The organism is Pseudomonas putida W15Oct28, from assembly GCF_000708715.2.
In the GTDB taxonomy this organism is placed as follows: Bacteria; Pseudomonadota; Gammaproteobacteria; order Pseudomonadales; family Pseudomonadaceae; genus Aquipseudomonas; species Aquipseudomonas putida_R.
In genome coordinates this window covers 57672-115342 of the sequence record NZ_JENB01000003.1, presented here as the reverse complement: position 1 = coordinate 115342, position 57671 = coordinate 57672, and the positions used below count along the sequence as shown (strand labels likewise).

Annotated in this window: 46 protein-coding genes and 4 pseudogenes (2 of these 50 cut by a window edge); 18 read left to right on the top strand and 32 right to left on the bottom strand. The window is 62.1% G+C overall.

Going from position 1 to position 57671, the window contains the following annotated elements; translation table 11 throughout:
• Positions 1 to 108, bottom strand: the beginning of a protein-coding gene (locus AK81_RS02965) for an FAD-dependent oxidoreductase (protein ID WP_043196664.1). Its footprint begins 1605 nt before the window's first position; 108 of the gene's 1713 nt are visible here — the first part of the coding sequence; it begins with the start codon at positions 106 to 108; its stop codon lies beyond the left edge, outside the window.
• A gap of 193 nt (positions 109 to 301) precedes the next feature.
• On the opposite strand from AK81_RS02965, the gene AK81_RS02960 reads away from it, so the two are divergent.
• The 3 genes from AK81_RS02960 to AK81_RS02950 all read left to right on the top strand — a co-directional run bounded on the left by AK81_RS02960 (position 302) and on the right by AK81_RS02950 (position 3118).
• On the top strand, positions 302 to 1078 hold the full coding sequence (locus AK81_RS02960) for an IclR family transcriptional regulator (RefSeq protein ID WP_043196663.1): 777 nt from the start codon (positions 302 to 304) through the stop codon (positions 1076 to 1078).
• A 140-nt stretch (positions 1079 to 1218) separates the two neighbouring features.
• Complete coding sequence (locus tag AK81_RS02955; RefSeq protein ID WP_043196662.1) at positions 1219 to 2271, top strand: Gfo/Idh/MocA family protein; 1053 nt, start codon at positions 1219 to 1221, stop codon at positions 2269 to 2271.
• A gap of 31 nt (positions 2272 to 2302) precedes the next feature.
• Entirely contained in the window at positions 2303 to 3118 is an 816-nt protein-coding gene (locus AK81_RS02950; protein ID WP_043196661.1) for a sugar phosphate isomerase/epimerase family protein, read from the top strand.
• A 246-nt stretch (positions 3119 to 3364) separates the two neighbouring features.
• On the opposite strand, the gene AK81_RS02945 is transcribed toward AK81_RS02950, so the two are convergent.
• The 11 genes and pseudogenes from AK81_RS02945 to AK81_RS02895 form a co-directional block, all read right to left on the bottom strand.
• Positions 3365 to 4654, bottom strand: coding sequence for an MFS transporter (locus AK81_RS02945; protein ID WP_430297584.1), 1290 nt, complete (start codon positions 4652 to 4654; stop codon positions 3365 to 3367).
• Positions 4655 to 4965: 311 nt separating this feature from the next.
• Positions 4966 to 5379: a histone-like nucleoid-structuring protein, MvaT/MvaU family gene (locus tag AK81_RS02940; protein ID WP_043196659.1), complete on the bottom strand. Its 414-nt coding sequence runs from the start codon at positions 5377 to 5379 to the stop codon at positions 4966 to 4968.
• A 336-nt stretch (positions 5380 to 5715) separates the two neighbouring features.
• The gene (locus AK81_RS02935; protein ID WP_043196658.1) at positions 5716 to 5973 is read right to left on the bottom strand and encodes a PAAR domain-containing protein; all 258 of its coding nucleotides are present in this window, start codon (positions 5971 to 5973) and stop codon (positions 5716 to 5718) included.
• Complete coding sequence (locus AK81_RS02930; RefSeq protein ID WP_060529661.1) at positions 5970 to 6863, bottom strand: DUF6708 domain-containing protein; 894 nt, start codon at positions 6861 to 6863, stop codon at positions 5970 to 5972. The genes AK81_RS02935 and AK81_RS02930 overlap by 4 nt, the downstream gene beginning before the upstream one ends.
• A 2-nt stretch (positions 6864 to 6865) precedes the next feature.
• Positions 6866 to 7084: pseudogene (locus tag AK81_RS02925) on the bottom strand (hypothetical protein); the annotation flags it as partial.
• A gap of 44 nt (positions 7085 to 7128) precedes the next feature.
• Complete coding sequence (locus AK81_RS27650) at positions 7129 to 8025, bottom strand: DUF6708 domain-containing protein (protein ID WP_069375846.1); 897 nt, start codon at positions 8023 to 8025, stop codon at positions 7129 to 7131.
• Positions 8026 to 8027: 2 nt separating this feature from the next.
• Positions 8028 to 9956: pseudogene (locus AK81_RS02915) on the bottom strand (T6SS effector BTH_I2691 family protein); the annotation flags it as partial.
• 69 nt (positions 9957 to 10025) lie between these two features.
• Entirely contained in the window at positions 10026 to 11042 is a 1017-nt protein-coding gene (locus AK81_RS02910) for an XdhC family protein (RefSeq protein ID WP_043196654.1), read from the bottom strand.
• Between the two features lie 155 nt (positions 11043 to 11197).
• The gene (locus tag AK81_RS02905) at positions 11198 to 12541 is read right to left on the bottom strand and encodes a c-type cytochrome (protein WP_043196653.1); all 1344 of its coding nucleotides are present in this window, start codon (positions 12539 to 12541) and stop codon (positions 11198 to 11200) included.
• Positions 12542 to 12559: 18 nt separating this feature from the next.
• The gene (locus AK81_RS02900; RefSeq protein WP_043196652.1) at positions 12560 to 14809 is read right to left on the bottom strand and encodes a xanthine dehydrogenase family protein molybdopterin-binding subunit; all 2250 of its coding nucleotides are present in this window, start codon (positions 14807 to 14809) and stop codon (positions 12560 to 12562) included.
• Complete coding sequence (locus AK81_RS02895) at positions 14809 to 15264, bottom strand: (2Fe-2S)-binding protein (protein ID WP_043196651.1); 456 nt, start codon at positions 15262 to 15264, stop codon at positions 14809 to 14811. The genes AK81_RS02900 and AK81_RS02895 overlap by 1 nt, the downstream gene beginning before the upstream one ends.
• A gap of 414 nt (positions 15265 to 15678) precedes the next feature.
• Between AK81_RS02895 and AK81_RS02890 the strand changes: the two genes are divergently transcribed.
• Both AK81_RS02890 and AK81_RS02885 read left to right on the top strand, forming a co-directional pair.
• Positions 15679 to 17865: an OsmC domain/YcaO domain-containing protein gene (locus AK81_RS02890; RefSeq protein WP_043196650.1), complete on the top strand. Its 2187-nt coding sequence runs from the start codon at positions 15679 to 15681 to the stop codon at positions 17863 to 17865.
• Positions 17866 to 18147: 282 nt separating this feature from the next.
• Complete coding sequence (locus tag AK81_RS02885; protein WP_043196648.1) at positions 18148 to 18960, top strand: class I SAM-dependent methyltransferase; 813 nt, start codon at positions 18148 to 18150, stop codon at positions 18958 to 18960.
• Here AK81_RS02885 and AK81_RS02880 read toward each other — a convergent pair.
• The 5 genes and pseudogenes from AK81_RS02880 to AK81_RS02860 form a co-directional block, all read right to left on the bottom strand.
• Positions 18947 to 19825: a DUF6708 domain-containing protein gene (locus tag AK81_RS02880; protein ID WP_043196647.1), complete on the bottom strand. Its 879-nt coding sequence runs from the start codon at positions 19823 to 19825 to the stop codon at positions 18947 to 18949. The two genes, AK81_RS02885 and AK81_RS02880, sit on opposite strands and share 14 nt — an antisense overlap.
• A 2-nt stretch (positions 19826 to 19827) precedes the next feature.
• Positions 19828 to 22812 carry a T6SS effector BTH_I2691 family protein gene (locus AK81_RS02875; protein WP_043196752.1) on the bottom strand — a complete coding sequence of 995 codons (2985 nt, stop codon included), beginning with the start codon at positions 22810 to 22812 and terminating at the stop codon, positions 19828 to 19830.
• Positions 22807 to 23682: pseudogene (locus AK81_RS27840) on the bottom strand (DUF6708 domain-containing protein); the annotation flags it as partial. The pseudogene AK81_RS27840 and the gene AK81_RS02875, both read right to left, overlap by 6 nt.
• Before the next feature lie 3 nt (positions 23683 to 23685).
• Positions 23686 to 25317 (bottom strand): annotated as a pseudogene (locus AK81_RS02865) (T6SS effector BTH_I2691 family protein); the annotation flags it as partial.
• A 479-nt stretch (positions 25318 to 25796) separates the two neighbouring features.
• Positions 25797 to 26096 carry a hypothetical protein gene (locus tag AK81_RS02860; RefSeq protein ID WP_043196646.1) on the bottom strand — a complete coding sequence of 100 codons (300 nt, stop codon included), beginning with the start codon at positions 26094 to 26096 and terminating at the stop codon, positions 25797 to 25799.
• Positions 26097 to 26365: 269 nt separating this feature from the next.
• On the opposite strand from AK81_RS02860, the gene AK81_RS02855 reads away from it, so the two are divergent.
• Together AK81_RS02855 and AK81_RS02850 are read left to right on the top strand one after the other, a co-directional pair.
• Positions 26366 to 26794: a DUF2231 domain-containing protein gene (locus AK81_RS02855; RefSeq protein WP_043196645.1), complete on the top strand. Its 429-nt coding sequence runs from the start codon at positions 26366 to 26368 to the stop codon at positions 26792 to 26794.
• Positions 26791 to 28083, top strand: a complete 1293-nt coding sequence (locus AK81_RS02850; RefSeq protein WP_043196644.1) for a PQQ-dependent sugar dehydrogenase — start codon at positions 26791 to 26793, stop codon at positions 28081 to 28083. Before AK81_RS02855 ends, AK81_RS02850 begins: the two co-directional genes overlap by 4 nt.
• A gap of 191 nt (positions 28084 to 28274) precedes the next feature.
• Here AK81_RS02850 and AK81_RS02845 read toward each other — a convergent pair whose 3' ends face one another.
• Positions 28275 to 30407 (bottom strand): TonB-dependent receptor, encoded by a 2133-nt coding sequence (locus tag AK81_RS02845; protein WP_050491830.1) that lies wholly within the window; start codon positions 30405 to 30407, stop codon positions 28275 to 28277.
• A gap of 226 nt (positions 30408 to 30633) precedes the next feature.
• On the opposite strand from AK81_RS02845, the gene AK81_RS02840 reads away from it, so the two are divergent.
• Together AK81_RS02840 and AK81_RS02835 are read left to right on the top strand one after the other, a co-directional pair.
• A complete protein-coding gene (locus AK81_RS02840; RefSeq protein WP_043196642.1) occupies positions 30634 to 31215 on the top strand; it encodes a hypothetical protein in 582 nt (193 codons plus the stop codon).
• 226 nt (positions 31216 to 31441) lie between these two features.
• A complete protein-coding gene (locus AK81_RS02835; protein WP_043196641.1) occupies positions 31442 to 31960 on the top strand; it encodes a DMT family transporter in 519 nt (172 codons plus the stop codon).
• On the opposite strand, the gene AK81_RS02830 is transcribed toward AK81_RS02835, so the two are convergent.
• The gene (locus tag AK81_RS02830; protein ID WP_043196640.1) at positions 31961 to 32869 is read right to left on the bottom strand and encodes a LysR family transcriptional regulator; all 909 of its coding nucleotides are present in this window, start codon (positions 32867 to 32869) and stop codon (positions 31961 to 31963) included.
• Between the two features lie 250 nt (positions 32870 to 33119).
• Here AK81_RS02830 and AK81_RS02825 point away from each other — a divergent pair, with 250 nt between their 5' ends.
• The 3 genes from AK81_RS02825 (at position 33120) to AK81_RS02815 (ending at position 36386) form a co-directional block, all read left to right on the top strand.
• A complete protein-coding gene (locus AK81_RS02825; protein WP_043196639.1) occupies positions 33120 to 34334 on the top strand; it encodes a YeeE/YedE family protein in 1215 nt (404 codons plus the stop codon).
• A gap of 113 nt (positions 34335 to 34447) precedes the next feature.
• Positions 34448 to 35422, top strand: coding sequence for a quinone oxidoreductase family protein (locus AK81_RS02820; protein ID WP_043196638.1), 975 nt, complete (start codon positions 34448 to 34450; stop codon positions 35420 to 35422).
• Positions 35423 to 35456: 34 nt separating this feature from the next.
• Positions 35457 to 36386 (top strand): LysR family transcriptional regulator, encoded by a 930-nt coding sequence (locus AK81_RS02815; RefSeq protein WP_043196637.1) that lies wholly within the window; start codon positions 35457 to 35459, stop codon positions 36384 to 36386.
• Between the two features lie 107 nt (positions 36387 to 36493).
• On the opposite strand, the gene AK81_RS02810 is transcribed toward AK81_RS02815, so the two are convergent.
• Together AK81_RS02810 and AK81_RS02805 are read right to left on the bottom strand one after the other, a co-directional pair.
• Positions 36494 to 36823 carry a hypothetical protein gene (locus AK81_RS02810; protein ID WP_043196636.1) on the bottom strand — a complete coding sequence of 110 codons (330 nt, stop codon included), beginning with the start codon at positions 36821 to 36823 and terminating at the stop codon, positions 36494 to 36496.
• A 74-nt stretch (positions 36824 to 36897) separates the two neighbouring features.
• A complete protein-coding gene (locus AK81_RS02805; protein ID WP_043196635.1) occupies positions 36898 to 37548 on the bottom strand; it encodes a DUF998 domain-containing protein in 651 nt (216 codons plus the stop codon).
• A 198-nt stretch (positions 37549 to 37746) separates the two neighbouring features.
• Here AK81_RS02805 and AK81_RS02800 point away from each other — a divergent pair, with 198 nt between their 5' ends.
• Positions 37747 to 38496 (top strand): FadR/GntR family transcriptional regulator, encoded by a 750-nt coding sequence (locus AK81_RS02800; RefSeq protein WP_043196634.1) that lies wholly within the window; start codon positions 37747 to 37749, stop codon positions 38494 to 38496.
• Between the two features lie 185 nt (positions 38497 to 38681).
• Here AK81_RS02800 and AK81_RS02795 read toward each other — a convergent pair whose 3' ends face one another.
• From AK81_RS02795 to AK81_RS02745, 11 genes are all read right to left on the bottom strand, one after another.
• A complete protein-coding gene (locus AK81_RS02795; protein WP_043196633.1) occupies positions 38682 to 40262 on the bottom strand; it encodes an aldehyde dehydrogenase (NADP(+)) in 1581 nt (526 codons plus the stop codon).
• Positions 40263 to 40421: 159 nt separating this feature from the next.
• Positions 40422 to 41975 (bottom strand): galactarate dehydratase, encoded by a 1554-nt coding sequence (gene garD, locus AK81_RS02790; protein ID WP_043196632.1) that lies wholly within the window; start codon positions 41973 to 41975, stop codon positions 40422 to 40424.
• A gap of 79 nt (positions 41976 to 42054) precedes the next feature.
• On the bottom strand, positions 42055 to 43419 hold the full coding sequence (locus AK81_RS02785; protein ID WP_043196631.1) for an MFS transporter: 1365 nt from the start codon (positions 43417 to 43419) through the stop codon (positions 42055 to 42057).
• A gap of 104 nt (positions 43420 to 43523) precedes the next feature.
• Positions 43524 to 44435 carry a 5-dehydro-4-deoxyglucarate dehydratase gene (gene kdgD, locus AK81_RS02780; RefSeq protein ID WP_043196630.1) on the bottom strand — a complete coding sequence of 304 codons (912 nt, stop codon included), beginning with the start codon at positions 44433 to 44435 and terminating at the stop codon, positions 43524 to 43526.
• Positions 44436 to 44891: 456 nt separating this feature from the next.
• Entirely contained in the window at positions 44892 to 45701 is an 810-nt protein-coding gene (locus AK81_RS02775) for a gamma-glutamyl-gamma-aminobutyrate hydrolase family protein (RefSeq protein ID WP_016487465.1), read from the bottom strand.
• 486 nt (positions 45702 to 46187) lie between these two features.
• Positions 46188 to 46970: an amino acid ABC transporter ATP-binding protein gene (locus AK81_RS02770; protein ID WP_043196628.1), complete on the bottom strand. Its 783-nt coding sequence runs from the start codon at positions 46968 to 46970 to the stop codon at positions 46188 to 46190.
• A 22-nt stretch (positions 46971 to 46992) separates the two neighbouring features.
• Positions 46993 to 48237: an NAD(P)/FAD-dependent oxidoreductase gene (locus AK81_RS02765; RefSeq protein ID WP_043196627.1), complete on the bottom strand. Its 1245-nt coding sequence runs from the start codon at positions 48235 to 48237 to the stop codon at positions 46993 to 46995.
• Positions 48238 to 48253: 16 nt separating this feature from the next.
• Entirely contained in the window at positions 48254 to 48964 is a 711-nt protein-coding gene (locus AK81_RS02760; protein WP_043196625.1) for an ABC transporter permease, read from the bottom strand.
• A complete protein-coding gene (locus AK81_RS02755; protein ID WP_043196623.1) occupies positions 48961 to 49680 on the bottom strand; it encodes an ABC transporter permease in 720 nt (239 codons plus the stop codon). The genes AK81_RS02760 and AK81_RS02755 overlap by 4 nt, the downstream gene beginning before the upstream one ends.
• A gap of 172 nt (positions 49681 to 49852) precedes the next feature.
• On the bottom strand, positions 49853 to 50605 hold the full coding sequence (locus AK81_RS02750; protein ID WP_043196620.1) for a transporter substrate-binding domain-containing protein: 753 nt from the start codon (positions 50603 to 50605) through the stop codon (positions 49853 to 49855).
• A 22-nt stretch (positions 50606 to 50627) separates the two neighbouring features.
• The gene (locus AK81_RS02745) at positions 50628 to 51500 is read right to left on the bottom strand and encodes a MurR/RpiR family transcriptional regulator (RefSeq protein ID WP_043196619.1); all 873 of its coding nucleotides are present in this window, start codon (positions 51498 to 51500) and stop codon (positions 50628 to 50630) included.
• Positions 51501 to 51642: 142 nt separating this feature from the next.
• Between AK81_RS02745 and AK81_RS02740 the strand changes: the two genes are divergently transcribed.
• The 5 genes from AK81_RS02740 to AK81_RS02720 all read left to right on the top strand — a co-directional run.
• Entirely contained in the window at positions 51643 to 52668 is a 1026-nt protein-coding gene (locus AK81_RS02740) for an Ldh family oxidoreductase (protein WP_043196618.1), read from the top strand.
• Between the two features lie 233 nt (positions 52669 to 52901).
• Positions 52902 to 54098: an aromatic amino acid transaminase gene (locus AK81_RS02735; protein ID WP_043196616.1), complete on the top strand. Its 1197-nt coding sequence runs from the start codon at positions 52902 to 52904 to the stop codon at positions 54096 to 54098.
• Positions 54099 to 54336: 238 nt separating this feature from the next.
• Entirely contained in the window at positions 54337 to 55617 is a 1281-nt protein-coding gene (locus AK81_RS02730; protein WP_043196614.1) for a serine/threonine transporter, read from the top strand.
• Positions 55618 to 55784: 167 nt separating this feature from the next.
• Complete coding sequence (gene tpx / locus AK81_RS02725; RefSeq protein WP_043196613.1) at positions 55785 to 56285, top strand: thiol peroxidase; 501 nt, start codon at positions 55785 to 55787, stop codon at positions 56283 to 56285.
• Between the two features lie 347 nt (positions 56286 to 56632).
• Positions 56633 to 57671: the 5' portion of an MdtA/MuxA family multidrug efflux RND transporter periplasmic adaptor subunit gene (locus AK81_RS02720; RefSeq protein ID WP_043196611.1), read on the top strand. Its footprint extends 269 nt past the window's final position; the window shows 1039 of its 1308 coding nt (coding positions 1-1039); the start codon lies at positions 56633 to 56635; its stop codon lies off the right edge, out of view.

Genomic DNA, 57671 nt, shown 5'->3' with positions numbered 1-57671 from the left:
GATCACCTTCTGCCCATGCCAGGCAGCCGTCACGGCCGCAGCCAGCCCGGCGGCGCCGGAGCCTATGACCAGTACATCGTATTCGCTATCGAGAGCAGCAGAAGGCATTGCGGCGTTCCTGTTTTGTTATTAGAACAAGGTTCCACATTTTTATCTGCAGTGCTTCAGCCCGCAAGGGCATGGCAGCCTGGCAGGGCAACTACTGGGCGATAACCGGACATTTCACGGTGTCCTGGCTGCGCCCTCTACCATTCATATGGAATCATCTTCTAGAATCCGCAAAAATTCAGGGACCTGTGTCATGGCTGGTAGTCAGATCGAACGCGCCTTCAGTCTTGTAGAAAGCCTTACCGGTGAACCCCAGGGGCTGCCCTTGCAAACCCTGGCCGAGCGCCTGGACATTCCCAAGAGCGCGGCCCACCGCATGCTCACCGAGCTGGTGCGGCTGGGCTACGTGCGGCAGAACCGCGACAACAGCCGCTACCAGCTGTCGGCCAAGCTGGTGGCCATGGGCTTTCGTTACCTGTCCAGCAACGGTGCCGACATCATCCAGCCGATTCTCGACCGCCTGGCCCAGGACAGCGGCGAACTGGTGCGCCTTGGCGTGATAGACGGTGCCCGCCAGACCTGGATCGCCAAGTCCCAGGGCGCCCGCTCCGGGCTGCGTTACGACCCGGACATGGGCCGCGATGCGCCACTGTTCTACACCGCCTCCGGGCATGCCTGGCTGGCCAGCCTGGACGATGAGCAGGCGCTGCAGATGGTGTTGCGCCAGGGCATTGCCGACCCTGCGCAGTTCGGCCCCAACGCACCACGTTCCACCGACGCGCTGCTCGCCTACCTGCACCGCGCCCGCGAGCAGGGTTATGCCTGGGTGGAGGAAACCTCGGCCATCGGTACCTCGGCCCTGGCGGCCGTGGTGCGTCGCCCGCAAACGGACGAGGTGATCGGCGTATTGAGCATCGCCGGGCCCAGCGCACGCATGGCGCCAAGCCGCCTGGCAGAGCTGGCGCCGCTGTTGCTGGCAGCGGCGCAAGAGTTGTCCGCAGCCAGCCGGGCAAGCGAATTGTTTGCCTGAAGGCGCATTACTGGTCGATTACCGCACATTCTGTTCTGCCGGTTCTTCTGAAAAGCTGAACTTGGTTCTAAATTGTCGAGTGTTGATTCTGGAATATGGTTTCAGAATCGGCACAACAACAATGACAAGAGGACAGGCTGTTGAACGCACCCCTTCGTATTGCCTTGATCGGCGCCGGCATCATGGGCCGCCAGCACTACCAGCACTTGCGCAATGTGCCGCAAGCCCAACTGTGTGCGGTGGCCGACCCCGGCCCGCAGGCTGAGGCTTTTGCCGCCGAATGCGGCGTGCCCTGTTTTGCCGACCACCGGCAGATGCTGGAGCGTGTGCGCCCCGAGGCGGTAATCGTTGCCAACCCGAACAACCTGCATGTGGCTACCGCGCTGGATTGCATCGAGGCCGGCGTGCCAGTGCTGGTCGAGAAGCCGGTGGGCGTGCACCTGGATGAAGTCCGTGCGTTGGTAGAGGCATCGCGCAGCCGGGGTGTGCCAGTGCTGGTCGGCCATCACCGGCGGCACAATCCACTGATCGCCAAGGCGCACCAGGTGATTGCCGACGGCAAGCTGGGCCGGCTGATCAATGTCACCGCACTGTGGCAGCTGCAAAAACCAGACAGCTACTTCGAAACCCCATGGCGCCGGGAGCCGGGGGCCGGCTTCTTGCTGACCAACCTGATCCACGACCTCGACCTGCTGCGCCATCTGTGCGGCGAGGTGGTACAGGTGCAGGCGTTCACCCGTAACGATGTACGCGGGTTTGCCAACGAAGACAGCGCCGCGGTGCTGTTGCAGTTTGCCAACGGTGCGTTGGGCAGCCTGACCGGCTCCGACGCGGTGGCCGCGCCGTGGAGCTGGGAGCTGGACTCCGGCGAAAGCCCGATATACCCGCGTCAGGAGGGCCAGCCCTGCTACCTGCTGGCCGGCACCCAAGGGGCGCTGAGCATTCCCCAGCTCAAGCGCTGGCACTACGCCGAGGCGGGGTCGGGCTGGCACACGCCGCTGCTGCAGAGCGAAGAAACCATTCCTGACGGCGAGGCGTTGACCCTGCAGTTGCAGCATTTCGTGCGGGTTGCCCGCGGTGAGCAGGCGCCGCTGATCGACGCTGCCGACGGTGGCCGCACGCTGGCGCTGATCGAAGCCATCCGCCAGGCGGCGGAAAGTGGCCGGGCCTGTGCCCCCGAGCAGATTGCCTAAGCCGACCTTGACTTACTTTTGGTGACGAACAATGACTGATCGAATTTTCTCCCTTGCCGCCCTGACGGTGCTCGAACTGTCCCCGCCGGACATGGTCGAGGCAGCTGCCCGCGCCGGTTACAGCCACGTTGGCCTGCGCCTGGTGCCGGCCACCGAACAGGAGCAGCACTTCCCCTTGGTGGCCGACGCCGACCTGCGCCGACAAACCCAGGCGCGCCTGCGCGACACCGGTATCAAGGTGCTCGACCTGGAAATACTCCGCCTGAAGCCGGAAACCTGCGTGGCTGATTTCGAACCGATTCTGGCCGTGGGCGCCGAGCTAGGTGGCACAGAGCTGCTGGTGGCCGGCAACGACCCGGATGAAGCCCGTCTGACCGAGCGCTTTGCCGCGTTGTGTGACCTGGCGGCGGGGTACGGCATTTACCCGCATCTTGAGTTCATGCCCTGGACCGATGTGCGCGACCTTAGCCAGGCTATGCGGGTGGTAGCAAACGCCGACCGCAGCAATGGCTGCGTACTGGTGGATGCCTTCCACTTCAATCGCTCCGGGTCTTCGCTGGACGACCTGGCACAACTGGCGCCGCAGCGCATGCGCTACGCCCAGCTGTGCGACGTCGCCGGCCCGGTACCGGCCGACATGGACGAGATCCTGCGCCAGGCGCGTAACGAGCGGCGCTTCCCGGGTGACGGCGATGCCGACCTGGTCAGCCTGCTGCGCGGCCTGCCGCCAACCGTACCCCTGAGCCTGGAAATCCCCACACGGCAGTTGCTGGAGCAAGGCATCAGCGGCGAACAGCGCGCGCGCATGGCGCTGGAGAAGGCCAAGGCGGTGCTGGCCGCCGTCTGATTTCGGAACCATCACTCAGTCAACCGCTTCACCCTGTAGGAGCAGCCTTGTGCTGCGAAGAGGCCGGTAAGGCTAAAGATTATCTTCGGCTGCAATGGCCTCTTCGCAGCACAAGGCTGCTCCTACAGGGCTTGTGTTTGCCCTTGCAATCGACGCTGCCCCGACAGAAAACGCGCTGTTACGGCCTGATCACCAGACCAAAAAAAGGGCCCGCAAGGGCCCCGTAGAGGTAAGTGGCTAGCGCCCTCAGGCGCTTTCGACAGTGCGCGGTGCCATGAAGTACATCCACACCAGCGCCAGGAAATACATGGCCGGAATCATCGTGAACAACACGGCATAGTTGTTGTTGGTGGCGGTCAGCACGCTGCCGACGATCTGCGTCATGAACATCCCGCCAATCGCCGCGCACATGCTGCCGAAGCCGAACACCGTGCTCACCAGGTGCTTGGGCGTGTAGTCCATCACCAGGCTCCAGATGTTCGCTGTCCACGCCTGATGGGCGCCGACCGCCAGTGAGATGGCGGCCACAGCGACCCACAGGCCACTGGCGTTGGCGGCAAAGACGACGCTGACCATGGTGCAGGCAAAGATCAGCATCGACATCAGCCGCGCAGTGGTCGCCCGCACGCCACGGCCGATCAGCCAGGACGACAGGATGCCGCCGCCGATGCTGCCAAAGTCCGCCGTCAGCCAGATGATGATCAGCGGGATGCCCATCTGGGTCACGTTGATGCCCAGGCTGTATTGCTGGTTGAGAAACGGCGGCAGCCAGTACAGGTAGAACCAGAACACCGGCGCAGTAATCGCATAGGCCACCGCAAAAGCCCAGGTGCCACGCAGGCGCAAAATACGGCTGAACGGCACGCGGGTCGGCTCGGGCTCGTCATCCTGCTGGATGTACTGCACCTCACTCTGGCGCACGCTGGGGTGGTCTTCAGGGTTGTAGTACTTCAACACCCAGAACACCACCCACACCAGGCCCAGGCTGCCCATGGCGATGAACGCTGCCTGCCAGCCCCACACGGCGAGGATCAGCGGCAGCAGGGCCGGGGTGACCATGGCGCCGACGTTGGTGCCGGCGTTGAACAGGCCGGTAGCAATGGCCCGCTCACCCGCCGGGAACCACAACCGCACGGTCTTCACGCAGGCCGGGTAGTTGGCGGCCTCGGTCAGGCCCAGGATGAAACGGCAGACCATGAAGCCAGCCGCCGAAGTGGCCAGGCCATGGGCGCCGGTGGCCAGGCTCCACAGCAGTACGGCGAAGAAGAAGGCGCGTTTTACCCCAACCTTGTCGATCAGCCGGCCCTGCAGCAGAAAGCCGATGGCATAGCCGACCTGGAACCAGAAGTTGATGTTGGCGTAGTCCATCGCCGTCCAGCTCATTTCCTTGGCCAGCACGGGCTGCATGATGCCAAGGGCGGCGCGGTCGATGTAGTTCAGGGTGGTGGCGAAAAACACCAGGGCAAGCATGCCCCAACGGGTCTTGCCGACGCCGAAGGCGCCGCGAAGCTTGTCGCCAATCGAACCCTGGTGCATCCGGGGCGCGGCGGGAGTGGTCTTGGTGTGGTTCATAAACTGCTCGTTTCTTGAAATTGTATTCAGCTGCGGTGCTACAGGTGCGTGACCAGGTCCCAGGCAGGGGGGCACGCAAGGCCGGTGCATGGTGCGCAGTGAACGCGGCAGCGTCAATTCGAGAGACGGGCTACTGTTCGGTTACCGAACGGTTGCGTTGCCCTGTGGGCGCGGCAGGGATTCACGCCAATAAAGGGTAGAAGGCTTTGACCCTTGTTGCTTGATGGGCGCAGGTCAAGCAGGGCAGGGTGTGATCGTTGTGCTGGTCAGCGTGGCTACAGGCCAGGTTTGTGCGTGCACACCGACCATGCAGTTGCCCAGCTTTCGACCTCGGCGCGGCCGTACTGCTGAATCCACAACCGCACCGATTTGTGCAGGGTGCTTTTTGCTTCTACTTCCTCCCCGGTATGAGGGTTTATGTAGTACTTGCTTTGCCGAGCTCTGTAACGTGCGGGTGATACGACAGGGGGCGGTTGTTGATAGGCATCGTACTCCCGGTTTGCGATTTCACTCTCGAGGATGGTCAGTATGTTAGATAGATCGAACTGATATTCGGCAAGGAGGTTGTGGAGTTTGCTTTCGAATTCGAATTCGCGGATGAGGCGCGGGTCGATTGTTATGAAGGAGAGTTCGGACTTTTTGGTCGCGAGTAGTCGCTCGAGGGCGCGGAATTCGGCGAGGCGTGACATGGTTAATCTCCATCGGGTGATGGGGTTAGTGTTAGTGGTTGCCGAATGGAAATGCAAGCGGTGAAATAATTTGAAGGATTTTTCTTGGAAGACCACCATGGCTTTGTTCTTCGTGAAGTTGTTTAGATTTATGAGCTTTGTGTAAGAGGATTCCCACGCTGGGGGAACTAATAGTTTCAGGAGATTACCTTGGTTTATAGTGCCTGTGAGCACGTGCTCGGTATTTGGGCCGAAAGACGGCCCAATCACGTGACTGACAGGTTTTAGAGTTAAGGGAGTGATCTCGTTTGATGTCTGGCGTTTAACCGGGCTCATCTCAGTGGCTGGGATTTTCTTTCAATCAATGAGCCAGCCCTGGTCCCCCTCGATCAAAGTCCCTCCGTGGCTGGTAGTGTCTCCCTCCCTTGCCGCTGGCTGGCCTTCGATCATCGTGCAGGCTGCGCCAGTTTCGATGACGGCGCCGCAACTGATGCGGTCGCCCACCCGTGCGACGGCCCTGCCATCCACAAATGTTGCGCTTGCGCCTGTTTCCACGGTGCCTTCGCCATGGAGCGGGCAGCTGTGACGATGGCCTACAAGTACGATGGGTCTCATTTGCGCTTCCTTTTTTTCGGTTGACCAGGGGCTTCTTCAAAGGCTGCTGCGGGCGGGGTTGCTGCTCGGACGTTGAACAGTTTGCAGATGAAGTACCAACAGACGGCAACCGTGAGGTTGTAGGGGAACAGCACGGCCCAGAACGGCAGTTGCCAGTTCTTTTTGCCCTGCATTTCACCGGGCTCGCCGGTACGCCAAGGGGCGTAGTGGCGCCAGGCTTCCGACGGGGTCAGACAGATGGCATGCAGTGGCTTGTGCCACCAATTGGGCTCGCCGGGTGGGGGGAGCTTGTCCGGGCCGTGGTTCATGAAATGGCGGAGGTACTCCCACACTTCGGCGACGTGTCTGACCCCGGGCTCGGTGGGGTCGTTGCTGTCGACCCAGAGGCAGTCTTTCTGGTGGAGGCTGCCGTCTTCTCGGCGAGGGGCGAAGGCGAGGGCATAGCTGGTGCTGAAAGATGAGCCGCCGTATTCGGTGCGTTTGAAAAGGCCGCCTCCGGTATCGGCCCATTCAAAGATAAATAACTTGCTCAAGCGTTGATAGTAAATCTTCTGAGTTGATCGGTTGAAGCATATGCTTGATAAGCGCTTTATGAAATATATTCGATAGGCTAAAAATGGGAGGAAAATGAAGGGTCCAATCACATTGAGGATGATGAAGGTATAGCTGAAGGTGTACGGGTTCCAGGCTTCGCTGGTTAGCAAATAAGGGTAAATGACAACAATCAGTGCTGTGGTGATTGCGCAGTACAGCTTCCCCATGAAAACTGAGTCTGTTACCCATGGGTTTCGTAGGCATAAAGTATTCTCGGAAACGTTTGCCAGTTGCCCCCGGATTGCAGGTTTGTGCCCAGAGTCTGACGTTGAACTGAATATCCAGATGGTTGCCATGGTCAGGGTTCCAGATGAAAAGTTGCGAGGATCTCATTGCCTTCGCCCAACCCTTGATTGGCGCTGTAAGCGAGATGCAGTGAGACATGATTTTGGTTGGCCAGCGTGTTCTCGAAATGCAGAACCAAACCAGCACGTACGATGTGGCCGGTTGGGGAGATTGGGAATACGTTCATTCCTTGGTCGTCACGGAGAGTGCTCAAGCTCCCTGTCCATTGTGCGCAGCAGGCAGGGCTGGAGGTGGCACTGCTGAGGGAGGCGTTAGTCATGCACGCTTCCTTCTGCCCGAATGTGCCGGGCGCTCCTCAAACGCTTCAGGCGGTGGTGACGCGACGCGAACATTGAACAGGCGACAGATGCCGTACCAGCAGATGGCGACGGTGAGGTTGTAGGGGAACAGCACGGCCCAGAATGGCAGTTGCCAGTTCTTTTTGCCCTGCATTTCACCGGGCTCACCGGTACGCCAGGGGGCGTAGTGGCGCCAGGCCTCTGCCGGGGGCAGGCAGATGGCGTGCAGCGGTTTGTGCCACCAGTTGGGTTCACCGGGCGGGGGGAGTTTGTCCGGGCCGTGGTCCATGAAATGGCGGAGGTACTCCCACACTTCGGCGACGTGTCTGACCCCGGGCTCGGTGGGTTCGTTGCTGTCGACCCAGAGGCAGTCTTTCTGGTGGAGGCTGCCGTCTTCTCGGCGAGGGGCGAAGGCGAGGGCGTAGCTGGTGCTGAATGATGAGCCGCCAAACTCAACACGCTTGAAAATACCCCCGCCCATATTGTCCCAATCAAAAACCAATACCTTGTTCAGTCGTTGATAGTAAATCTTTCGTGTTGATCGGTTGAAGTGGATGTTAGATAAACCCTTTATGAGAAATATCCGGTAGATGAGGAAGGGGAGGAATAAGAAAGGCGTGAGTGCGAATCCGATAGTAAGTATTGGGTCAAATGTGTGCGGGTTCCAGGCGTCACTTGAGAAAAAAGAGGAAGGGTAGATGCCGATCATTACTATCAGGATCGATGCGCAGTACAATTTTCCCATGAAAACAGAGTTTGTTACCCAAGGGTTTCTTAAGTGTAAGTTGTTTCTACATGCTTTTAGTAGTTGTCCGCCAATAGCGGGTTTATGCCCTGAATCTGACGTTGAATTGAATACCCAGATGGTTGCCATGGTCAGCGTTCCAAACGAAAAATTGACAGGGTTTCATTGTTTTCGTCCAACCCTTGATTGGCGCTGTAAGCGAGATGCAGTGAGACATGATTTTGGTTGGTTAGCGTGCTCTCGAAATGCAGAACCAAACCAGCACCTACGATGTGGCCGGTTGGGGCGATTGGGAAAACGTCTATTCCTTGGCCATCACGGAGGGCGCTCAAGCTCCCTGACCATTCGCTTACGCCTAGCCTGAAGCCAGGCAGTAGCACTGTGAACTCCACAGTTGGTTGAGGTGTGGCTACTTCGTTATGTGTGATAGCGGTCCAGTTTGGCGGAGACCAGAGATTATTCTGATGCCATCGGGTATCGACTTTAGTTATGCCGAGTGACAGGGCCTGCTCGGCGGACAGTAGTTTCGGCCCGTAGTGCTCATTGTGCCAAGCTTTGATTTCGGCTTGTAGCGAAGCAAAAGCAGGAAGTTTCTGCTCATAGTCCAAGTTGATGCCAGGGTGCGACTCTCCATCGTTATTACGATTGCCGAAGACGCTGCGTGCTGCCCACAACTCAATTGGGCTGTGGAGATGCTCATGTGCTTTGGCGTGTAGGTAGAGACCTCCTGCAATAATGGCTACGCCTACGAGGACAAGGGCAGCTGCGGCCCATCCGGCAAAGGGTACTAATGTAGTCGCGCCCGCAACGGCAAGTCCCGCTTCGAGGACGACAGCAGAACCAACAGCCATGGTGAAGCCACCAGTCAAAGTGTAGTCGGCAGCCGCTTGATTACCGTGCGCTCTCTGACGCCTTGCTTTGAAGATATCGGAAACCAAGCTGAATACTATTGCAGGATATCCGGCTAAACGCGCGAACAGGTTACTGTTTAAGAACTTGATAACTCCGTTACCAAAGGCCATCCCTGGTGCTGTCGAACTTAACCTCAGCATTACAGCCTTCTGCGTTGCCCGCACGCTGACCATCGTCGCCGCCGCTGCACCGATCACACCGAAAATCGATGAAGCAAAGCCCAAGGTGTATTCCGGTGCATCGCTCTTCTGCAGGCTGTTATAGGCCGTCTTGAGCGATAAGATGTTGAACCACAGCATTCCCGCGTTCAAAGCGCCCCCACCGCCCGAGGTGAGTAACCCGAGAAAGTTAGGTCTCACCCGCGCGGTGGTGGTCAGTTCTATCGATATCGTTCGGCTACCCGAGATGCGCAGTTGTTTCATCTCCTCAACCTGCGCCATGCCGCTCTTCAAATACTTCTGCACCTCCTGGCTAAATGGATTGTCCGTGATGGCCTGCTCGGTGATTCGATAGCGCGCTGCCAACAGCCCCAACGCCTTCTCGGCATTCGCCTCACGTGCCGCCAACAGCACCTGCTGACGCAAACCATGACTGGCATCCCAGCGTGTCTGCCCACGCAGGCGCTTGAGCACCACGGTATTGACTGCCTGGGCGGTGAGGTCGGTGATCTCGGCCATGGCCGGGAAGCGACCCACCAATCCTTCAATCACGTTGTCGCTCGCGCCGAACAAGCTGCCGATCGAATCCGCCTTGTCCTTGAACGGGTTGAACGGCGCCAGGGCGGTGTAAAGCGGGCTGTCGTGCTGGTCCAACCATTGCTCCAGGCGTTTGAAGCGTCGGTCATGCTCCTCGGTGCCAGGTGTCGGCTGGCCCATCGGGTGAATCAGCAAAGCCAGCGAGATTTCCAGACCGCGGGCGGAGGTGCGTTCGTCGCGGTCGTAACACGCCAGGGCGGCGGCCAGGCTGTAGGGGTTGTCGATATGTTTCGATTCGGCAGTGGCCAGCCAGGCGTCATGATCGCTACTGGCTTGCAAGGCCAGGTTGCGCAGGGCTGCAATACGCCGTTCCAGCTCATCGCGTTCGGCGAGGAATCGCCGGTATTTGGCGATATCGATACGCTTTGCCAGGCGCGCGCCGTGGGGGGAGTAAGCGGCCCTTTCCGACCGGTCCGGCGCCCCGGCAAGGCCGCTCCCACAATGAGATCGCGCCAGCAGGAATCACCGATGCGAGGCTTCTCGGGTTAGCTTGGCTTGGGTCACGTTGACCGCACCGGGCAGGGTGACGTCGTTCTTTGCCGCGAGGATTTCGGCCATGACGCTGACGGCGATCTCGGCCGGCGTCTTGCTGCCAATGTAGATGCCTATCGGGCCGTGCAGGCGCTGCAGCGAGGCTTCGCTTTCGCCGAAGTGTTGGATCAGGCGCTCGCGGCGCAGCTGGCTGTTGCGCCGCGAGCCGATGGCTCCGATGTAGAACGCAGGGGTGTGCAAGGCTTCGAGCAGGGCCAGGTCGTCCAGTTTGGGATCATGACTGACCGCGACGATGGCGCTGCGAACGTCTGCGGTGAAGGCGCGGACCACGTCGTCCGGCATGCCAGGCAGCAGGGTGACCCCGGCCACATTCCAGCCGGCCGTGTACTCCGGGCGCGGGTCGCACAGCGAAACGCTGAAACCGTTGAACAGCGCCATGGTAGCGAGGTACTCGGCCAAGGCCCCGGCACCGATCAGCAGCAGGCGGTAGCCGGGGCCGAGGGTGCTGAGCATGCGCTGGCCGTCGAAGCTGAACAGTTCGGGTGTGCCGGTGGCACAGAGGCTGGCTTCGCCATTGCGAAGGTTCAGGTCACGGCGCACCAGGCTTCCGCGGTCGAGGCAGGCCAGCAGTTGGTCCAGGTGCGCCAGTGCCGGGGCGAATTCCAGCACCAGTTCAAGGGTGCCACCACAGGGCAGGCCAAAGCGGTGGGCCTCGTCGGCGCTGACGCCGTAACGTACCACCTGAGGCAGGCCATCGGGCATGCCGGGGCCGCCGCGTGCGGTGGTGTAGCGGTGGATGAGGTCGTCTTCGATGCAGCCGCCGGAGACACTGCCGGCCACGCGGCCGTCGCTGCGCAAGGCCATCATCGAGCCGACCGGGCGCGGGGAGGAGCCCCAGGTGCGGGCGACCGTGGCCAGCAGGACACGGTGACCAGCGGCGAGCCAGTCTCGGGTGGTGCGCAGGACTAGCAGGTCGATGCTTTCCATAGGGGTTCCATCAAAGCCTGATGTTCAAGGGTGGCTGTACCGGCCTCTTCGCGGGCGCGCCCGCTCCCACAGGTATTTCGCAGGGCCTGAAAGTGTCAGGGATCCTGTGGGAGCGGGCGTGCCCGCGAAGAGGCCGGTGCATGAACCACGGCTACTCAGCGCATATGCAGGATGATCGGGCTGCTGCTGGCCGGGTCGGTATGCCCACGCAACTTGCCTACCGCCTGCGCATCCACCGCACCACCTTGGTTCCCCCACGCAGTGCGCACGAAGCTCAGCACCTCGGCAATTTCCTGGTTACTCAACTGCTCGCGAAAGGCCGGCATGCGGTAGGCATCGGGTAACCCCGCCGTTACCACCCGCTGCGAGCCGTTCAAGGTGATGTTGATCGCCGAGGCATCTTCTTTCGCCAATGCCGAGGTAGCCCCGGCCAATGGCGGCATCCATTCGGCCTGGCCTTTGCCGTCCACGCCGTGGCAAGACGCGCAGCGGGTCACGTAAGTATGCGCCCCCGGGCTGTCGAGCCGTGCCGCTGCCGATTCGGCCTGGTATTGCCATGGCGCGCCGTCACGCTGTGGGTCGCCGGGCAGTGATTTCAGGTAGTGGGCAATGGCGGCCAGGTCATCGTCATGCATGAACTGCGTGGAGTTGTTGAACGCCTCGGTCATCGAGCCGAACACCACGGCATGCCGGTTGCGCCCGGTTTTCAGGAACTGGGCGATTTCTGCCTCGCTCCAGCGCCCCAGCCCGGTGTTGTGGTCGGTGCGCAAGCTCGGTGCGTACCAGCCGTCGAGCAGGGCACCTGCCAGGAACGGCTTGCCGCCTTCATCCAGGGCCTTTTCGTTGAAGGCCAGGCCGCGTGGGGTATGGCAGCTGCCGCAGTGGCCGGGCCCCTGAACGATGTAGGCACCCCGGTTCCACTGCGCATCCTGCCCGGGCTTGTCGGCGTAAGGCGTGGTGGCGGCGAACAGGCCATTCCACAAGGCGATTGGCCAGCGCAGGTTCAATGGCCAGGGGATGTCGCTGGCCAGGTTGGCCTGCTGCACCGGTTGCACGCCGTGCATGAAGAACGCGTATAGCGCCTTTACATCGTCATCGCTGAGCTTGGCGTAGGACGGGTAGGGCATGGCCGGGTACAGCCGTCGACCACCGGGCGCGACACCCTGGCGCACGGCACGGTCGAAATCGGCCAGGCTGTAGCTGCCGATTCCGCTGTCGCGATCGGGGGTGATATTGGTGGCGTGGATGGCCCCCAGCGGGGTGGCCATCTCAAGCCCGCCAGCGAACGGTTTGCCTTCCGGCAGGCTGTGGCAGGCAACACAGTCACTGAGGCGGGCAACGTACTCGCCGCGGCTGATCAGTGCCGGGTCAGCGGCAGTGGCCTGTGCGTCGGCTAACGGCGAGGCCGGCTCACGGGTGACATACCAGGCCAGCAGGCCTGCCGCGACCAGGCACGGCAGTGCCAGCCAGCCAGCGGTTCTTGCGAAACGATGGGTCATGGGGCGTCCCTTGTGCGATCAGCTGAAGGTATGGCGGCTCAGTGGCAGGCTGCGTACGCGCTGCCCGGTAAGCTGCGCGACCGCGTTGGCCACTGCCGGGGCCACGGCGGGTAGCGGTGGCTCACCGATACCGCCCATCTTCGCCCCGCTTTCGACAATGCGCACATGCACCCGGGCCATGCGCGAGGGCGGCAGGATCGGGTACAGGTCGTAGTTGCGCGCGCGCGGTTTGCCATCCACGTATACCGCTTCTTCCACCAGCGTCTGCGACAGGCCAAGGGCAACCGCGCCGTTGACCTGGTGCTCGATGATCGCCGGGTTGACGATGCTGCCCGGGTCGATGGCCTGCCAGATGTCGTGCACCTTGACCTGGCCGTTCTCGATCGATACCTCGGCGATGACGGCCGCCTCCGAGCCGAACGGTGAGGCCATGGCCACGCCGCGTGCCCGTTTGCTGCCATCCTCGGCGGTGAACGGCCCGCGCTTCCAGCCACCGGACAACTCGGCGACCGCGTTCAGCAGGTTGGTCAGGCGCGGGTTGTCGCGCAGCAGGTGCAGGCGTAGCTCGAACGGGTCCTTGCCGCCTTTGTCGGCCAGTTCATCAAGGAACGATTCATAGAAGAAGTCGTTCAGCGAGTTGCCCACCGAGCGCCAGTAGCCAAGCATGGCCGGGCCTTTGACGTAGATCTGGGCGATGCGTTTGTTGGCGATGGCGTACGACTTGCCTGACAGCCCCTCAAGCGCGGTCGGGTCGATCTTATCCCCTTGCTTGCCAGCAAGGGCCTCGGTTGGGCCTTCGGTGGCGCTTACTGCCTCGAGCGCCACCGGCATGCCGTCGGCATCCAGCCCGGCGCGGAACTTCACCACTGCGACCGGGCGCAGCACATCACGCAGGAATTCCTCTTCGCGGCTCCAGATGAGTTTTACCGGCCGGCCAACCGCTTTGGCCAAGGCAATAGCCTGCGGGTAGGGGTTGGCCGAGTCGTACAGGAAGTGGCGGCCAAAGAAGCCGCCCAGCAGCGGCGAGTGCAGGTTGATCTGCGCAGGCTCCAGGCCGGTGCGCTTGGCAATGTCGTCACGGAACATGTCCGGGGCCTGGTTGGGCAGCCAGACGTCCAGGGTGCCGTCCGGGTTGAAGCGGGCGAGGGCGGACGGTGGTTCCAGCTGGGCATGGTTCAGGTACTGGTTGTGGTAGCTGGCCTCGATCGTAGTTTTGGCATTGCTCAAGGCGCCGGCGATATCGCCTTCGTTTTCGTCATCACGGGCCGGGCCTTCGACCGTGGCGAGGTGTTCACGCCAGGCGTCGCTGGAGAAATCGGCCGGCATCGGCCGCACCTTGCTGTCGGCGGTCGGCTCTTGCCAGTCAACCTGAATCGCCTCCGCCGCACGCTTGGCGTGCCACCAGCGCTCGGCCACCACCGCCACGGCGCCTGGCAACTGATGCACCGAATGCACGCCTTTCATGGCCTTGACCTGCTCTTCGTTGCGCAGGCTGCCCACGGTCATGCCCAGGCGTGGCGCGTGCTGCACGGCGGCGTGGAGCATGCCGTCGACCTTTATGTCGATGCAGTACTGTGCCTTGCCGGTGGACTTGTCGTAGGCATCCAGGCGGCGCACGGGCTTGCCGATCCAGCGAAACTGGCTGGGGTCGCGCAGCTTGACACTGGCCGGGTCGGGCACTGGCAGGTCCATGGCGCGCCCGGCGAGTTCACCGTAGGGTATCGAGCGCCCAGTCGTGGTATGTACTACGTTTCCTGGTGTGGTCGAGAGCTCGTCGACCGGCACCCCCAGCTGTTCGGCGCCCGCCTGCAGCAGCATGGCCCGGGCAAGGGCGCCCAGGCGGCGCATGGTCGGGTAGCTCATGCGCACCGACATGCTGCCACCAGTGATGCGCATGCCGTTTTCCATCACTACATAGGCTTCGCCCGGTGGTGCGCTATCGACCACGAAGTTGACGGGGTCGACATCCAGCTCTTCACCCACAATCTGCGCCATGGCGGTGAAGGGGCCTTGCCCGCCTTCCATGAAGGGGCTTAGCAGGCGCACCGTGCCGTCTGGGCGAATCTCCAGAAACGCCGGCACCTGGGTGCCGCGCTCTGCGGTTGCTGTGGCCGCGGCCTGCACGCGGGCCGAGCCCATGGGCAGGCCGAAACCCAGTACCAGGGCACCGACTGCGGTGCCGGCAAGAAAGCGCCGGCGCGACAGGTTGACGGTTTCGCCCAGTTGCAACTTGAGCAGTTCAGCGGGGGAATCAACTGGCGTGTTCATCAGGCCTGCTCCCCTTGGGCCAGGTCATGCATGGCAGCATGAATGGCGTTGTAGGTGCCGCAGCGGCACAGGTTGACCATGGCCGCGTCGATCTGCGCATCACTGGGCTTGGGGGTGTGCTTGAGCAACGCCGTGGCGGCCATGACCTGGCCAGACTGGCAGTAGCCGCACTGGGCCACCTGGTGCTCGACCCAGGCCGCAACCACCCGCTTGCCGACGGCATCGGCTTCGATTGCCTCGATGGTGGTGACCTCGCGCCCCACCACACCGGCCACCGGGGTGACGCAAGCGCGGACCACGTTGCCGTCCACCAGCACCGAACAGGCGCCGCACTGTGCCAGGCCGCAGCCATACTTGGTGCCGGTCAGCCCCAGGTCATCGCGAATCACCCACAGCAAGGGCGTATCGGCGTCCGCCTCGACCTGGTAGGTCTTCTGGTTGATGCGTAGTTCCATGGTTCACCTGCCAGTCATCGGTTGCTGTCGCTGTGTTTTTTATGTGCGGGGAATACGTTGTTCCCCAGAGAAGAAACGCTAGCACAGGGGGATGACCACTGGTCTGGAGGCGTGGGCAGGTTCAGAGGATCAGGCAAGCAATCCGGTGGAATGCGCAAGCCACCTTGCGCCGGCCCTTTTACCTGGGGCGAGTGGTGTACCTGTGGGAGCGGCCTTGCGTCGCGAAAGGGCCGCAGAGCGGCCCCGGTAATCTTGCATGCTACAGAGAGCCTGGGGCCGCTTCGCGGCCCTTTCGCGACGCAAGGCCGCTCCCACAAAAAGGACCGCGTTCGGATGCAAGGAGGACTTCCGGGGTGAAAACCCGGATAATGCCGGCCAATTTCGTTTTACACGCTTAAATCACGGTAATCCCGCATGGAAATCAAGGTCAATTTTCTCGACAATCTCCGTCTCGAAGCCAAGTTCGACGACTTCACGGTGATCGCCGACCAACCGATCCGCTACAAAGGCGATGGTTCGGCCCCAGGCCCGTTCGACTATTTCCTGGCGTCTTCGGCCTTGTGCGCGGCTTACTTCGTCAAGCTGTACTGCCAGGCCCGCGACATCCCCACCGAGAACATTCGCCTGTCGCAGAACAACATTGTCGACCCGGAAAACCGCTACAACCAGATCTTCAAGATCCAGGTCGAACTGCCTGAGGACATTTCCGAGAAGGACCGCCAGGGCATCCTGCGCTCCATCGACCGCTGCACGGTTAAAAAGGTGGTGCAGACCGGCCCCGAATTCGTGATCGAAGTGGTCGACAACCTCGATGCCGACGCTCAGGGCCTGTTGATGCCGGTGGCGGACAGCAGCACCTACATCCCAGGCAAGGACCTGCCGCTGGAGCAGACCATCGCCAACATGTCGGGCATCCTCGCCGGGCTGGGGATGAAGATCGAGATCGCTTCGTGGCGCAACATCGTGCCCAACGTATGGTCGCTGCATGTGCGCGATGCCCAGTCGCCGATGTGCTTCACCAACGGCAAGGGTGCAACCAAGGAAGCGGCGCTGGCCTCGGCGCTGGGCGAGTTCATCGAACGCCTGAACTGCAACTTCTTCTACAACGACCAGTTCTGGGGCGAAGAGCTGGCCAACGCGCCGTTCGTGCACTACCCGAACGAGCAGTGGTTCAAGCCTGGCCCGCGCGATGCGCTGCCGGCCGAGATCCTCGACGAGCATTGCCTGGCAATCTACAACCCGGACGGCGAGCTGCGTGGTTCGCACCTGTACGATACCAACTCGGGCAATACTGCCCGCGGTATCTGCTCGCTGCCGTTCGTGCGCCAGTCCGACCAGCAGGTGGTGTACTTCCCGTCCAACCTGATCGAAAACCTGTTCCTCAGCAACGGCATGAGCGCCGGCAATACCCTGGCCGAGGCGCAGGTGCAATGCCTGTCGGAAATCTTCGAGCGCGCCGTGAAGCGCGAGATCCTCGAAGGTGAGCTGTGCCTGCCAGACGTCCCGCAGGAGGTGTTGGCCAAGTACCCGGCAATCGTCGCGGGTATTCAGGGCCTGGAAGAGCAGGGCTTCCCGGTGCTGGTCAAGGATGCTTCGCTGGGTGGCGAGTTCCCGGTGATGTGCGTGACCTTGATGAACCCGCGCACCGGTGGCGTGTTCGCCTCATTCGGCGCCCACCCGAGCCTTGAAGTGGCGCTGGAGCGCAGCCTCACCGAACTGCTGCAGGGCCGTAGCTTCGAAGGCCTGAACGACCTGCCGCAGCCGACCTTCGAAAGCCATGCGCTGACTGAGCCGAACAACTTCGTCGAGCACTTCATCGACTCCAGTGGCGTGGTGTCGTGGCGCTTCTTCGGCGCCAAGGCCGACTTCGAGTTCGTCGAGTGGGACTTCTCCGGCCATGGCGAGGATTCCAACGTGCAGGAGGCCGCAACCCTGTTCGGCATTCTCGAAGACCTGGGCAAGGAAGTGTACATGGCGGTGTACGACAACCTTGGCGCGACTGCCTGCCGTATCCTGGTGCCGGGCTACTCGGAAATCTACCCGGTCGAGGACCTGATCTGGGACAACACCAACCGCGCCCTGTCGTTCCGCGCCGACATCCTCAACCTGCACAGCCTCGAAAGCCGCCCCCTCAAGCTGCTGCTCAAGCGCCTGGACAACTGCGATGTGGATGACTACACCACCATCACCACGCTGATTGGTGTGGAGTTCGACGAGAACACGGTGTGGGGCCAGTTGACCATTCTTGAGCTGAAGCTGCTGATCTGCCTGGCGGTGCAGCGTTTCGAGGATGCCAAGGAACTCGTCGAGGCGTTCCTGCAGTTCAACGACAACACCGTCGAGCGTGGCCTGTTCTACCAGGCGCTGAACGTGGTGCTGGAAGTGCAGCTGGATGACGAACTGGAGATGGACGACTACGAAGCCAACTTCCGCCGCATGTTTGGCAATGCGCGCATGGACGCAGTGCTGGGTTCGCTGGACGGCAGCGTGCGCTTCCATGGCCTGACCCCGACCAGCATGAAGCTCGAAGGCCTTGATCGCCACCTGCGCCTGATCGAGAGTTACAAGAAGCTGCACGCAGCCCGGGCCAAATTCGCCTGATAGCAGCTGCCCCACTCGTTGTTTTGTGCTGGCTGTACCGGCCTCATCGCCGGCAAGCCAGCTCCCACAGGTACTGCACCGTTCTTGAGCGTTTTGTTGAACTTGTGGGAGCTGGCTTGCCGGCGATTGGCCGGTATCCCTCATATAGCACTTTGATCTTGGCGCTATCCCCAATGCGTCTTTCCGCTTCGCCTGACAGGCGCGTACATTTTTCCTCCCCCAATATATGGCGCGTTGACCGCCAGAAGGACCTCGGCCGCGCACGACAAGAAGGCGCAGACCATGAGCACCCCTTTGGATACCAATGCCTTGAAGGCCCGCCAGCAGGCCGCCTGGGCCAGTGGTGATTACGCGGTAATCGGCACGACCCTGCAACTGGTTGGCGAACGCCTGGCCGAGGCCTGCGACTTGCGCTGGGATGAACAGGTGCTGGACGTTGCTGCCGGCAACGGCAACGCCACCCTGGCTGCTGCCCGGCGCGGCTGTCGCGTCACCTCCACCGACTATGTGCCCGAACTGCTCAAGCGCGGCGAAGAGCGGGCGCGGGCCGAGCACTTGAATGTGCTGTTCCAGGCCGCCGATGCCGAAGCGTTGCCGTTTGCCGACGGTACCTTCGATGCCGTGCTTTCCACCTTCGGCGTGATGTTCGCCCCCGACCAGGCCCAGGCCGCACGCGAACTGGCCCGGGTGTGCCGGCCCGGTGGCCGCATCGGCCTGGCCAACTGGACTCCGCAAGGCTTCGTCGGGCAGATGTTCAAAACCCTCGGGCGGCATGTGCCGCCACCTCCCGGTGCCTTGCCGCCTTCGCGCTGGGGCGATGAGGAGCAGCTGCGCGTGATGTTCGAAGGGGCGCTCGGCGAGCTGAAAGTCAGTCGTCAGCAGTTCAACTTCCGCTATCGCTCGGCGGCACATTTCATCGAGGTGTTTCGCACCTGGTATGGGCCGGTGCATAAGGCGTTTGCCTCGTTGGAGCCAGAGGCGGCCAGCGCGCTGGAGCGGGATCTGACCCAGTTGCTGGAGGAGAACAACGTCGCTGGCCCATCGTCGTTGGTGGTGCCGAGCGAATACCTTGAGGTGGTGGTCATTCGGGGCTAGCAGGCGCTCCTTCCAATGCCTGCGCGGGTGGGGGGGCTGCACGGACATTGAAAAGCTTGCAGACGAAGTACCAAGCGATGGCGACCGTAAGGTTGTAAGGGAACAGCACGGCCCAGAACGGCAGTTGCCAGTTCTTTTTGCCCTGCATTTCACCGGGCTCGCCGGTTCGCCAGGGGGCATAGTGGCGCCAGGCTTCAGCCGGGGTCAGGCAGATGGCGTGGAGTGGCTTGTGCCACCAATTGGGTTCGCCGGGTGGGGGGAGCTTGTCCGGGCCGTGGGCCATGAAGTGTCGCAGGTATTCCCAGACTTCAGCGACGTGCTTTACGCCGGGTTCGGTGGGTTCGTTGCTGTCGATCCAGAGGCAGTCTTTCTGGTGGAGACTGCCATCCGCTCGGCGAGGGGCGAAGGCGAGGGCATAGCTGCTGCTGAAGGATGAGCCGCCGTATTCGGTGCGTTTGAATATGCCCCCTCCGGTATTGCTCCACTCGAACACTAATACTTTGCTCAGGCGTTGGTAGTAGATTTTTTGGGTTGAGCGGTTGAGGCAAAAACTTGATAAGCGGTTTATAAAGTACACTCGGTAAAACAAGAATGGAAGAAATATAAAAGGTCCAATTACTATGCTGATGATAAAGATATGGCTGAACATGTATGGATCCCAGGCTTCGCTGGATAGTAAAGAGGGGTAAAAGCCGATCATCAATATGATAGTCAGTGCACAGTACAGCTTTCCCATGAAGACTGAGTCTGTTACCCAAGGGTTTCGCAGGCATAATGTGTTTTCGGATAAGCTTAGTAGCTGTCCGCCAATGGCCGGCTTATTTCCGGAGTCTGAGGTTGAGCTAAATATCCAGAGGGTTGCCATGATCAGCGCTCCAGACGAAAGATTGATTGGGTCTCATTGTCTTCGTCTAACCCTTGATTGACGCTGTAAGCGAGATGCAGTGAGACATGATCTTGGTTGGCCAGCGTGTTCTCGAAATGCAGAATCAAACCAGCTCCTACGATGTGGCCGGTCGGGGCGACTGGGAATACGTGCATTCCTTGATCGTCACGTTGGGTGCTCAAACCTCCTGACCATTCGCTTACGCCTAGCCTGAAGCCAGGCAGTAGCACCGTGAACTCAACGGTTGGTTGAGGTGTGGCTACTTCATTATGTGTAATAGCAGTCCAGTTGGGCGGAGACCAGTGGTCATTCCGATGCCATTTAGTGTCGACTTTAGTTATACCGATTGACAGGGCTTGCTCGGCGGATAGCAGTTTTGGCCCATAATGCTCGTTGTGCCAAGCTTTGATTTCGGCTTGTAGCGAGGCGAAAGCAGGAAGTTTCTGCTCATAGTCCAAGGTGATGCCAGGGTGTGACTCTCCATCATTAATACGATTCCCGAAGACGCTACGTGCAGCCCACAGCTCAATTGGGCTGTGAAGGTGCGCATGTGCCTTGGCGTGCAGGTAGAGGCCTCCTGCAATGATGGCTACGCCTACGAGGACAAGGGCGGCTGCTGCCCATCCGGCAAACGGTACTACTGACGTTGCGCCTGCAATGGCAAGTCCTGCCTCGAGGACGACAGCGGAACCAACAGCCATGGTTAAGCTACCCGTCATCGTGTAGTCGGCAGCCGCTCGATTGCCGTTTGCTCTCTGTCGCTCTGCCTTGGAGAGATCGGAAAACAAGCTGAATACTATTGCAGGGTATCCGGCTAAACGCGCGAACAGGTTACTGCTTAAGAACTTGATAATCCCGTTGCCAAAGGCCATGCCCGGTGCAGTTGAACTTATTTTCAGCACTACAGCCTTCTGCGTTGCCCGCACGCTGACCATCGTCGCCGCCGCCGCACCGATCACCCCGAAAATCGATGAAGCGAACCCCATGGTGTATTCCGGTGTATTGCTCTTCTGCAGGCTGTTATAGGCCGTCTTGAGCGATAAGATGTTGAACCACAGCATCCCCGCGTTCAAACCACCCCCACCGCCCGTTGTAAGCAACCCGAGAAACTTCGGTTTCACCCGCGCGGTGGTGGTCAGTTCGATCGAGACCGTCCGGTTCCCCGAAATGCGCAGCTCTTTCAGAACCTGCGCCATGCCGCTCTTCAAATACTTCTGTACCTCCTGGCTAAATGGATTGTCCGTGATGGCCTGTTCGGTGATTCGATAGCGCGCCGCCAACAGCCCCAACGCTTTCTCGGCATTCGCCTCACGCGCCGCCAACAGCACCTGCTGACGCAAACCATGACTGGCATCCCACCGTGTCTGCCCACGCAGGCGCTTGAGCACCACGGTATTCACCGCCTGGGCGGTGAGGTCGGTGATGTCGGCCATGGCCGGGAAGCGACCCACCAATCCTTCAATCACGTTGTCGCTCGCGCCGAACAAGCTGCCGGTCGAATCAGCCTTGTCCTTGAACGGGTTGAACGGCGCCAGGGCGGTGTAAAGCGGGCTGTCTTGCTGGTCCAACCATTGCTCCAGGCGTTTGAAGCGTCGGTCCTGATCTTCGGTGCCGGGTGTCGGCTGGCCCATCGGGTGAATCAGCAAAGCCAGCGAGATTTCCAGACCGCGGGCGGAGGTGCGTTCGTCGCGGTCGTAACACGCCAAAGCGGCGGCCAGGCTGTAGGGGTTGTCGATATGTTTCGATTCGGCAGTGGCCAGCCAGGCGTCATGATCGCTACTGGCTTGCAAGGCCAGGTTGCGCAGCGCTGCAGTACGTCGTTCCAGCTCATCGCGCTCGGCGAGGAAGCGACGGTATTTGGCGATATCGATGCGCTTTGCCAGGCGCGCGCCGTGGGGGGAGTAATCTTCATGGGTAAGGGCGTGAAAATGTGACTCGGCCGCAGACAGCGCAGGCCCGCGCCGCTCCGTGCCAAGCCTGAATGCAGCCAGTTCCGGTGAAGGTGCATCGGCCGGGTACATGCTTTCCAGCGTCTTGTTCAGCAGCATGCCCACCAGGTTGCGATGATGGAAATCGCGGCTTTGCACGCTCAGTTGCTCGGCATCCAGGCGGTAGCATGCCGGCACGCGTTCCTGCTCGGGAGGTTGCGCGGGCTTTGTGTGTGCCAGTTGCTCGGCGGGCATCAGGTCGCGCATTTGATGCTGGTAGGCCGAGACCGACAGGCTCAGGTCCAGGGCCATGCCTTCGGCGTCGGCGAGCGCTACTACCACCGGCACTTTCGGCTGGGTCCACGGGTAGTGACGCGCCACGGCGACCAGGTTGCCGATAGGAAAGGTTTCGGTGACCGGGTCGCTGCTCCAGGTCAGCGGCATGCGCCGTTCTGTTGGCTTGAAGTCTTCGACCCAGGTTTGCAGGGCACCGACTGGCAGCACATGGGGCTGGGTGGACGGTGCCTGGTTGCCGGCGATCAGTTCGGCCATGTCCAACTGGCGCATGTGCCGTTTGCGCAGGGCTGATGAGCCGGTGATGCGGGCGGTTACGGCGTTGGTCCACAGGTGCGAGCTGTAGCCGATCCACACTTCCTTGGCGGTATCGGGGCAGGTATCGGCCCACACCCAGCCCATGGTCCGGCTGGAGAGGTAACGCTCACGCAGGTGGTAGTTCTCCAGCCCTTTGTAGCGCAGCTCCTTGTAAAGGCCCGCGCCAATGTACTCGTGAATGACCAGCTTTTCGCCCTTCGGGCCTTTCATGAACACGTAGACATAGCCCGGGCGCAACGCGCGCAGGGTGTAGGCAGAGTGTTGCAGCGGGGCGAAGCCTTGCTCCAGGTTGAAACCTGCACCGGCATAGCGGCAGGCGGGGGAATCGCCGATGCGTGGCACGATGGCATAGCGCACTGGCAAGATAGGAACCCGTGCGCTGCAGGCAGGGCCGGAGGTGGCACTGCTGACGGAGGCGTTAGTCATGCGCGCTTCCTTTTCCTCAAACGCTTCAGGCGGTGGTGACGCGACGCGAACATTGAACAGGCGACAGATGCCGTACCAGCAGATGGCGACGGTGAGGTTGTAGGGGAACAGTACGGCCCAGAATGGCAGTTGCCAGTTCTTTTTGCCCTGCATTTCACCGGGCTCGCCGGTACGCCAGGGGGCGTAGTGGCGCCAAGCCTCAGCCGGGGTCAGGCAGATGGCGTGCAGCGGTTTGTGCCACCAGTTGGGTTCGCCGGGCGGGGGGAGTTTGTCCGGGCCGTGGTCCATGAAATGGCGAAGGTATTCCCACACTTCGGCGACATGTTTGACGCCGGGTTCGGTGGGGTCGTTGCTGTCGACCCAGAGGCAGTCTTTTTGGTGGAGGCTGCCATCCGCTCGGCGGGGGGCGAAGGCGAGGGCGTAGCTGGTGCTGAATGATGACCCGCCGTATTCGGTGCGTTTGAATATGCCCCCTCCGATATTGCTCCACTCAAAAACTAATACTTTACTCAACCGTTGGTAGTAAATCCTCTTGGTTGATCGGTTGAAGCAGAAACTTGATAGTCTTTTGATAAAATACAATCGATAAAGAAGGAATGGAAGAAAAATGAAAGGCCCAAGCGCTGTTCCGGCAATTAAGATGGGGTTGAAAGTAGATGGAGACCACGCCTTGTCGGATAGCAGTACAGGGTAGAAGCCGAACATTACCGCCATGATCATCGCGCAGTATAGTTTTCCCATGAATACAGAGTCTGTTACCCAAGGGTTTCGCAGGCATAAAATATTTTGGGATGAGCTTAATAGCTGTCCGCCGATTGCAGGTTTATGACCTGAGTTGGATGTGGTGCTGAATACCCAGATGGTTGCCACTGATCAGCGCTCCAGACGAAAGATTGATTGGATCTCAGTGCCTTCGTCCAGCCCTTGGTTGGCACTGTAAGCGAGATGCAGTGAGACATGACTTTGGTTGGCAAGCATGTTCTCGAAATGCAGGACCAATCCAGCACCCACGATGCGACCAGTTGGGGCAATTGGGAATACGTCCATTCCTAGACCGTCACGAGGGGCGCTCAAGCTTCCAGCCCATTCGCTTATTCCTAGCGCGAAGCCTGGTAGCAGCACTGTGAACTCAACGGTTGGTTGAGGTGTTGCTACGTCGTTGTGTGTGATAGCTGTCCAGTTCGGCGGGGACCAGTGATTATTCTGATGCCATCGGGTGTCGACTTTAGTTATGCCAAGTGACAAGGCTTGCTCGGCTGATAGTAGTTTTGGCCCATAATGTTCATTGTGCCAGGCTTTGATTTCCGCATTCAGCGATGGGAATGCAGGTAGTTTTTCATCATGGACCAAAGTGATTTCAGGGCGGACTTCTCCATCGTTAATGCGATTACCGAAGATACTGCGTGCTGCCCAAAGTTCAATAGGACTGTGAAGGCGCTCATGTGCTTTGGCGTGTAGGTACAGGCCTCCTGCAATAATGGCTACTCCTACCAGGACGAGGGCAGCCGCTGCCCATCCGGCAAAAGGCACTATCGAGGTTGCACCCGCAACGGCAAGTCCAGCCTCGAGGACGACAGCGGAACCAAGCGCCATCGTTAATCCACCTACCAGCGTGTATGCAGCGGCACCTTGGTTTCCATTCTCGTTCTGGCGCCACGCCTTGGCGAAGTCAGAGAACAGGCTAAATGCTATCGCTGGGTAACCTGCTAAACGCGCAAACAGATTACTACTTAAGAACTTGATAATCCCGTTGCCAAAGGCCATGCCTGGTGCGGTCGGACTCAATCTCAACATCACGGCCTTCTGCGTTGCTCGCACGCTGACCATCGTCGCCGCCGCTGCACCGATCACCCCGAAAATCGATGAAGCAAAGCCCAAGGTGTATTCCGGTGCATTGTTCTTCTGCAAGCTGTTGTAGGCCGTCTTGAGCGATAAGATGTTGAACCACAGCATCCCCGCGTTCAAACCACCCCCACCGCCCGTTGTAAGCAACCCGAGAAAGTTAGGCTTCACTCGCGCAGTGGTGGTCAGTTCTATCGATATTGTCCGGCTACCCGAGATACGCAGTTGTTTCATCTCCTCAACCTGCGCCATGCCGCTCTTCAAATACTTCTGTACCTCCTGGCTAAATGGATTGTCCGTGATGGCCTGTTCGGTGATTCGATAGCGCGCCGCCAACAACCCCAACGCCTTCTCGGCATTCGCCTCACGCGCCGCCAACAGCACCTGCTGACGCAAACCATGACTGGCATCCCAGCGGGTCTGCCCACGCAGGCGCTTGAGCACCACGGTATTCACCGCCTGGGCGGTGAGGTCGGTGATGTCGGCCATGGCCGGGAAGCGACCCACCAAGCCTTCAATCACGTTGTCGCTCGCGCCGAATAAAGAACCGATCGAATCCGCCTTGTCCTTGAACGGGTTGAACGGCGCCAGGGCGGTGTACAGCGGGCTGTCGTGCTGGTCCAACCATTGCTCCAGGCGTTTGAAGCGTAGGTCCTGGTGTTGCAGCGGGGCGAAGCCTTGCTCCAGGTTGAAACCTGCACCGGCATAGCGGCAGGCGGGGGAATCGCCGATGCGTGGCACGATGGCATAGCGCACCGGCAGGATGGGGATGCGTGCACTACAGGCGGGGCCGGAAGTGGCACTGCTAACGGAAGCATTGCTCATGCGAGTTCCTTGCTCAGAGAGCAGTCTTTTAAGACCAAACGCGTAGAACGGCCTGTTCCAGTGCAGATAAAGACTGGAAGGGAGTTGGCTGATGCTTATGCTGCAGGAAATATCTTCCTTGTTTTAGAAGGTGAGTAAATGATCGGCTTGTTAAGAGGCAGGCGAAAGACAATGCCTCGATTTCTCCTTCTTGGTCGAGGCTGAAAGTGTAATATTTTATTTGAATGTTTTTTGTGTTTCGCGGGTGTGGTTTTGTAAGTGGAAAGTTTGCTCTTTCCTGTAGGAGTTGTCTTACTTATTAAGATTTCTATAAACTTTTAGTTCTTGCATTTGGCCATCACTACTTGGCAAGTCTTGGGTGAGCCCCCCGAACGTCCGGCATAACGTATGCAATTGTTCATGGACTTCTGCCGGGCAATGCTCAGGGTATCGCCCCAGGCCAGGCCACCTTCGCCGGTGGTGGGCACCGCTTTGGCGAAGCAATTGGAGCCTGCGGCAGGCGTGGCGTAGCGGGCCTTGCCGGATTTGCTGGAGCAGCCTGCGGTGAGCGCCAGGCTGAGGGCGAGCAGGGTGGCCAGCGCCCAGGACGCGTGTGGGCGAATCGGTTGTCTGCTCATGGTTGTCTCCGTGGTAGTAGTGGGACGCTACAGCTTAAGGCAGTGGGTGGCATCGGCTTTGCCGGTGTTCGCGGCGGTTCGACGCCTCGATGAACCCGCTTCCACAGGGAATGTGCCAGCCGTGCATCCAATACCTTGCAGGATATTTCATTCCAGCGAAGCGGTGAACTATCGCGTCGTGAAGGGGCTCCTTTGCTAAGCGCACCCTGCGCTCACCTGATGGCGCAAGCCCATCAGCCCCCTGGGTCACTGAATGAAAAGGAGGCACTGTGACCGCTACTGACCAAACCCTCTACCGCTGTACGCCCAGCCCGCTGCACGCCCTGCTGCTGGCGGGCAGTGTGCCGTTATTCCTTGGCGCATTGCTGAGCGACATCGCCTACTTCAACAGCTACCAGATCCAGTGGAGCAACTTCGCGGCCTGGCTGATCGCCGGTGCCTTGGTGTTCTGCGGGCTGGCGCTGTTGTTCGCGCTGGCCAACCTGGTCCGCGCCGAACGCAAGGGCGGGCGCGCCACGCTGTACTTTGTGCTGCTGCTGGTGACCTGGGTACTTGGGCTGATCAATGCGTTCGAGCACGCCAAGGATGCCTGGGCGGTGATGCCGTCGGGGCTGGTGCTCTCGGTAATCGTGACTTTGCTCGCGGTGGTGGCTGCCTGGACCGGCTTGAGCAACCTGCGTTCGGGAGGTGCGGCATGAAGACTTTGCATGCATTGAGCCTGTTGAGCATGGCGCTGATGCTGGGTGCCTGCGGTGGCGACGGCGAAGCAACCCAGGCCCATGGCCCGGACCCGAAGTTGCCCGCGCCGCAGCGCGGGTTGCTGCCTAGCATGAAGATTGCCCAGCCGATTGCGTGGGGCGAGCAGAAGCCGACCGTGCCGGAGGGCTTCAGCGTCACGGCCATTGCCACTGACCTGAAGATTCCGCGGCAGAGCCTGGTGCTGCCCAATGGCGACATTCTGGTGGCCGAGGGCAGGGGCGGCAGCGCGGCCAAGCTCAAGCCCAAGGATGTGATCGCCAGCCAGATCAAGGCCAAGGGCAATACGCAGGTCAAGGGTGGCAACCGCCTGACCTTGTTGCGCGATGCCGACGGCGATGGCACCTACGAGGTGCAGACCGTGTTCGCGGAAAACCTCAATGCACCGTATGGGTTGGCCTATGCCGACGGCAAGCTGTATGTGGCCAACCAGGATGCGCTGGTGCGCTTCGACTACAAGGAAGGCCAGACCCAGGCCGACGGCCCGCCCTCCAAGGTCACCGACCTGCCGGCCGAGATCAACCACCACTGGACCAAGGCGCTGACGATCAGCCCGGATGGTCGTTACCTGTATGTGGGGATAGGCTCGAACAGCAACATCACCGAGCGCGGCCTGGAGGTGGAGATCGATCGGGCGATGGTCTGGCAGGTCGATGCCGAAACCGGCGCGCACCGGCCCTACGCCACCGGCTTGCGCAACCCGACGGCATTGACCATTCAACCGCAGACCGGGCAGTTGTGGACGGTGGTCAACGAGCGGGATGAACTGGGCCCCGACCTGGTGCCCGACTACCTCACTTCGGTGCGTGAAGGTGGCTTCTATGGTTGGCCTTACAGCTACTGGGGGCAGAATGTAGATGATCGGGTGCGGCCGCAAAACCCGAACAAGGTCGCTGCAGCGATCAAACCGGACTACAGCCTGGGCTCGCATGTGGCTGCATTGGGTGTCGACTTCTCGATCCCGGCCATGGGCAAGGGCTTTGCCGACGGGGTGTTCGTGGGCGAGCACGGCAGCTGGAACCGGCCTGATCCGGTTGGCTACAAGGTGATTTTCGTGCCGTTCAGCAATGGCCGGCCGGCAGGCGAGCCAATCGACTTTGCCACGGGCTTTCGCGGTGAGGATGGCAAGACCCGTGGGCGCCCGGTGGGGGTGACCGTGGACCCGCGTGGGGCGTTGATCATTGCCGATGACCTGGCCAATACGGTGTGGCGGGTGACGCGTAATCGCTGAATGACTACCTGTAAAGCTTGCCCTGTCTCCCCGCGCACTTTGGGGCTGCTGCGCAGCCCATCGCCGGCAAGCCGGGCTCCCACAGGTACGGCGCAAACCTCAAGCCTCATGCTGTCCCTGTGGGAGCCCGGCTTGCCGGCGATGGGCCGCAAAGCGGCCCCAATTGCTGGCTGACAGGCATTGCACAAAGATCAGAAGCGGTAGTTGAAGCTGGCTTCCAGCGTACGCGGTGCCCCCGGGGTAATCAGGTCCACCGAGCCGTGCGCAGACGCATAGTAGTCGCGGTCGAACACGTTCTTCAGGCGCAGCGCGGCATCCCACTGCGGCACGCTGTACAGCAGTGCGGCGTCGAAGGTGGTGTAGCCCGGCATCACCACCACGTTGTCGAGCGCGGTGTAGCGTTCGTCTACGTAGTTGGCACCGGCGGCCACGCGCCACTCCGGGGTCAGGGTACGTACCAGCCAGACGTTGGCGCTGTTACGCGGCGTCAGGGTCGGGGTCTGGCCTTCGTTGGCCACGCCGTTGGTCTTGCTGTTGGACTTGGTGATCTCCGCATCCAGGTAGGCGTAGCCGGCATAGACCTGCCACTTGTCCGTGAGCTGACCGCTCACGGTGGCCTCGAAGCCGTCGGTGCGTTGTTCGCCGGCCAGCACGGTCAGGTTGGGGTTGGCCGGGTCGGCAGTCTTCATGTTGGTGCGTTCCAGCCGGAAAACCGCTGCGGTCAGCGACAGGCGGCTGTCGAGCAGGTCCCACTTGGCGCCGATTTCGTAGTTGGTGGTTTCTTCCGGCTCCAGGTGCTGGTTGGTCGGGCTGACCGCGAACACCTCACCCGAAGGCTGGTAGCTGCGGCTGACCGATACGTAGTAGGACTGGATGGCGTCTGGCTGGTAGACAAGGCCGGCGCGTGGGCTCCAGGTCTTGTCGGTACGGTCGAGGTCGACGTTCTGCACGCGGTCGTCGTCGTACTCCTGGCCGAAGATGTCATAACGCACGCCCACCAGGGCCTTCCAGTGCTCGTTCAGCTCGATCATGTCCTGCAGGTACAGGCCGGTGGTCTGCTGGAAGTTGGTGCCCTTGGACGACAGGTTGGCGGCATCGTCGGGTACCGGCACCAGGGCGTCGCGGTAAACCGGCACCTGGGCCACGTTGTTCTGGCTCAGCACGCGCTGGTACTTGTCCTGAAAGCCCACCTCAACGCCATACAGCAGGTTGTGCTGCATGCCGGCCAGTTGCGCCTGTTGCTTGAGCTCGGTCTGGTTGAACACGCCGTACTCGTCGCGGGCCACGTTGCCGCGGTTGAGCTTGATCAGCAGTTCGCCGTCGGGCGCGGTGACGAAGCGCGTCGGGCTGCTGTCGGCCAGGGTGTTGTTGCGGTCCAGGTCGTAGCGGTAGTAGCGGCTGGTGTTGGTCAGGGTAAAGCTGTCGTTGATGCGGTAGTCCAGGCTTGCGGTCAGCGAGAACACTTCGCTGCGGGCGTAGTCCTGGTCGGCATCGCCAGAGCCGAAGCGCTTGTCGCGGTCCACGTCCACCGGCCGGTTGCCCAGCGCCGGGATGCCGAAGTCGATCAGGCGCTTGTCGTACAGGTAGGTGGCGCCCAGGTTCAGCTCCAGGTCGTCGGACAGGCGGAAGTAGGCCGACGGCGCAATGGCCTTGCGGTCGATGTAGCCATCGTCGCGGAAGGTGTCGCTGTCTTCGAAGGCGCCGGTCACGCGGTAGGCTTGGTTACCTTGCGGGTCGGCCCAGCCGGTGTCGAACTGGGTACGGCGCTTGCCCTCGCTGTCGAAGTTCATGCCGACTTCACGCTTGGGCGTGAAACTTGGCTTCTTGCTGATGCTGTTGATCAGGCCGCCGGAAGAACCGCGGCCATACAGCACGGCAGCCGGGCCCTTGATGACTTCGACGCGCTCGATGTTCGACAAGTCGCGGAAGTACAGGGCGTCGTCGCGCACCCCGTCGATGTACATGTCACCAATGGCGCTGAAGCCGCGAATGGTCACCTGGTCGCGCTGGCCGTCACCGTTGGACAGGCCGATGCCGGGCACGTTCTTCAGCACGTCTTCCATGGATTGCGCGCCCTGGTCCTTGATCACGCTTTCAGGCACGACGTTGACGGTTTGCGGGATATCGCGCAGCGGCGCGTCAATCTTCATGGCGCTGCGGCTTTCGCTGGCCTTGTAGCTTTGTTGCTCGTAGGCGCTGGTAACGGCAGTGGCGGGCAGGGCAAGGCTGCCCTGTGGTTCGGTTGGAACGGCCGCTTGAACAACAGGCACAACCAGCAGGCCCAGCATGGAAATGGATGCTGGTGCAACAGACCTTTTTGCCATTACAGGTGACTCTTTGTTGTTTTGGAAGGTCACGAATAGTAATGATTTGTAAATGTAAATCAAGTGTAAAGAATTCGCATTTGCTATTACAAGGGTGAGATTGGCGAGATAGAGACGAAATGCGTCGCAAAGGACGAGGCCGGCAAGGCGGTGGGCAGCGGCTATGCTTGTGGGCGCGTGAACATTTCGCGCTCCTATCCGGTCTTGATCACATGGAAGCAGGCCTATGAACCCGATTCGCTCTCTCGCTCGTGCTGTTGCCCTGGCCACGCTGGCATCCGCTGCCAGCTTCACGGTGCAGGCTGCCGATATCCCGATTGCCAGCGAGGCGCTTGAAAGCCACGTCACCACACAGGTTACAGCCATCGATCTGGCCAACCGCCAGGTCACGGTGAAAGGCCCCGATGACAAGAAGGATGTGACGTTCCAGCTCACGGAAAAGGCCAAGGCCCTGCCTAACCTCAAGGTGGGTGACCAGGTGGACATATACGTGACGCGTGCCGTGGCCTATGTGCTCAACACCGATGTGGGCGGGGCGCCCAAGGCCAGCGAGGAGTCCGGCACCATTCGCGCCACTGCGCAAAACCCAAACCCGGGCGGCGAGGCATTCCGCCAGGTCCGGGTCACCTCGCAGATCAAGAAGGTCGACCTCAAGAAGCATGAAGTGAGCCTGCTGCCACCGGAGGGCAAGTTGCAGGTGGTCAAGGTCGAAAACCCGGACTTGCAGGCCCGCATGAAGAATCTCAAGGTCGGCCAGACGGTCGATGCGATCTTTACCGAAGTGCTGCGCGTCGAAACGTCGCGCTGAGGATTCACTGAGACAGGCTACGGTTGCCCGCATGAATCCGTCGTGATGCTCCGCATGACGACGGATGCTGTACGCCAACCGAGCACGCCAAAATGCTCATCCTGGGCAAATCGCAACCGCTGCGTATATGCGCGGGACGAATAGTGTCCGTGCATGTTTTCGATTTCCATCAATGCAGAGAATTCCGGATCATTGCCTGAACGTTTTTCAGCAATGAGGAGCTGCCATGTTCAGTAAAACCCTGTGCCTTCTGGTGCTTCCCTTTGCCTTGGCGTTGCTTGCCGGGGCGGTGCTGCCGTTCCAGGCTGCAGGTAATGCCGCCGTTGGCCGTGCCCTGGGGCATTGGTTGTGGGGGGCATTCACGTCGTTGACGGTGAGTTCGCTGGTGGTAATCGCCGCACTGCTGATTCTCAGGGTGCCCGTACCAGACCTGGGCAAGGCCCTGCAGGGGCCCTGGTGGCTCTGGATTGGCGGTGTGCTGGGGGCGATGTATGTGGCTGGGGCTGCAGCGCTTACGCCCAAACTCGGCGCGGCGGGATTTCTGGTGTTGGTAGTGGCAGGGCAGATCATCACGGCAGTGCTTGCCGACCACTTCGGGGTGATGGGGCTGGGAGGCAAGCCGCTGAGCCTGGCCAGGGTGGCAGGCGTAGTGCTGATCCTGTGTGGCGTGCTGTTGGTGCAAGGCACCTGGTCGACGGCGCCAGCGACCAGTGCAATCACCGCTGTGAAACAGCCAGAAGGCTGATCAGCGCCCCGGCTGGCTGCAGGCCCACACGGTTTCGCGCAGCCAGCGGTGCCCGGGGTCGCTGTCCTTGCGGCTGTGCCAGGCCTGCTGGTAATCGAACGAGGGAATGGCCAGTGGCGGCGTGAACTGGCGCAGTGTCTTGTGCTGGCGCAAGGAGCCCACTGCGCGGCTGGCCACCGTCAGGATCAGGTCGGTGCCGGCGAGTACCTCTACTGCCGCGCTCCAGTGCGGCAAGGCCAAGGCAATACGGCGGCGCAGGCCCAATGCTGCCAGCGCGCGCTCTATTTCATCGAAGGCATCCGGGCGCATGGCCATCAACACGTGCGGGCGTGCCAGCCAGTCTTCCAGGCTAAGGTCGCCGCTGGCTGGCAACACCTGGCGATCGGCAACACTGATGAAATGGTCGGCAAACAGGGGCTGGGCGGTGATGTCCTGAGGCAGTTCGGGGAACAGGCCCAGTGCCAGGTCCAGTTCGCCATCGAGCAGTTGCGCCAGCATGGTTTCGCGGCTGGCCTGGCTGATAGCCAGGTCCACACCGGGTGCTACCTGGCGCAGGTGGCGCAGCAGGGGCGGCAGGATGATGCGCGAGGAGTAGTCGGACAGCGACAGCCGGAAGCGGCGCTGGGCTTTGGCTGGCTCGAACTGCGGGGTCGCCAGCAGGCCGTTGAGATTGCTGAGGGCATCCTGTAGCGGTTTTACCAGCGACTGGGCCCGGGAGGTGAGGGCCATGCCGCCGCCTTGGCGTACCAGCAAGGGGTCGTCAAAGTGTTTGCGCAGTTGCGCTAATGCGTGGCTGACCGCGGGTTGGCTGCGGTGCAGACGCAGGGCGGCACGGGTCACGTGCTTTTCGCTGAGCAGGGCATGCAGGGCGAGTAGCAGGTTGAGGTCGATCTTGCGCAGTTCATCCATGGGGTGAATGGCCTTGGTGGTTTTTAACCGTTTTGATCAGCTTAACAAATCACCTCGCCTCAGCGGCTATTCCCTGTGGGAGCGGCCTTGTGTCGCGAAAGGGCTGCAGAGCAGCCCCCCGATTTTGGCATCTACGCGACTATCAGGGGCCGCTTTGCGGCCCTTTCGCGACACAAGGCCGCTCCCACATGGATACAGCACTTTCTGGAGTTATACTTCCCGTCCGTTTTACTGTTATCCGAGTACTCCGATGGGTTTTTCCGCAACTGCCACACCCGAACCGCGTCGCCTGGGCGCCCCTTTGATTGCCTTGGCCTTGCTGTTGGCTGGCGCCTGGTTCCTCAACCTGAATGCCGGCTTCAAGCAGGTATTGCTGCTGCTGATCGGCGCAGCGCTTGGCCTGACCCTGTACCACGCCGCCTTTGGCTTCACCTCGGCGTGGCGGGTGTTCATCAACGAGCGCCGTGGCGCGGGCTTGCGTGCCCAGATGGTCATGCTGGCCCTGGCGGTGCTGCTGTTCTTCCCGGCATTGTCAGCTGGCAGCCTGTTCGGCAACCCGGTCACCGGCCTGGTGGCTCCGGCGGGGGTTTCGGTCGTGTTCGGTGCGTTCATCTTCGGCATCGGCATGCAGCTGGGCGGCGGTTGCGCTTCGGGCACGCTGTTCACCGTTGGCGGTGGCAATGCGCGCATGCTGGTGACCCTGCTGTTCTTCATCATCGGTTCGGTGACCGCCACCCATCATGCCGACTGGTGGTTTGCCTTGCCGTCGTTCCCGGCCACCTCGATCGTGCAGGCCTGGGGTGTGGGGCCGGCGCTGTTGGTAAGCCTTGCAGTGTTCGGGCTGATCGCCTGGGCCACCGTGGTGCTGGAAAAACGCCGGCACGGCGCGCTGGAAGCGCCAGTTGCCAGCGAACACCAGGGCCTGCGTCGCTTCCTGCGCGGCCGGTGGCCGTTGCTGTGGGGCGCCATCGCCCTGGCACTGCTCAACTACGCGACCCTGGCGCTGGCGGGGCGGCCGTGGGGCATTACTTCGGCCTTCGCCTTGTGGGGGGCCAAAACCCTCAACGGCCTGGGCGTGGATGTCGGCAGCTGGGTGTTCTGGCAGGCGCCGGCCAATGCCAAGGCTTTGGCCTCGCCGTTGTGGCAAGACATCACCACGGTGATGGACCTGGGCATCGTGCTGGGTGCGCTGCTGGCGGCCGGCCTTGCCGGGCGTTTTGCGCCAAGCCTGAAAATCCCGCTGCCGTCGCTGGTTGCCGCAGTCATCGGTGGCCTGCTGTTGGGCTACGGTTCGCGCCTGGCCTATGGCTGCAACATCGGCGCCTACTTCAGTGGCATTGCCTCAGGCAGCGTGCATGGCTGGCTGTGGTTGGTGGCGGCTTATGCCGGTAACCTGATCGGCGTGCGCCTGCGCCCGTTGTTTTTCGCCGGTGAGCGGCGCCCTGCGGTGCTGACGGGCTGCTGAGGCACCGAGTGAATTGCTGCAAGGGGTGCAGAAATCATCTGCACCCCGCCTGATTGTTCAACTTTTCCTACCTGATTAGCCTGACTCGAACACCCACCCAGCAGGATTCGAACATGGCTATCCGTATCACTCTCAACAGTACCGGCAGCGCCGACGTCATGCAGCCTGAACTGGTATCAGCGCAAACTCCAGGGCCCGGTCAGGCCTGGCTGGAGCAGACAGCCATGGGCGTGAATCCGCTGGACCTGTTGCAGCGCAAGGGCGGTGCGCCCCTGGCCTTGCCTTCCGGCCTGGGGCTGGAAGGCGCAGGCAGGGTCATTGCTGTCGGGGATGCAGTGCACAACGTGCAGGTGGGGGACCGGGTCGCTTATGCCATGGGGCCGGTCGGTGCCTATGCCAGCGGCCGGTTGTTCCCGGCCGAGCGGCTGGTCAAGCTGCCGCCGCAGTTGGAGGACGAGGCCGCCGCAGCGGTGCTGTTCAAAGGCATCACGGCGCAGTACTTGCTGAAAACCACCTACGCTGTGGGCCCGGGTACCCAGGTGCTGCTGTACGGTGCTGCCGGCGCCTTGGGCCAGCTGATGGCGCCTTGGGCGCGACATCTCGGGGCGACGGTGATTGGCGTGGTATCACGCCCGCAAGGTGTGGCCAGGGCCCAGGCCGCGGGCTGTCACCATGTGCTGGTGTTCGACGCGGCAACGTTGGCCAGCGAAGTGCGCAAGCTGACCCAGGGGCAGGGCGTGGACGTGGCCTATGACTGTGTCGGCAAGGTGTCGCTGCAGGCTTCGCTGGACAGCCTGCGGGTGCGCGGCCTGCTGGTGTCGTTCGGGGGCACATCCGGTGCGCCGGCGGCGATCGAAGTGGCCACACTCAATGCCAAGGGCTCGCTGTACGTGACCCGCCCTTCGCTGGCGGCACATACTCGCACGGTCGAGGAGTACCAGCAGCGCGCAGCCGACGTGCTGGCAGCCGTCGCCGAGGGTATCATCCAGCCTCGGGTCTGGCGTCGCTACCCGCTGGCCGAAGTGGCCAGGGCCCATGAGGACCTGGAGCAAGGGCGGTCGGAAGGCGCGCTGGTCCTGACTGCCTGATGCCCACCCCCTGACCCCACTGCCGAGCTTTGCCATGGATGCCTTCGACAGCCGCCGCGCCGATGAACTTGCCAGCTTGCTGGCCTTGCACGAGCAAGGCTCGTTTGCCGCTGCCGGGCGGCAACTGGAGCGCCACCCCACGGTGTTGTCGAAGCGCCTGAGTGCACTGGAGGCACGCCTGGGTATTCGCCTGGTGGAGCGCAGCACGCGGCAGTTGCGCTTTACCGATGAGGGCGAGCGGCTGGTGGCCAAAGTACGCGAGGCCAACCGACTGATTGCTGAAGCGGAGCAGGAGGCTGCCGAAGGTGCGGCAACCGTGCGCGGGCGTTTGCGCCTGGCGTTACCTGCGGCGATGGGGCGGCGCTGGTTGAGCGGGATGTTGGCCGACTTTGTGCTGGCCTACCCGCAGGTGACGGTGGAGGTCGAGTATGCCGACCGTTTCGTCGACCTGATCGGCGAGGGGTTCGATACCGCCATTCGTATCGGTGAACTGGCAGACAACCGTCTGGTGGCCAGCAAGCTGTGCGACCACGTGCGTATCCTCTGTGCGTCGCCCCTGTACCTCGCTCAACAGGGCGTACCCGCAATACCGGAAGATTTGTCTAGCCATAACTGCTTGGGTTTCAGTGGCTTACGTTCATTTCCTGAATGGCGACTGATGAATGCCGAGCAGCAGATAAGCGTCAAGGTAGCCGGTAGCCTACGCAGCAATGACAACGAAGCGCTGCTGGAGGCGGCCCGGCGCGGTGTGGGGATTCTGGCCGGGGGCGACTGGCTGATGGGCGAGGACCTGGCCAGCGGCCGCCTGGTGCGCGTGCTGCCACAATGGCAGCTCGACGTGGCGGCGGGTATTTATCTGGTGCGCCCGACAGCACGGCTGAACACAGCGGCCATGGGTGCCTTCAAGGCCTGGCTGGAAGACCGCTTCAGGGCTGGCGCCCCATGGCGGACACGGTCTTTGTAGGAGCAGCCTTGTGCTGCGAAGAGGCCGGCAGCACCGGCCTCATCGCAGCACAAGGCTGCTCCTACAGGGCTTTATGTTTGTCTAATAAGCTATTGATAAATAGGTAATTAACGTTTTGCCACGGCATGCTGAACACACTGCTCATAGTAAGTCTGCTTGATCGCTGCAGGCTTGAGCCGCGAGCGGCTGTTGTAGGTCTGCTCGGTAATGCCGAAAGCGGTCATGCGCATCCACGGTTTGGGGAATTTGCGTACCTGCAGCTTCTTGCGCGTGGCGTACAGGGTCACCCCGGAAAGCTTGGCCTGCTGGGCCTCGGCGGCTATCTGCGCACCCCAGCCGCAGGTGTGGCGATCATTCTGGCTCAGCGCCCGGGCCTGGGCGCCGAAAGCCAGCGTGGCCAGCATACAACCGGCCATCGTTGCTAGAAATACTCGCATGTTGCTGTCCTAAGCATCTGAAAGAGAACGGAGTTTGCCTTCGCTTTCCGATGCCGGGGGCCAGCAATTTGCCGTCAGACCACGGCCATGCGCAGCGGGCTGGCGGCTGGCCTGCGCAGGCTCGCCCAAGCCAGACCGGCAACCCAGATGACCGACACACCATAGTTCAGGCGTTGATACAGGCCGAATAGCTGGCCGTTTTGCGCTGCCTGGCCCATCAGCGCGACGGTAACGATCGCCAGCACCACGCAGGCCAGGGAGAACAGCGCAAAGGCCCGCGAGCTGGCAATGCGACTGCCCAGCCACGCCCACAGGGCACTGGCCAGGGTCAGCGAGAGGAACATCAGCAGGCCGGACAGGTTATGCAGTTGCTGTGAGGTGGACGGCTGCGCCGGTGCGCAACCTTGGTCACACGCGAACCAGCCGGTGCCCAGGCTGCCGACACCATGCAGCAACACCAGGGCCGCACTCAGCATTGCCAGCTTCGAATCACGCCAGCGCCGGGCCAGGCCCCAGGCAAACAGCGCGAACAGGGCGGCGAGTGGGAAGTTGTTTACCAGTGGCGACCAGCTGTGGGTTGGCGCGCCTACGGCGCCGAGCTGGCTCATGGCCTGTTGCAGGTGGTCATAGCCTGGGTAGGCCTGGGCGGTGAGCCAGATACCTGCCAGCAACCACAGGGGTATCAGCAGGCCGCTGGCAAGCAATAGGCGGTCGAGGGATTTCATGCGGCATTTTCCTTCCATGGATGAGTGAGCGCAAAGGCGCACAGTACAGGCTCGCGCGGGCTCTGAGCCAGCGCTTGGAACGGCTTTTTCATGGGCGAGGCTTGCAAGAGGGAGCAATAAATACCGCACCGGGTGTATGTGATCGTACAACTGCTTGCGCTATGATGAGCGCTGTCTTTCTAGGTGAAATACAGGGCAATGACAGAGCAACAGGTACAGGCAAGGACCCGGCGCAAGCCGCGCAGTCTGGCCCAGGAACTGGTCACAGTGCTGACCGAACGCATTCGCAGTGGCCAGCTCAAGCGTGGCGACAAGCTGCCGACCGAATCGCAGATCATGGTCGAAGAGGGCGTCAGCCGCACCGTGGTGCGTGAGGCGATCTCGCGGCTGCAGGCCGCCGGGCAGGTCGAGACCCGCCATGGCATCGGCACGTTCGTGCTCGACGCGCCGGCGTCGGGGGGCTTTCGCATCGACCCGGCGACTGTGGTCACCCTGCGTGAAGTGCTGGCGGTGCTGGAGTTGCGTATTGCCCTGGAGATCGAGTCGGCGGGCCTGGCCGCGCAGCGGCGCAGCGATGAAGAGCTGGCGGGCATGCGTGCGGCGCTGGACGAACTCAACGAAGGGGCGGCCCATGCCAATGATGCGGTGTCGGCGGACTTCCAGTTCCACCTGCGCATTGCCCAGGCCAGCGGCAATCATTACTTCGCCGATATCATCAACCACCTGGGCACCAGCATCATCCCGCGCACCCGGGTGAATTCGGCGCGGCTGGCCCGTGATGACCAGGCGCATTACATGAGCCGGTTGATGCATGAGCACGAGGCGATTTATGAAGCAATCGCCCGGGGTGACAGCGAAGGGGCAAAGATGGCCATGCGCATGCACCTGAGCAATAGCCGGGAGCGCTTGCGTCAGGTACATGAAGAGGCTGAGGCGCAAGGGGTCTGAGGCCCTTGTGACCTATACCGGCCTATTCGCGGGCTCGCCCGCTCCCACAGAGAGCGCACAAGTCTTGAATCTTGCGCAGTACCTGTGGGAGCGGGTTTATCGAGGCGTCGAACCGCCGCGAAGAGGCCGGTACAGGCAAAGAAAAGCCCCGCCATGTGCGGGGCTTTCTTGTTTCAGGCCATCAGTCAGACCGCCTTGTCACTCCACTGCCCATTCACCAGTCGGCGTAAGCCAAGCGGGTTGCCGTCACGTAGCGCCTCAGGCAGCAGGGCCTGCGGGTAGTTCTGGTAGCACACCGGCCGCAGGAAGCGGTCGATGGCCAAGGTGCCGACCGAAGTACCGCGGGCGTCCGAGGTCGCAGGGTAAGGCCCGCCGTGGACCATGGCATCACACACTTCGACACCGGTCGGGTAGCCATTGATCAGGATGCGCCCGACCTTCTCCTCCAGCAACGGCACCAGCCAGGCGTAGGCCTCGAAATCTTCCGCTTCGCCAATCAGGGTAGCGGTCAGTTGGCCACGCAGGCCTAGCAGGGCGGCGCGCAGCTGTTCGTTGTCCTGCGCTTCTACGGCCACGGTGGTGGGGCCGAACACTTCTTCTTGCAGCAGCGGGTCAGACTCGACCAGCAGGCGGGCATCGGCCTTGAACAGCTGGGCGCGGGCCTGGCTGCCTGCCTGCGCCTGGCCGGCCAGGTGCTCGATACCGGCATGGGCATGCAGGTGCTCAAGGCCGCCGACGTAGCTGCGCAGGCCACCTGCGTTGAGCATGGTTTGCCCGGCCTGCTGGTCCAGGTGCTGGCCAAGGTCGGCCAGAAGCTGGCTGTATTGTGGCGATTGCAGGCCGATCACCAACCCCGGGTTGGTGCAGAACTGCCCGGCGCCCATGCACACCGAGCCGGCCAGTTCACGGGCGATGGCCTCGCCACGTTTGGCCAGGGCGGCTGGCAGGATGATCACCGGGTTGATGCTGGACATCTCGGCGAACACTGGGATCGGCTGCGGGCGCTCGGCAGCCATGCGGCACAGGGCGTCGCCGCCTTTGAGCGAGCCGGTGAAGCCCACGGCCTGGATGGCCGGGTGCTTGACCAGCCATTCGCCCACACCACCACCGAACACCATGTTGAACACGCCCTTGGGCATGCCGGTGCGCTCGGCGGCGCGCACGATTGCGCAACCCACCAGGTCGGCGGTGGCCATGTGGCCGCTGTGCGCCTTGAACACCACCGGGCAACCGGCGGCCAGTGCAGCAGCGGTGTCGCCACCGGCGGTAGAGAAGGCCAGCGGGAAGTTGCTGGCACCGAACACGGCGACCGGGCCGACGCCAATGCGCATCTGGCGCAGGTCCACGCGGGGCAGCGGCTGGCGCTCGGGCAAGGCCAGGTCGATACGGGCACCGAGGAAATCACCACGGCGCAGTACTTGGGCGAACAGGCGCATCTGGCCGCTGGTGCGGCCACGCTCGCCTTGAATGCGGGCAGCGGGCAGGGCGGTCTCGCGGCAGACGATAGCGACGAAGGCGTCGTCCAGCTCGTCCAGTTCGGCAGCAATGGCGTCGAGGAATTCGGCGCGGCGGGCCGGGGCCAGTTGGCGGAATTCGGCGAAGGCGGCAGCGGCGGCCTTGGCGGCCTGGTCTACTTCGGCTTCGCTGGCTTGAGCGAAGCTGTAGGGCAGGGCTTCGCCAGTGCTGGCGTCCAGGCTCTGCAGGCGCTGTGGGCCAGCGGCGCTGCGCTGGCCGGCGATGAAGTTGTGGCCGAGGATTTCAGGCATGGGGTGCTCCTGTTGACTAACGGGTGAATTGGACTGTGGGAGCGGGCGTGCCCGCGAAGCAGGCAACCCGGTCTATGGCACCGGCTTTGCCGGGGTTCGCGGGCATGCCCGCTCCCACAGAGAAGGTGGCCAGTTCGAAGGTCGAGCAAGCCCTTGGCATCAGGTAATCGGTGCCGGGTTGAACAGGGTGATGTCGTTGTGCAGGCGGTGCTGCTCGGCCCAGGTCTGCTTGCGGCCGCTGGCTACGTCCAGGTAGTAGTGGAACAGTTCCCAGCCCAGTTCTTCGATGGTCGAGCGGCCTGTGGCGATGCGCCCGGCGTCGATATCGATCAGGTCGGGCCAACGCTGGGCCAGTTCGGTGCGCGTGCACACCTTGACCACCGGCGCCATGGCCAGCCCGTAGGGCGTGCCTCGGCCGGTGGTGAACACATGCAGGTTCATGCCGGCGGCCAGTTGCAAGGTGCCGCAGACGAAGTCGCTGGCCGGGGTGGCGCAGAAGATCAGGCCCTTGCGCGTTACCCGCTCGCCTGGGCCGAGCACGCCCTGGATGGCGCCGCTGCCGGACTTGACGATCGACCCCAGCGACTTCTCGACGATATTGGACAGGCCACCTTTCTTGTTGCCCGGCGTCGTGTTGGCGCTGCGGTCGGCGGCGCCTTGCTGCAGGTAGCGGTCGTACCAGTCCATTTCGCGTATCAAGGCGCCGGCGACCTCCTGGTTTTCGGCGCGTGAGGTCAGCATGTAGATGGCGTCACGCACCTCGGTCACTTCCGAAAACAGCACGGTGGCGCCGGCGCGTACCAGCAAGTCGGCTGCGTAGCCCAGCGCCGGGTTGGCGGTGATGCCCGAGAACGCATCGCTGCCGCCGCACTGCATGCCAAGGATCAACTCGCTGGCCGGTACGGTTTCGCGGCGGCGCTGGTCGAGCTTCTTCAGGCGGGTTTCGGCCAGTTCCATGATCTGTTCGATCATTTCCACAAAGCCCAGGCTGGCGTCCTGCAGGCGGTACAGCCATGGGTCGCTGAGGTCTACTGAAGGGTCGTTGTCGTGCATCACCTGGCCGGCTTGCAGCTTTTCACAGCCGAGGCTGATGACCAGCGCCTCGCCACCCAGGTTGGGGTTGCGCGCCAGGTTGCGCACGGTGCGGATCGGGATGTAGGCGTCGCGCGCGTTGATGGCCACGCCGCAGCCGTAGCTGTGGGTGATGGCTACCACGTCATCGACGTTGGGGTATTTGGGCAGCAGTTCGCTGCGAATGCGCTTGACCGCATGCTCCAGCACGCCGGTCACACACTGCACGGTGGTGGTGATACCGAGGATGTTGCGGGTGCCGACGGTGCCGTCGGCGTTGCGGTAGCCTTCGAACGTGAAGCCTTCGAGCGGCGGCAGCGGTTGTGGGACGGCGTCGCAGCGCGGCAGGCTGTCCAGCTCAGGGGCGGCCGGCATGGCCAGCTGGCTTTCCTGCACCCAGCTGCCTTGGCGCAGGTCTTCCAGCGCGTAGCCGATGATTTGCCCGTAGCGGCGCACGGGCTCGCCCTGGGCGATGGCAACGGTGGCCACTTTGTGGCTTTGTGGTACGCCTTCGACCAGGGTCAGGCCGTCGGCAAAGCGGGCGCCTTCGCCCAGGCCGCCGTCGTTGACCACTACCACGACGTTGTCGTCGTCATGCAGGCGGACGTAGCGGGGCGAGTCGGAATGTTCGATCAACTGCATGTTTGGGCCCTACTTGTCAGGTTCTCAGGCTTTTTTGTACATCCGCCCGCACCGGTTACTCCGGCGCGGGCGTGTTCATTCAGTGACGCGAGCTGGCCAGTTCGCCGTTGGCGGCGGGCTCAGCCTGTGGCTTTGGGGCATCTTCGCGCAGCTCGATACGCTTGATCGGGCCGACGATCACCAGGTAGCTGAACACCGCTACCAGGGCGTTGGCACCCACGTACACCAGCGCCCACTTGAACGAGCCGGTGGCGCTGATGATGTAGCCGATCACGATCGGGGTGGTGATCGAGGCGATGTTGCCGAAGGTGTTGAACAGGCCACCGGACAGCCCGGCGATCTGTTTCGGCGAGGTGTCTGCCACCACCGCCCAGCCCAGCGCGCCAATGCCCTTGCCGAAGAATGCCAGGGTCATGAAGCCAACCACCATCCACTCGGCGTCGACGTAGTTGCAGAACACCATGGTGGTCGACAGCAGCAGGCCGCACACGATCGGCAGTTTGCGCGAGAAGGTCAGCGAGTTGCCACGACGCAGCAGCCAGTCGGAGATCACGCCACCCAGCACGCCACCAATAAAGCCGCAGACCGCCGGCAGCGAGGCGATGAAGCCGGCCTTGAGGATGGTCATGCCACGTTCCTGCACCAGGTACACAGGGAACCAGGTGAGGAAGAAGTAGGTGATGGCGTTGATGCAGTACTGGCCCAGGTACACGCCCAGCAGCATGCGGCTGGTCAGCAGTTGCTTGATGTAGCCCCATTTCGGGCCGTCGTTGCCGCGCTTCTGGTCCATGTCTACCAGGCCGCCGTTCTGCTCGATGTGTTCGAGCTCGCTTTGGCTGATGCGTGGGTGTTGGCGCGGGTTGTGGATGGTCTTCAGCCACACCATCGAGAACACGATGCCCAGTGCACCCATGACCACGAACACGTGTTCCCAGCCGAAGCTGAACACGATCCAGCCCATGATCGGGGCGAACAGCGCCGTGGCAAAGTACTGCGCGGAGTTGAAGATGGCTGAGGCAGTACCGCGTTCCTGGGTCGGGAACCAGGCGGCAACAATGCGCGCGTTGCCCGGGAACGACGGGGCTTCGGCGAAACCGACCAGAAAGCGCAGCGCGAAGAGGGTGACGACGGCCCAGGCAATCGGCAGGCCACCGACAAAGCCCTGCAACAGGGTGAACAGCGACCAGGTGAAGATGCTGAAGGCGTAGACGTTCTTGGAACCGAAGCGATCGAGCAGCCAGCCACCAGGAATCTGGCCAGCCACGTAAGCCCATCCAAAGGCGGAGAAGATATAACCGAGGGTAACGGCGTCAATGCCGAGGTCTTTCTGCAGGCTGGAACCTGCGATTGCGATGGTAGCGCGGTCGGCATAGTTGATCGTGGTCACCAGGAACAGCATGAACAGGATCAGGTAGCGCACATGCGTCTTCTTAGTCGCTTGCATGCTGGCAATACTCCCACTAGTTATTTTTGTGCGGGCTCACGAATTGTAACCGGAGCGGGGCTGGCCCACTCCGGGCGCGGCACTTGGCAGGCCGCGGGCGACGCTTACTGCGGGCCCATCTTGTCCATCAGCGCGGCGAGCATCTCGTACTCTTCTGCGGTGAGGTCGGTCAGCGGCGTACGCACCGGGCCTGCGTCGTAACCGGCAATCCTGGCACCGGCCTTGACGATGCTCACGGCGTAGCCGGCCTTGCGGTTGCGGATGTCCAGGTACGGCAGGAAGAAATCGTCGATCAGTTTGGCCACGGCCGCGTGGTCGTCACGGGCGACGGCGTTGTAGAAGTCCATGGCGGTCTTGGGCACGAAGTTGAACACCGCGGAGGAGTAAACCGGCACGCCCAGGGCCTTGTAGGCGGCAGCATACACTTCGGCGGTCGGCAGGCCACCCAGGTAGCTGAAACGGTCGCCCAGGCGACGACGGATCGACACCATCAGCTCGATATCACCCAGGCCATCCTTGTAGCCGATCAGGTTCGGGCAGCGCTCGGCCAGTTTTTCCAGCAGGTCGGCATTCAGGCGGCAGACGTTGCGGTTGTACACCACCACGCCGATCTTCACCGATTTGCACACTGCTTCGACGTGGGCGGCGACGCCGTCCTGGCTGGCTTCGGTCAGGTAATGCGGCAGCAGCAGCAGGCCCTTGGCGCCCAGGCGCTCGGCTTCCTGTGCGTACTCGATGGCCTGGCGGGTGGAACCACCAACGCCCGCGAGGATAGGTACCGAGGTAGCGCAGGTGTCGACGGCGGTCTTGATTACCTGGCTGTATTCGCTGGCGGCCAGGGAGAAGAACTCACCGGTGCCGCCGGCGGCGAACAAGGCGCTGGCGCCGTACGGGGCCAGCCATTCCAGGCGTTTGATGTAGCCAGCCGGGTTGAAGTCGCCCTGGGCATTGAAGTCGGTGACCGGGAAAGACAGCAGGCCGTGGGAGAGGATGGATTTAAGTTCTTGTGGATTCATTGTTGTAGGCATCCTGTGGCGCTTGGGTGAAGGGTGTTGTTTTGCGTTGGAGGTAAGTTATCGTACAACCGGTGCGATGACTAGTCCTTGCTTGAGATTTTTTTGTAGGGGGGGTGGGACAGAGGTGTTGTTATCTGTACCGGCCTCTTCGCGGGCGCGCCCGCTCCCACAGGTACCCTAATACCTGCAAAAGTTGTGGAGATCTCTGTGGGAGCGGGCGTGCCCGCGAAGAGGCAGGTACAGGCGAAAAAATAACGGAAGGAAAAGACACCGATGGCAGCCTACCTGCAATCAGTCATCGTATCTCTTGGCGGGGAGGGGAAAAAAACGATCGCGGAGACAGGCACAAGGCCGCCGCCCGATTCCACGGGAAGTGTTCTGGGACCAGCAGAGGGTGACCGGGGAAACGGGGGCGGCCTTGCGCCGCCCCGCGATCAAAGCAGAGGAAACTGAAAGTCAGGCAGCGTGCTGGCGCTTGATCTGCGCCTTGCGTACCTGGGCACGGCAAGCATCGCCGAAGGCCTGGAACATCTTGATCGAATCTGGGTTCTTCGCAGCTTGCCACTCCGGGTGCCACTGCACCGCGAACAGGAACGGCGAAATGCTCGGGGCGTGAATGGCCTCGACCAGGCCGTCTTCGGCCAGGGCGATGGCTTCGATGCCGGCGCCGAGCGTGCGCAGGCCTTGGCCATGCAGCGAGTTGACGCGAATCTCGTCGGTACCCAGGGTGTCACGCAGCCAGCTGCCCGGCTTGATCTTCACCCCATGTACCTGGGCGTACTGCACTTCAACCGGGTCTTCCGGGTTTTCCCGGTGGTCGTTGAAGCCAGGCTCGGCGTACACCTTCTGGTAGATGTCGCCACCCAGGGCCACGTTGATTTCCTGCATGCCACGGCAGATGCCGAAGATCGGCAGACCACGCTTGATCGCCGCTTTCACCAGCGGGATGTCGAACAGGTCGCGGTTCTGGTCCTGGCCCTTGCCTGGGGTTTCATTCTCCTGGCCGTACAGGGCCGGGTCGATGTTGCTGCCGGCGCCGGTCAGGTACACGCCGTCGGCCATGTCCAGATAGGTGTCGAGGTCTTCAGTGCCGCAGCAAGTGGGCACCAGCACCGGGACGCAATCAGAGAACTCGACCAGCGGGGTGATGTATTTGTGGGTCATGACCTGATAGTCATGGCCTTTGCGCTCTTGGCTGCCCATGGTCATCAGGACGACGGGTTTGCGCAGGGAAGGTTGCTTGTTGCCAATGTTGCTGTTGGACATATGTCACCTTGGGACAGGTTCAGCCTGTCGTTGTTGTGCAGGTGCACGGCGCGGGGCCCTGAGTGCAGCCTGAAGCTCCGAGCACTGCCGGCTCGTCAGAGGCGACGATTCCGGTCGGGGCATGTAGATAGCTTGCCAGAGCCGTTCGATATGTCAAACGACGGAAGAGGGCTTTAACGCGGGGAATGCACCGGTTTTTGGGGGCTGAAACCGATGCGGGCCTGTGGCGGCGTGGGTTTGGCGGGGGTGTCGGTCAATAATATTTAACGATGCAGTTGGGTCTTTGCAGCGGTGCAATGAAGGCCACGCCCCATTGCCCATTTCTTCGGCTGACACGGAACCTGTAGGAGCGGCCTCGTGTCGCGAAAGGGCCGCAAAGCGGCCCCGGCGATATCGGCAGCGAAGCTGATATCCGGGGCCGCTTTGCGGCCCTTTCGCGACACGAGGCCGCTCCTACACAATTGCGCGCCAGCCCATCCGGCCCATTCAGTGCAGTATCTGCGCCAGGAACGCCTTGGCGCGCTCGGTACGCGGCTGGTTGAAGAACACCTGCGGCGGGCTGTCTTCGATGATGTGCCCACCCTCAAGGAACAGCACCCGCTCGGCCACTTGCCGGGCAAAGCCCATTTCATGGGTGACGCAGAGCATGGTCATGCCGGTGCCGGCCAGCTTTACCAGCACATCCAGCACCTCGGCGACCATTTCCGGGTCCAGTGCCGAGGTGGGCTCGTCAAACAGCATGATCCGCGGTTTCATGCACAGTGCCCGGGCAATCGCCACGCGCTGCTGCTGGCCACCGGACAGCTGGCTGGGGTACTTGTGCGCCTGGCTTTCGATACCCACCTTGCTCAGGTACATGCGCGCCCGCTCTTCGGCGTCCTTGCGCGACAGCCCGCGTACGCTGATGGGGGCCAGCAGGCAGTTGTCGAGCACGCTCATGTGCGGGAACAGGTTGAAATGCTGGAACACCATGCCGATGTCGCTGCGCACCTGCGCCGCTTCACGGGTGGTGGCCGCCAGGTCGATGCCATCCACCTGGATGTTGCCCTGCTGGGCCACTTCCAGGCGATTGATACAGCGGATCAGGGTCGACTTGCCCGAGCCGGACGGCCCACACAGCACGATGCGTTCGCCTTCGCGCACCTGCAGGTCGATGTTGTGCAGCACCTGGAAAGCGCCGTAGTGCTTGTTCAGGCCTTCGATGCGGATCAGCACCGGACGTGGGTCGGGCTCGGGGGCAAGGCTTGCAAGGCTCATTGGTGCGGTCATGTTGTTTTTCTCCCGCGTGGGTTCAGTCGAAACGAGTCGCGCTGTAGGGCGCGGGGTCGGTGAAAGGGCGCTCGCCGGTGATCAGCTCGGCCACCAGCCGGCCGCTGACCGGGCCCAAGGTTAGGCCGTGGTGGGCGTGGCCAAAGTTGAACCACAGCCCCGGGTGTCGCGATGCGGGGCCGATGACCGGGCGCATGTCGGGCAGGCACGGGCGGCGGCCCAGCCAAGGGGTGTCGTCCAGGCGCTCGCCCAAGGCGGGGAACAGCTTGCGCGCCAGGGCCTCGCAGCGGCCCAGCTGGATCTGGTTACCCGGCGCGCTGCTGGCGTCGAACTCGATGCCGGTGGTCAGGCGCACGCCGCGCGCCATTGGCGCCAGTACGTAGCCACCCTGGGTGTCGCAGATTGAATGCTCAAGCGTCGCGCCGTCACGGGTGCTGTAGTGCATGTGGTAGCCGCGTTTGATCGCCAGCGGAATCTGGTAGCCCAGGCCGCTGAACAGGTCGGCCGATTGCGGGCCGAGGCAGGCCACCACCTCGTCTGCGGTAATCGGACCACGGCGGGTCTCTACCCGCCATTTACCGTTGGCCTGGCGCAGGCTGCGCGCATCACCATGCACGAACTGCCCGCCGCGCTGCTGGAACAGCGCCGCATAGCCGCGGGTGAGGGCGCCGGGGTTGTTCACGGTCTTGGGGTCGAGCCAGTGGATGCCGCCGACCACGGTGGCGTCCAGCTGATGCTCGCGGGCCTGCAGCTGCCCGCATTCGAGGATTTCAAATTGCAGGCCATAACGGCTCAGGCCCTTGGCGTCGGCCTTGGCCTGTTCGAACAGCGCCGGGTCGCGGAACACTTCGATCCAGCCTTTGGCCTGCACCAGCCCTTGCAGGCCGGCAGCTTCGATCAACGCGTCGTGTTCTTCGACGCAGCGCTGCACCAGCGGCAGCATGTCGGCGGCGGCCCCGGCCAGGCGCCCCGGCGCCGACTGGCGCCAGTAGCGCCACAGCCAAGGCGCGGCCTTGGGCAGGTGGGCCAGGCTGTAGCGCACGTCGGGCTGGCGGTTCAGGCCGTAGCGCAACAATGCGCCCAACTGCCGGGGGAAGGCGTAGGGGATGACGCTGGAGCGCTCGATCAGCCCGGCGTTGCCGTGGCTGGTGCCGCTACCGGGTTCGTCGCGGTCGATCAGGACGACCTGGCGCCCGCGGGCCTGCAAGTGCAGGGCGGTGCTGACGCCGACGATGCCGGCGCCGAGGACAAGGGTCTGGCAATGCATGGAACGTATCCTTCGGTCAGTTCAGGTGGCGGCCCAGGCGGCCTTCCAGGTGTTTCAGCAGGCGCCGCACCACTTCGACGATCACCAGGTAGAGCACGGCGGCCCACAGGTAGATCTGGAAGTCGAAACTGCGCGAGAAGGCCAGTTTGGTCACGCCCATCAGGTCGTAGATGGTCACCAGCGAGGCAATCGCGCTGGCCTTGATCATCAGGATCAGTTCGTTGCCCAGCGGGCCGATGGCCACCAGCAACGACTGCGGCAGAATCACTTTGAAAAAGGTAGTCGAACGCTTCAGGTTCAGCGCCCGCGCCGCTTCATGCTGCCCCGGCGCGACCGCCATCAGGCTGCCGCGGAAGATCTCCGCCTGGTAGGCAGCGGTGTTCAGGGTGAAGGCCAGCAAGGTGCAGAACCACGCCTCGCGGAAAAACCACCACAAGCCGACGTCCTGCCAGAAGCCCTTGAGCGAACCCAGGCCGTAATACAGCAGGAACAGCTGGGCCAGCAGCGGCGAGCCACGGAAGAAGTACACGTAGCCGGCAGCCAGGCGTTGCAGCAGCAGGCTGCGCGACATGCGCGCCAGGGCCAGCAATAAGCCGAGCACGGCGCCCAGGGTGAAGGAAATGGCCACCAGTTTGGCGGTTACCAGCAGCCCGTCGAGAAAGCGCGGGCCGTAGCGTTCCAGCAGGTCGGGGTCGACCACCAGAGCCAGCAGTTGTTCGAAGCTCATGCCCGTGCTCCTAGCAGGTGGCGATTACTGCGCCGTTCGATAAAGGCGAACACGCGCCCGGAAAGCGCTGCGAACAACAGGTAACCCACGCAGGCGACGCCATAGAAGAACATCGGTTCCTTGGTCACGCTGACGGCCAGGTTGGTCTGGCGCATCAGGTCGACCAGCGAAATGGTCGACACCAGCGAGGTGTCCTTTAGCAGCGACAGCCAGTTGTTCGACAGGCCGGGCAGGGCGATGCGGGTAAGTTGTGGCAGCAGCACCTTGAAGAAGGCGGTGCGCTTGCTCAGGCCCAATGCCGAGCAGGCCTCCAGCTGGCCCTTGGGCAGGGTCTTGAAGGCCGCCAGCCAGATCTCGCTGGAGAACGCGGCGAACACCAGGCTGAAGGCGATCATCGCGGCGAGGAAGGTGTTGATCAGGAATTCACCCTGATAGCCCATGGCCGCGAGGATTTTCTGCGCGGCGATCTGGCAGCCGTAATAGATGATCAGCAGTGTCAGCAGTTCGGGCAGGCCGCGGAACACCGTGGAGAAGGTGGTGGCCCAGGCCCGTGGCAGGCGCTTGCGCGAGCGCGCCGCCAGGGCGACCACCAGGCCCAGCGGCAGGCCGATGGGCAGGCAGGCCAGAGCCAGTGAAACGGTAACCAGGGCGCCGGCCAGCAGCGCCTGGCCCCAGCCTCCGCTGGCGAAGGACAGCAAGGACAATTGATCGAGCATGACGAACCTCTTGGGCAGGTTATGCGGCCTTTGTGGGAGCGGCCTTGCGTCGCGAAAGGGCTGCGTAGCGGCCCCAGAATTTATGCAACTTGCAGAGATTGCCGGGGCCGCTAGGCGGCCCTATCGCGACGCGAGGCCGCTCCCACAGGGGTTTCGCAAAACTTCCTGAAGATCAGTTGTAGATATCGAAAGCAAAATACTTGCTGGCGATCTTCTGGTACGTGCCGTTGGCCACGATCTGTTGCAACGCGGTGTTCAGGCGCTGGCGCAGGGCTTCGTCGTCCTTGCGCACGGCAATGGACGCATCGGCCTTGGTATCAGCCACGTCGCCGAGGATCTTGCAGCAATCCCCACCGTTCTTGGTCATCCACTCATGCAGCGGGAATTTATCGGCAATGACCCCGTCCAGGCGCCCGGCGGCCAGGTCGGCGTTGGCTTCGTCCATGGTCGGGTACAGCTTCACATCGGCACCGGCCTTGCCATACACGTCTTCGGCGTAGATAGCCTGGGTGGACGACGACTGGGCACCAACGGTGTAGCCGACGAAGTCGGTCTGGGCGCTGTCGATCTTGCTGTCCTTGGCGACGGCAACGGTCAGCGGGGTGCGGTAGTAGTGGTCGGTGAAGGCAATTTTCTTGCGCCGTTCTTCGGTGTTGATCATCGACGCGACGACGGCGTCGTACTTGCGCGCCATCAGGGCGGGGATGATGCCTTCCCAGTCCTGGGCCACCAGCGTGCATTCGACTTTCATCTGTTCGCACAGGGCATGGGTGATGTCGATATCGAAGCCGTGCAGCTTGTTATCGGCGTCTACATAGTTGAAGGGCGGGTAGGCACCCTCGGTGGCGAAGCGCAGGGTTTCGGCACTGGCGGCACCCGTCAGCAGCAGGGCACACGCACCCACCAAGGCCATGGTCTTGTTCATCTCGCACCTCATTGCACTCTTGCTATTGTTGTTTGCCCGTCGGCCACGAGGTGTAGCCGACGAATTCGTTATGTAGAGCGGCAGTCGCTTCCAAGCGTTTTTCAACATCAGGCCCGAGTTTCTTGCAGACCTCGTTGACCATCAGGTGCACCCACGACAGCATCGTCGAGGTGGATTCCCAGAACAGATTGAACTCGGTGGGGATGCGGAACACCTCGTCGGCGTTGGCATCGGCCCAGTCACAGAAGGTGTCGGTCACCAGGGTGACCGCAATGCCCGCCTCGCGTGCCTTCTGGCACAGCAGCAGGGCGTGGCGGGAATAACGGCGCGCCTCGAACACCACCAGGGCGCTGTCTTCGGCACGCCCCAGCAGCACGTCGCCGAAGTGCCCGGCGCTGATGTCCACCAGTTGCACGCCATCGCGCAGGTACTGCAGCAGGTGGCTCATGCACACGGCGATGCCGCGTTCGGTCTGGAAACCGGCGATGAACACCCGCGGCTTGCTCGCCAGGCGTTGCGCTACGCTGTGCCAGGTCGGGCTCTGGCGGTACTCGTGCACGCGCATCAAGGCGGCGATTTCCAGCTCCAGGCTGCCGGCGTTGTCACTGGCGTCCTGGTTCTGGCGGTAATCTTGCAGGCGGTCACCCACCAGCCATGGGCCATCGCCCAGGTCGTTCTGCAGGTCTTGCTTAAGCGCCTTGAGGTGGGCATAACCGAGTGAGCGGCAGAAGCGCCCGACGCTGGATTCGCTGACGCCCAACTTGGCGGCGATGCTGGCCGAGGTCTGGAACGGCAGTTCGTGCAGGTTGGCGAGCATGTAGGTGGCGATCTTGCGACCCGAGGCAGCGGCCCCTTCGAGGCTGTTTTCCAGGCGTTGCTTGATCGGTTGGCTCATGCTGCGGCTCCAGGGGTAAGGCTTGGGAAGAAAATGAATGTTTTCTGTCATCAAGTCAACATTTGACAGATTGCTGTCACATGCCGGAAAGTTTTTGTCGTTGCAACGCTGTAGCCATTCCAATACCAACAAGGAGCTTCAGATGTCCGCACCTTCCACCAGCACCGTCGTGCGTGTGCCTTTTACCGAGCTGCAGGGCCTGTTGCAGGCCATTTTTCAGCGCCATGACTGCAGCGAGAGCGTGGCCCGGGTGCTGGCGTACAACTGCGCCAGCGCCCAGCGCGATGGGGCTCATAGCCACGGCGTGTTCCGTATGCCTGGCTACGTCTCGACCTTGGCCAGCGGTTGGGTTGATGGCCAGGCCACGCCGAAGGTCAGCGATGTGGCGGCCGGTTATGTAAGCGTTGATGCAGCGGGCGGCTTTGCCCAGCCGGCGTTGGCGGCGGCCCGTGAGTTGTTGGTAGCCAAAGCGCGCAACGCGGGTATTGCCGTGCTGGCGATCCACAACTCGCACCACTTTGCCGCGCTGTGGCCGGATGTAGAACCGTTCGCCGAAGAGGGCCTGGTGGCCCTGAGCGTGGTCAACAGCATGACCTGCGTGGTGCCGCATGGCGCGCGCAAGCCCCTGTTCGGTACCAACCCCATCGCGTTTGCTGCGCCTTGTGCCGAACACGATCCGATCGTCTTCGACATGGCCACCAGCGCCATGGCCCACGGGGACGTGCAGATTGCCGCGCGTGCCGGCCAGCACCTGCCGGAAGGCATGGGCGTGGACGCCAATGGCGAACCGACCACCGACCCCTTGGCCATTCTCGAAGGCGGCGCCTTGCTGCCGTTTGGCGGGCACAAGGGTTCGGCGTTGTCGATGATGGTCGAGTTGCTGGCGGCGGCGCTGACCGGGGGTAATTTCTCCTGGGAATTCGACTGGTCGGGCCACCCGGGGGCGAAGACACCATGGACCGGGCAGCTGATCATTGTCATCGACCCGAACAAGGCCGAAGGCGAGCGGTTTGCCCAGCGCAGCCGCGAGATGGTGGAGCAGATGCAGGCGGTGGGGCTGACGCGCATGCCGGGCGAGCGGCGTTACCGCGAGCGCGAGGTGGCCGAGGAGGAGGGCGTGGCGGTGACCGAGCAGGAGTTGCAAGGCCTGAAAGAGCTGCTCGCCTGAACCGGCCTATCGCCGGCAAGCCAGCTCCCACAGGTACTCCACAAACCTCAAGGCCTGTGGTGTACCTGTGGGAGCTGGCTTGCCGGCGATAGGGCCATTACTGACAGCCCGAATCTTCAGCCATGCAATGTTGCATAGACAACCTTGCACAATAGTGGATGTTCCTGAGCGCACACTCCGGGTATGCTCAGGTCTGCCTTTTCGAACTGTCCTGATCCAAGGAGCTGCACGCTGTGTTCAAACATGTCGATGCCTATGCCGGCGACCCGATCCTCTCGCTGATGGAAACCTTCAAGGCCGACCCGCGCGCCGACAAGGTCAACCTGAGTATCGGCCTGTATTACGATGAGGCTGGCGTAGTGCCGCAACTGGCGGCTGTGGATGCGGTGGAAAAACGCATTGCCGGCCAGGACCACGAAGCGTCCCTTTACCTGCCGATGGAAGGCCTGGCCAGCTACCGCCAGGCGATCCAGGCGCTGCTGTTCGGTGCCGATCACCCGGCCGTGATCGGCGGTCGCGTGGCCACCGTACAGACTGTGGGTGGCTCCGGCGCCCTGAAAGTCGGTGCCGACTTCCTCAAGCGCTACTTCCCGCAGGCTGAAGTCTGGGTCAGCAATCCGACCTGGGACAACCACCGCGCCATCTTCGAAGGTGCCGGCTTCAAGGTGCACACCTACCCGTACTTTGACCAGGCCACCCGTGGCGTGGACTTCGACGGCATGCTGGCCACCCTGCAGACCCTGCCGGCCAACAGCGTGGTACTGCTGCACCCGTGCTGCCACAACCCCACCGGTGCCGACCTTACGCAAAACCAGTGGCAACAAGTGGTCGAAGTGGTCAAGGCACGCCAGCTGATCCCGTTCCTCGACATCGCCTATCAGGGCTTCGCCGAAGGCCTGGTGGAAGACGCCTACGCCATCCGCGAAATGGCCCGCGCCGGCGTGCCGTGCCTGGTCAGCAACTCGTTCTCGAAAATCTTCTCGCTGTACGGTGAGCGGGTAGGGGGCCTGTCGGTGGTCTGCGACGATGACGCCACTGCCCAGAGCGTGCTTGGCCAGCTCAAGGCGACCGTGCGCCGCAACTACTCCAGCCCGCCCAACTTTGGCGCCCAGCTGGTTGCAGGCGTGCTGAGCGATGCCGCCCTCAATGCCCAGTGGGCCGAGGAAGTCGAAGTGATGCGCAAGCGTATCCTCGACATGCGTCAGGCGCTGGTCGATGCCCTGGCCGTGCTGCTGCCAGGCCAGGACTTCCAGTTCTTCCTGCGCCAGCGTGGCATGTTCAGCTACACCGGCTTCAGCGTCGAGCAAGTGCGCCGCCTGCGTGACGAGTTTGGCGTGTACCTGATCGACAGCGGCCGCGTGTGCATGTCCGGCCTGCGCCCGGCCAACCTGCAACAGGTTGCCGAAGCTTTCGCTGCCGTTCAGAAGTAACACCTCAAGGGGCCCTGCGCGGCCCCTTCCTGTGGGGGCGGCCGCTCCCACAATTATCTCCTTTGCCTACCGGTGTAGCCCGCTTGTAAAGACAAGTGCAACCGCCCCTCGGAAAAGGGCTTCGCAAGTGCAACCTTTCCGTGCACAATCGCGCCCCTCTTTTCCGGTTGAGTTGGGCGAAGGCACTGTTTCGCCATTCTCAGCCTGTTACAGTCTTGCGAGTGGAGCTTCACCCGGAATGAATGAGCAGGCCCCAAGCGTTGAACAACGCTTTGTAGAATCGACCCCCGCCACCCTCGGCAGCTGGGCGCGTCACGACACCACCTGGATGCTGGGCCTGTTCGGCACAGCCATTGGCGCCGGAACCTTGTTCCTGCCCATCAACGCCGGCCTCGGTGGCTTCTGGCCGCTGATGATCCTCGCCGTTCTGGCGTTCCCGATGACCTATTTCGCCCACCGCGGGTTGACCCGTTTCGTGCTCTCCGGGCGCAATGGCGGCGACATCACCGAGGTGGTCAAGGAGCACTTCGGCAGCACCGCCGGTGCTTCGATCACCGTGCTGTACTTCTTCGCGATCTTCCCGATCCTGCTTATCTATAGCGTGGCGCTGACCAACACTGTGTCCAGCTTCATCGAGCACCAGCTGCACATGGCGCCGCCACCGCGGGCCATCCTGTCGTTTGTGCTGATCCTCGGCCTGCTGGCCATCGTGCGCTGCGGCGAGCAGGCCACGGTCAAGGTCATGAGCTTGCTGGTGTACCCGTTCATCGTCGCCCTGGCGCTGCTGGGCCTGTACCTGGTACCGCACTGGACCGGTGGCATCCTCGACAGCGCCACCCAGGTGCCGCCGGCCTCGGCCTTCCTGCACACCCTGTGGCTGGCCATTCCGGTAATGGTGTTTTCGTTCAACCATTCGCCGATCATCTCGGCCTTTGCCGTCGACCAGAAACGCCGCTACGGCGAGCATGCCGACGAGCGCAGCGGCCAGATCCTGCGCCGCGCCCACCTGCTGATGGTGGTGATGGTGCTGTTCTTCGTGTTCAGCTGCGTGCTCACCCTGAGCAGCGCCCAACTGGCCGAAGCCAAGGCACAGAACCTGTCGATCCTGTCGTACCTGGCCAACCACTTCAGCAACCCGACCATCGCGTTTGCTGCGCCGCTGATTGCCTTCGTGGCCATTGCCAAGTCGTTCCTGGGCCATTACATCGGTGCCAGCGAAGGCCTGAAGGGTATTATCGCCAAGACCGGCGCACGCCCGGGTGCCAAGACCCTGGACCGCGTGGTAGCCGCGTTGATGCTGGTGGTGTGCTGGATCGTTGCCACCCTCAACCCGAGCATCCTCGGCATGATCGAATCGCTCGGCGGCCCGATCCTCGCGGTGCTGCTGTTCCTGATGCCGATGTACGCCATCCATCGTGTACCGTCCATGCGCAAGTACAGCGGTGCGGCCTCCAACGTGTTCGTTGTGGTGGTCGGCCTGGTTGCGTTGACCTCGGTGGTGTACGGCCTGCTGGGCTGATTCGCTGCTAGAAATAAAGAATGCCCGGGTCGCTTGTCGCAACCTGGGCATTTTTTTGTCCACAAAAATTGTCCGGCAATAGAACAATTTCACCTGCCCCCATAGGCACCCGGCCGCCTTCATGCTTAACTCAGTGTCCTTTTCAAACCCAGCATAAGGATTTCGTCATGGCTCAAGTGACTCTCAAAGGCGGCCCGGTTCAGGTCAAAGGCGAACTGCCAAAAACCGGCGCCCAGGCTCCGGCATTCTCCCTGGTCGGTGAAGGCCTGGCTGACAAGTCGCTGAAGGACTACGCCGGCAAGCGCAAGGTGCTGAACATCTTCCCGAGCGTCGACACCCCAACCTGCGCCACCTCCGTGCGCAAGTTCAACGCCCAGGCCAACGATGTGGCCAACACCGTGGTGCTGTGCATCTCCGCCGACCTGCCATTTGCCCAGGCGCGCTTCTGCGGTGCTGAAGGCCTGGAAAACGTGAAGAACCTGTCGACCCTGCGTGGTCGCGAGTTCCTCGAAAACTATGGCGTTGCAATCGCCGACGGCCCGCTGGCCGGCCTGGCTGCCCGCGCCGTGGTGGTGCTGGACGAGAACGACAACGTGCTGCACAGCGAGCTGGTTGGCGAAATCGCTGACGAGCCTAACTACGATGCAGCGCTGGCTGTACTGAAGTAAGGACTAGTTGGGGCAGGGCGGGCATCTATCCACTGTAACGGCCCTTTCGCGGGCTTGCCCGCTCCCACAGGTACGGCGCAGCGTTATAAGGCTGCGCGCTCACTGTGGGAGCGGGCAAGCCCGCGAAGAGGCCGGCACAGGCAGAAGAAACCTTTTAGCCCGCCACTACTCCAAGCAACACCCTGTAACGGCCCGGAACGCTTTCCGGGCCGTTTTCATTTAAAGTTCAGGCTCTTGGCAACGTCAGCCAAAGGTAAACCTCTGGTAAAGGCCCTTTGCTAAAACGATGCCATTGCTTATCGTTCACCCTCCCCAAGCCGCCATTCCGAACAAGGTTCGTTCAACCCATGCAAGCGTCCAATTCCCGTTCCCCCCGTCGCTGGCTCGTCGGCCTGCTGATCCTGCTGCTGGTGGCTGCACTGGCCTGGTGGCTGTGGCCTGCAGCAACGCCTGCGCATAAAGAAGCCAGCGGCGGGCGTGGTGGCAAGGGCATGGGCATGATGGGCGGCCGCCCGGGCTTCGGCGGTTCCAGCGAAGCGGTGCCGGTGCGCGTCGAACCGGTACGGGTGGGCGACTTCCCGCTGTATTACAAGGCCTTGGGCACGGTCACCGCGACCAACACGGTGAACGTGCGCAGCCGTGTGGCCGGCGAACTGGTGAAGATCCACTTCAAGGAAGGCCAGCAGGTCAAGGCCGGCGAACTGCTCGCCGAAATCGACCCGCGGTCGTACCGCATCGCCTTGCAGCAGGCCGAAGGTACCCTGGCGCAGAACCAGGCGCAGCTGAAAAACGCCCAGGTCGACGTAGCCCGTTACAAAGGCCTGTACGCCGAAGACAGTATCGCCAAGCAAACCCTCGACACCGCCGAAGCGCAGGTAGCGCAGTTCAAGGGGTTGGTCATGACCAACCAGGCGCAGGTCAACGACGCCCGCCTGAACCTCGACTTTACCCAGATTCGCGCACCCATCGCTGGTCGTGTCGGCCTGCGCCAGCTTGACCTGGGCAACCTGGTGGCGGCCAACGACACCACCGCGCTGGTGGTGATTACCCAGACCGAACCGATCAACGTCGCCTTCACCCTGCCGGAAACCGAACTGAGCACCGTGCTGGAACGCTACCGCAGCGGCGCCAGCCTGCCGGTCGAGGCCTGGGACCGCAGTGACAGCAAGCTGCAGTCCACCGGCGTACTGGGCAGCATCGACAACCAGATCGACACCACCACCGGTACCCTCAAGTTCAAGGGCCGTTTCGAGAACAAGGACCTGGCCCTGTTCCCCAACCAGTTCGTCAACGTGCGCCTGCTTGCCGATACCCTCAAGCAGGTGGTCATGGCCCCGGCAGCGGCCATCCAGTTTGGCAATGACGGTACCTTTGCCTATGTGGTAA

Excerpts from the sequence above, each read along its gene's own strand:
- AK81_RS02960 (WP_043196663.1), top strand. The coding sequence starts at position 302 with ATGGCTGGTAGTCAGATCGAACGCGCCTTCAGTCTTGTAGAAAGCCTT.
- AK81_RS02950 (WP_043196661.1), top strand. The coding sequence starts at position 2,303 with ATGACTGATCGAATTTTCTCCCTTGCCGCCCTGACGGTGCTCGAACTG.
- AK81_RS02945 (WP_430297584.1), bottom strand. The coding sequence starts at position 4,654 with ATGCACCAGGGTTCGATTGGCGACAAGCTTCGCGGCGCCTTCGGCGTC.
- AK81_RS02940 (WP_043196659.1), bottom strand. The coding sequence starts at position 5,379 with ATGTCACGCCTCGCCGAATTCCGCGCCCTCGAGCGACTACTCGCGACC.
- AK81_RS02935 (WP_043196658.1), bottom strand. The coding sequence starts at position 5,973 with ATGAGACCCATCGTACTTGTAGGCCATCGTCACAGCTGCCCGCTCCAT.
- AK81_RS02930 (WP_060529661.1), bottom strand. The coding sequence starts at position 6,863 with ATGGCAACCATCTGGATATTCAGTTCAACGTCAGACTCTGGGCACAAA.
- AK81_RS27650 (WP_069375846.1), bottom strand. The coding sequence starts at position 8,025 with ATGGCAACCATCTGGGTATTCAATTCAACGTCAGATTCAGGGCATAAA.
- AK81_RS02910 (WP_043196654.1), bottom strand. The coding sequence starts at position 11,042 with ATGGAAAGCATCGACCTGCTAGTCCTGCGCACCACCCGAGACTGGCTC.
- AK81_RS02905 (WP_043196653.1), bottom strand. The coding sequence starts at position 12,541 with ATGACCCATCGTTTCGCAAGAACCGCTGGCTGGCTGGCACTGCCGTGC.
- AK81_RS02900 (WP_043196652.1), bottom strand. The coding sequence starts at position 14,809 with ATGAACACGCCAGTTGATTCCCCCGCTGAACTGCTCAAGTTGCAACTG.
- AK81_RS02895 (WP_043196651.1), bottom strand. The coding sequence starts at position 15,264 with ATGGAACTACGCATCAACCAGAAGACCTACCAGGTCGAGGCGGACGCC.
- AK81_RS02890 (WP_043196650.1), top strand. The coding sequence starts at position 15,679 with ATGGAAATCAAGGTCAATTTTCTCGACAATCTCCGTCTCGAAGCCAAG.
- AK81_RS02885 (WP_043196648.1), top strand. The coding sequence starts at position 18,148 with ATGAGCACCCCTTTGGATACCAATGCCTTGAAGGCCCGCCAGCAGGCC.
- AK81_RS02880 (WP_043196647.1), bottom strand. The coding sequence starts at position 19,825 with ATGGCAACCCTCTGGATATTTAGCTCAACCTCAGACTCCGGAAATAAG.
- AK81_RS02875 (WP_043196752.1), bottom strand. The coding sequence starts at position 22,812 with ATGACTAACGCCTCCGTCAGCAGTGCCACCTCCGGCCCTGCCTGCAGC.
- AK81_RS02860 (WP_043196646.1), bottom strand. The coding sequence starts at position 26,096 with ATGAGCAGACAACCGATTCGCCCACACGCGTCCTGGGCGCTGGCCACC.
- AK81_RS02850 (WP_043196644.1), top strand. The coding sequence starts at position 26,791 with ATGAAGACTTTGCATGCATTGAGCCTGTTGAGCATGGCGCTGATGCTG.
- AK81_RS02845 (WP_050491830.1), bottom strand. The coding sequence starts at position 30,407 with ATGGCAAAAAGGTCTGTTGCACCAGCATCCATTTCCATGCTGGGCCTG.
- AK81_RS02840 (WP_043196642.1), top strand. The coding sequence starts at position 30,634 with ATGAACCCGATTCGCTCTCTCGCTCGTGCTGTTGCCCTGGCCACGCTG.
- AK81_RS02835 (WP_043196641.1), top strand. The coding sequence starts at position 31,442 with ATGTTCAGTAAAACCCTGTGCCTTCTGGTGCTTCCCTTTGCCTTGGCG.
- AK81_RS02830 (WP_043196640.1), bottom strand. The coding sequence starts at position 32,869 with ATGGATGAACTGCGCAAGATCGACCTCAACCTGCTACTCGCCCTGCAT.
- AK81_RS02825 (WP_043196639.1), top strand. The coding sequence starts at position 33,120 with ATGGGTTTTTCCGCAACTGCCACACCCGAACCGCGTCGCCTGGGCGCC.
- AK81_RS02820 (WP_043196638.1), top strand. The coding sequence starts at position 34,448 with ATGGCTATCCGTATCACTCTCAACAGTACCGGCAGCGCCGACGTCATG.
- AK81_RS02815 (WP_043196637.1), top strand. The coding sequence starts at position 35,457 with ATGGATGCCTTCGACAGCCGCCGCGCCGATGAACTTGCCAGCTTGCTG.
- AK81_RS02810 (WP_043196636.1), bottom strand. The coding sequence starts at position 36,823 with ATGCGAGTATTTCTAGCAACGATGGCCGGTTGTATGCTGGCCACGCTG.
- AK81_RS02805 (WP_043196635.1), bottom strand. The coding sequence starts at position 37,548 with ATGAAATCCCTCGACCGCCTATTGCTTGCCAGCGGCCTGCTGATACCC.
- AK81_RS02800 (WP_043196634.1), top strand. The coding sequence starts at position 37,747 with ATGACAGAGCAACAGGTACAGGCAAGGACCCGGCGCAAGCCGCGCAGT.
- AK81_RS02795 (WP_043196633.1), bottom strand. The coding sequence starts at position 40,262 with ATGCCTGAAATCCTCGGCCACAACTTCATCGCCGGCCAGCGCAGCGCC.
- garD (WP_043196632.1), bottom strand. The coding sequence starts at position 41,975 with ATGCAGTTGATCGAACATTCCGACTCGCCCCGCTACGTCCGCCTGCAT.
- AK81_RS02785 (WP_043196631.1), bottom strand. The coding sequence starts at position 43,419 with ATGCAAGCGACTAAGAAGACGCATGTGCGCTACCTGATCCTGTTCATG.
- kdgD (WP_043196630.1), bottom strand. The coding sequence starts at position 44,435 with ATGAATCCACAAGAACTTAAATCCATCCTCTCCCACGGCCTGCTGTCT.
- AK81_RS02775 (WP_016487465.1), bottom strand. The coding sequence starts at position 45,701 with ATGTCCAACAGCAACATTGGCAACAAGCAACCTTCCCTGCGCAAACCC.
- AK81_RS02770 (WP_043196628.1), bottom strand. The coding sequence starts at position 46,970 with ATGACCGCACCAATGAGCCTTGCAAGCCTTGCCCCCGAGCCCGACCCA.
- AK81_RS02765 (WP_043196627.1), bottom strand. The coding sequence starts at position 48,237 with ATGCATTGCCAGACCCTTGTCCTCGGCGCCGGCATCGTCGGCGTCAGC.
- AK81_RS02760 (WP_043196625.1), bottom strand. The coding sequence starts at position 48,964 with ATGAGCTTCGAACAACTGCTGGCTCTGGTGGTCGACCCCGACCTGCTG.
- AK81_RS02755 (WP_043196623.1), bottom strand. The coding sequence starts at position 49,680 with ATGCTCGATCAATTGTCCTTGCTGTCCTTCGCCAGCGGAGGCTGGGGC.
- AK81_RS02750 (WP_043196620.1), bottom strand. The coding sequence starts at position 50,605 with ATGAACAAGACCATGGCCTTGGTGGGTGCGTGTGCCCTGCTGCTGACG.
- AK81_RS02745 (WP_043196619.1), bottom strand. The coding sequence starts at position 51,500 with ATGAGCCAACCGATCAAGCAACGCCTGGAAAACAGCCTCGAAGGGGCC.
- AK81_RS02740 (WP_043196618.1), top strand. The coding sequence starts at position 51,643 with ATGTCCGCACCTTCCACCAGCACCGTCGTGCGTGTGCCTTTTACCGAG.
- AK81_RS02730 (WP_043196614.1), top strand. The coding sequence starts at position 54,337 with ATGAATGAGCAGGCCCCAAGCGTTGAACAACGCTTTGTAGAATCGACC.
- tpx (WP_043196613.1), top strand. The coding sequence starts at position 55,785 with ATGGCTCAAGTGACTCTCAAAGGCGGCCCGGTTCAGGTCAAAGGCGAA.